52 protein-coding genes (2 of these 52 only partly in view) are annotated in these 56,477 nt (G+C 71.3%); 23 read left to right on the top strand and 29 right to left on the bottom strand.

Features of this window, described 5'->3' with window-relative positions:
* The 6 genes from OG331_RS28455 to OG331_RS28430 form a co-directional block, all read right to left on the bottom strand.
* On the bottom strand, positions 1–693 hold the 5' portion of the coding sequence (locus OG331_RS28455) for an alpha/beta fold hydrolase (RefSeq protein ID WP_406201262.1). Its footprint begins 105 nt before the window's first position; 693 of the gene's 798 nt are visible here — the first part of the coding sequence; the start codon lies at positions 691–693; its stop codon lies beyond the left edge, outside the window.
* 62 nt (positions 694–755) lie between these two features.
* Positions 756–2,219: an aldehyde dehydrogenase family protein gene (locus OG331_RS28450; protein WP_406201259.1), complete on the bottom strand. Its 1,464-nt coding sequence runs from the start codon at positions 2,217–2,219 to the stop codon at positions 756–758.
* Positions 2,216–3,946, bottom strand: a complete 1,731-nt coding sequence (locus tag OG331_RS28445) for an amidohydrolase family protein (protein WP_406201257.1) — start codon at positions 3,944–3,946, stop codon at positions 2,216–2,218. Before OG331_RS28445 ends, OG331_RS28450 begins: the two co-directional genes overlap by 4 nt.
* Before the next feature lie 123 nt (positions 3,947–4,069).
* Positions 4,070–5,188 carry an LLM class flavin-dependent oxidoreductase gene (locus OG331_RS28440; protein WP_406201255.1) on the bottom strand — a complete coding sequence of 373 codons (1,119 nt, stop codon included), beginning with the start codon at positions 5,186–5,188 and terminating at the stop codon, positions 4,070–4,072.
* 117 nt (positions 5,189–5,305) lie between these two features.
* Positions 5,306–6,076: an SDR family NAD(P)-dependent oxidoreductase gene (locus OG331_RS28435; protein WP_406201253.1), complete on the bottom strand. Its 771-nt coding sequence runs from the start codon at positions 6,074–6,076 to the stop codon at positions 5,306–5,308.
* A gap of 12 nt (positions 6,077–6,088) precedes the next feature.
* Positions 6,089–6,997: an LLM class F420-dependent oxidoreductase gene (locus OG331_RS28430; RefSeq protein WP_406210327.1), complete on the bottom strand. Its 909-nt coding sequence runs from the start codon at positions 6,995–6,997 to the stop codon at positions 6,089–6,091.
* Positions 6,998–7,312: 315 nt separating this feature from the next.
* Between OG331_RS28430 and OG331_RS28425 the strand changes: the two genes are divergently transcribed.
* A complete protein-coding gene (locus tag OG331_RS28425; protein WP_406201250.1) occupies positions 7,313–8,215 on the top strand; it encodes a hypothetical protein in 903 nt (300 codons plus the stop codon).
* A gap of 58 nt (positions 8,216–8,273) precedes the next feature.
* On the opposite strand, the gene OG331_RS28420 is transcribed toward OG331_RS28425, so the two are convergent.
* Entirely contained in the window at positions 8,274–9,506 is a 1,233-nt protein-coding gene (locus OG331_RS28420) for an amidohydrolase family protein (RefSeq protein WP_406201248.1), read from the bottom strand.
* Between the two features lie 209 nt (positions 9,507–9,715).
* Here OG331_RS28420 and OG331_RS28415 point away from each other — a divergent pair, with 209 nt between their 5' ends.
* Both OG331_RS28415 and OG331_RS28410 read left to right on the top strand, forming a co-directional pair.
* A complete protein-coding gene (locus OG331_RS28415) occupies positions 9,716–12,676 on the top strand; it encodes a BTAD domain-containing putative transcriptional regulator (RefSeq protein ID WP_406201246.1) in 2,961 nt (986 codons plus the stop codon).
* A 202-nt stretch (positions 12,677–12,878) separates the two neighbouring features.
* On the top strand, positions 12,879–13,055 hold the full coding sequence (locus OG331_RS28410) for a hypothetical protein (RefSeq protein ID WP_406201244.1): 177 nt from the start codon (positions 12,879–12,881) through the stop codon (positions 13,053–13,055).
* Positions 13,056–13,293: 238 nt separating this feature from the next.
* On the opposite strand, the gene OG331_RS28405 is transcribed toward OG331_RS28410, so the two are convergent.
* Positions 13,294–13,668, bottom strand: coding sequence for an ATP-binding protein (locus OG331_RS28405; RefSeq protein WP_406201242.1), 375 nt, complete (start codon positions 13,666–13,668; stop codon positions 13,294–13,296).
* Positions 13,665–13,892, bottom strand: a complete 228-nt coding sequence (locus tag OG331_RS28400; RefSeq protein WP_406201239.1) for a hypothetical protein — start codon at positions 13,890–13,892, stop codon at positions 13,665–13,667. The genes OG331_RS28405 and OG331_RS28400 overlap by 4 nt, the downstream gene beginning before the upstream one ends.
* A 138-nt stretch (positions 13,893–14,030) precedes the next feature.
* Between OG331_RS28400 and OG331_RS28395 the strand changes: the two genes are divergently transcribed.
* From OG331_RS28395 to OG331_RS28380, 4 genes are all read left to right on the top strand, one after another.
* Positions 14,031–14,885 carry a helix-turn-helix domain-containing protein gene (locus OG331_RS28395; RefSeq protein ID WP_406201237.1) on the top strand — a complete coding sequence of 285 codons (855 nt, stop codon included), beginning with the start codon at positions 14,031–14,033 and terminating at the stop codon, positions 14,883–14,885.
* Positions 14,866–15,069 (top strand): DUF397 domain-containing protein, encoded by a 204-nt coding sequence (locus OG331_RS28390; RefSeq protein ID WP_406201235.1) that lies wholly within the window; start codon positions 14,866–14,868, stop codon positions 15,067–15,069. The genes OG331_RS28395 and OG331_RS28390 overlap by 20 nt, the downstream gene beginning before the upstream one ends.
* Before the next feature lie 173 nt (positions 15,070–15,242).
* Positions 15,243–16,238: an endonuclease domain-containing protein gene (locus tag OG331_RS28385; RefSeq protein WP_406201233.1), complete on the top strand. Its 996-nt coding sequence runs from the start codon at positions 15,243–15,245 to the stop codon at positions 16,236–16,238.
* Positions 16,239–16,416: 178 nt separating this feature from the next.
* Positions 16,417–17,784 (top strand): O-antigen ligase family protein, encoded by a 1,368-nt coding sequence (locus OG331_RS28380; protein ID WP_406201231.1) that lies wholly within the window; start codon positions 16,417–16,419, stop codon positions 17,782–17,784.
* A 219-nt stretch (positions 17,785–18,003) separates the two neighbouring features.
* Here OG331_RS28380 and OG331_RS28375 read toward each other — a convergent pair whose 3' ends face one another.
* Positions 18,004–19,602, bottom strand: coding sequence for a FadD3 family acyl-CoA ligase (locus OG331_RS28375; RefSeq protein ID WP_406201228.1), 1,599 nt, complete (start codon positions 19,600–19,602; stop codon positions 18,004–18,006).
* A 95-nt stretch (positions 19,603–19,697) separates the two neighbouring features.
* On the opposite strand from OG331_RS28375, the gene OG331_RS28370 reads away from it, so the two are divergent.
* From OG331_RS28370 to OG331_RS28360, 3 genes are read left to right on the top strand one after another with little or no spacing between them, the layout of a single operon-like run.
* Positions 19,698–20,855, top strand: a complete 1,158-nt coding sequence (locus OG331_RS28370; RefSeq protein WP_406201226.1) for a lipid-transfer protein — start codon at positions 19,698–19,700, stop codon at positions 20,853–20,855.
* 7 nt (positions 20,856–20,862) lie between these two features.
* Complete coding sequence (locus OG331_RS28365; protein WP_406201224.1) at positions 20,863–21,279, top strand: Zn-ribbon domain-containing OB-fold protein; 417 nt, start codon at positions 20,863–20,865, stop codon at positions 21,277–21,279.
* Positions 21,276–22,052 (top strand): enoyl-CoA hydratase/isomerase family protein, encoded by a 777-nt coding sequence (locus OG331_RS28360; protein WP_406201221.1) that lies wholly within the window; start codon positions 21,276–21,278, stop codon positions 22,050–22,052. The genes OG331_RS28365 and OG331_RS28360 overlap by 4 nt, the downstream gene beginning before the upstream one ends.
* Position 22,053: 1 nt before the next feature.
* Here the strand turns inward: OG331_RS28360 and OG331_RS28355 are convergent, their stop codons facing one another.
* The 3 genes from OG331_RS28355 to OG331_RS28345 all read right to left on the bottom strand — a co-directional run bounded on the left by OG331_RS28355 (position 22,054) and on the right by OG331_RS28345 (position 26,072).
* Entirely contained in the window at positions 22,054–22,572 is a 519-nt protein-coding gene (locus tag OG331_RS28355; protein WP_406201219.1) for a hypothetical protein, read from the bottom strand.
* Between the two features lie 146 nt (positions 22,573–22,718).
* Positions 22,719–25,088 (bottom strand): PQQ-binding-like beta-propeller repeat protein, encoded by a 2,370-nt coding sequence (locus OG331_RS28350; protein WP_406201216.1) that lies wholly within the window; start codon positions 25,086–25,088, stop codon positions 22,719–22,721.
* A gap of 234 nt (positions 25,089–25,322) precedes the next feature.
* Positions 25,323–26,072, bottom strand: a complete 750-nt coding sequence (locus OG331_RS28345; protein WP_406201213.1) for a VOC family protein — start codon at positions 26,070–26,072, stop codon at positions 25,323–25,325.
* A 122-nt stretch (positions 26,073–26,194) separates the two neighbouring features.
* Here OG331_RS28345 and OG331_RS28340 point away from each other — a divergent pair, with 122 nt between their 5' ends.
* Positions 26,195–26,842 carry a TetR family transcriptional regulator gene (locus OG331_RS28340; protein ID WP_406201211.1) on the top strand — a complete coding sequence of 216 codons (648 nt, stop codon included), beginning with the start codon at positions 26,195–26,197 and terminating at the stop codon, positions 26,840–26,842.
* A 69-nt stretch (positions 26,843–26,911) separates the two neighbouring features.
* Here the strand turns inward: OG331_RS28340 and OG331_RS28335 are convergent, their stop codons facing one another.
* Positions 26,912–27,364 (bottom strand): Lrp/AsnC family transcriptional regulator, encoded by a 453-nt coding sequence (locus OG331_RS28335; RefSeq protein WP_328880988.1) that lies wholly within the window; start codon positions 27,362–27,364, stop codon positions 26,912–26,914.
* 82 nt (positions 27,365–27,446) lie between these two features.
* Here OG331_RS28335 and OG331_RS28330 point away from each other — a divergent pair, with 82 nt between their 5' ends.
* On the top strand, positions 27,447–28,073 hold the full coding sequence (locus tag OG331_RS28330) for a LysE family translocator (RefSeq protein ID WP_406201209.1): 627 nt from the start codon (positions 27,447–27,449) through the stop codon (positions 28,071–28,073).
* Positions 28,074–28,076: 3 nt separating this feature from the next.
* On the opposite strand, the gene OG331_RS28325 is transcribed toward OG331_RS28330, so the two are convergent.
* A complete protein-coding gene (locus tag OG331_RS28325; protein ID WP_406201206.1) occupies positions 28,077–28,568 on the bottom strand; it encodes a nitroreductase/quinone reductase family protein in 492 nt (163 codons plus the stop codon).
* On the bottom strand, positions 28,565–29,791 hold the full coding sequence (locus OG331_RS28320; protein ID WP_406201204.1) for an acyl-CoA dehydrogenase family protein: 1,227 nt from the start codon (positions 29,789–29,791) through the stop codon (positions 28,565–28,567). The genes OG331_RS28325 and OG331_RS28320 overlap by 4 nt, the downstream gene beginning before the upstream one ends.
* 105 nt (positions 29,792–29,896) lie before the next feature.
* On the opposite strand from OG331_RS28320, the gene OG331_RS28315 reads away from it, so the two are divergent.
* The 3 genes from OG331_RS28315 to OG331_RS28305 are packed head-to-tail and all read left to right on the top strand — an operon-like array spanning position 29,897 to position 32,227.
* Positions 29,897–31,069, top strand: coding sequence for a thiolase C-terminal domain-containing protein (locus OG331_RS28315; protein ID WP_406201202.1), 1,173 nt, complete (start codon positions 29,897–29,899; stop codon positions 31,067–31,069).
* Positions 31,070–31,096: 27 nt separating this feature from the next.
* The gene (locus tag OG331_RS28310; RefSeq protein ID WP_406201200.1) at positions 31,097–31,522 is read left to right on the top strand and encodes a pyridoxamine 5'-phosphate oxidase family protein; all 426 of its coding nucleotides are present in this window, start codon (positions 31,097–31,099) and stop codon (positions 31,520–31,522) included.
* Positions 31,523–31,558: 36 nt separating this feature from the next.
* Positions 31,559–32,227, top strand: a complete 669-nt coding sequence (locus OG331_RS28305) for a pyridoxal 5'-phosphate synthase (RefSeq protein ID WP_406201198.1) — start codon at positions 31,559–31,561, stop codon at positions 32,225–32,227.
* Positions 32,228–32,255: 28 nt separating this feature from the next.
* Here the strand turns inward: OG331_RS28305 and OG331_RS28300 are convergent, their stop codons facing one another.
* The 5 genes from OG331_RS28300 to OG331_RS28280 all read right to left on the bottom strand — a co-directional run bounded on the left by OG331_RS28300 (position 32,256) and on the right by OG331_RS28280 (position 36,516).
* A complete protein-coding gene (locus tag OG331_RS28300; protein ID WP_406201196.1) occupies positions 32,256–33,872 on the bottom strand; it encodes a serine/threonine-protein kinase in 1,617 nt (538 codons plus the stop codon).
* A gap of 98 nt (positions 33,873–33,970) precedes the next feature.
* On the bottom strand, positions 33,971–34,843 hold the full coding sequence (locus OG331_RS28295; protein ID WP_406201194.1) for a GNAT family N-acetyltransferase: 873 nt from the start codon (positions 34,841–34,843) through the stop codon (positions 33,971–33,973).
* A gap of 121 nt (positions 34,844–34,964) precedes the next feature.
* On the bottom strand, positions 34,965–35,606 hold the full coding sequence (locus OG331_RS28290; protein ID WP_406201191.1) for a GNAT family N-acetyltransferase: 642 nt from the start codon (positions 35,604–35,606) through the stop codon (positions 34,965–34,967).
* Between the two features lie 23 nt (positions 35,607–35,629).
* Complete coding sequence (locus OG331_RS28285) at positions 35,630–36,028, bottom strand: Zn-ribbon domain-containing OB-fold protein (protein WP_406201189.1); 399 nt, start codon at positions 36,026–36,028, stop codon at positions 35,630–35,632.
* 41 nt (positions 36,029–36,069) lie between these two features.
* Positions 36,070–36,516, bottom strand: a complete 447-nt coding sequence (locus tag OG331_RS28280; protein WP_406201187.1) for a DoxX family protein — start codon at positions 36,514–36,516, stop codon at positions 36,070–36,072.
* 185 nt (positions 36,517–36,701) lie between these two features.
* On the opposite strand from OG331_RS28280, the gene OG331_RS28275 reads away from it, so the two are divergent.
* The 5 genes from OG331_RS28275 to OG331_RS28255 all read left to right on the top strand — a co-directional run bounded on the left by OG331_RS28275 (position 36,702) and on the right by OG331_RS28255 (position 44,955).
* On the top strand, positions 36,702–38,354 hold the full coding sequence (locus OG331_RS28275; RefSeq protein ID WP_406201184.1) for a subtype B tannase: 1,653 nt from the start codon (positions 36,702–36,704) through the stop codon (positions 38,352–38,354).
* A 333-nt stretch (positions 38,355–38,687) separates the two neighbouring features.
* Entirely contained in the window at positions 38,688–39,893 is a 1,206-nt protein-coding gene (locus OG331_RS28270) for a flavin-containing monooxygenase (protein ID WP_406201181.1), read from the top strand.
* 389 nt (positions 39,894–40,282) lie between these two features.
* On the top strand, positions 40,283–41,692 hold the full coding sequence (locus OG331_RS28265) for a flavin monoamine oxidase family protein (RefSeq protein WP_406210324.1): 1,410 nt from the start codon (positions 40,283–40,285) through the stop codon (positions 41,690–41,692).
* Between the two features lie 145 nt (positions 41,693–41,837).
* Entirely contained in the window at positions 41,838–44,063 is a 2,226-nt protein-coding gene (locus OG331_RS28260; RefSeq protein WP_406201179.1) for an acetate--CoA ligase family protein, read from the top strand.
* Between the two features lie 70 nt (positions 44,064–44,133).
* Complete coding sequence (locus OG331_RS28255; RefSeq protein WP_406201177.1) at positions 44,134–44,955, top strand: enoyl-CoA hydratase/isomerase family protein; 822 nt, start codon at positions 44,134–44,136, stop codon at positions 44,953–44,955.
* Positions 44,956–44,963: 8 nt separating this feature from the next.
* Here the strand turns inward: OG331_RS28255 and OG331_RS28250 are convergent, their stop codons facing one another.
* Positions 44,964–45,914 carry a hypothetical protein gene (locus OG331_RS28250; RefSeq protein WP_406201175.1) on the bottom strand — a complete coding sequence of 317 codons (951 nt, stop codon included), beginning with the start codon at positions 45,912–45,914 and terminating at the stop codon, positions 44,964–44,966.
* An 82-nt stretch (positions 45,915–45,996) separates the two neighbouring features.
* Here OG331_RS28250 and OG331_RS28245 point away from each other — a divergent pair, with 82 nt between their 5' ends.
* A complete protein-coding gene (locus OG331_RS28245) occupies positions 45,997–46,626 on the top strand; it encodes a flavin reductase family protein (protein WP_406201172.1) in 630 nt (209 codons plus the stop codon).
* Between the two features lie 103 nt (positions 46,627–46,729).
* Here OG331_RS28245 and OG331_RS28240 read toward each other — a convergent pair whose 3' ends face one another.
* Positions 46,730–48,037 carry an MFS transporter gene (locus tag OG331_RS28240; protein ID WP_406201169.1) on the bottom strand — a complete coding sequence of 436 codons (1,308 nt, stop codon included), beginning with the start codon at positions 48,035–48,037 and terminating at the stop codon, positions 46,730–46,732.
* 71 nt (positions 48,038–48,108) lie between these two features.
* Between OG331_RS28240 and OG331_RS28235 the strand changes: the two genes are divergently transcribed.
* Positions 48,109–49,128, top strand: a complete 1,020-nt coding sequence (locus tag OG331_RS28235; RefSeq protein WP_406201167.1) for a GlxA family transcriptional regulator — start codon at positions 48,109–48,111, stop codon at positions 49,126–49,128.
* Positions 49,129–49,167: 39 nt separating this feature from the next.
* Here OG331_RS28235 and OG331_RS28230 read toward each other — a convergent pair whose 3' ends face one another.
* From OG331_RS28230 to OG331_RS28220, 3 genes are all read right to left on the bottom strand, one after another.
* Positions 49,168–50,217 (bottom strand): Zn-dependent alcohol dehydrogenase, encoded by a 1,050-nt coding sequence (locus OG331_RS28230; protein WP_406201164.1) that lies wholly within the window; start codon positions 50,215–50,217, stop codon positions 49,168–49,170.
* Positions 50,217–51,368, bottom strand: a complete 1,152-nt coding sequence (locus OG331_RS28225; protein WP_406201161.1) for an acyl-CoA dehydrogenase family protein — start codon at positions 51,366–51,368, stop codon at positions 50,217–50,219. The genes OG331_RS28230 and OG331_RS28225 overlap by 1 nt, the downstream gene beginning before the upstream one ends.
* 110 nt (positions 51,369–51,478) lie before the next feature.
* Positions 51,479–52,390: an SDR family oxidoreductase gene (locus OG331_RS28220; protein ID WP_406201159.1), complete on the bottom strand. Its 912-nt coding sequence runs from the start codon at positions 52,388–52,390 to the stop codon at positions 51,479–51,481.
* Positions 52,391–52,486: 96 nt separating this feature from the next.
* On the opposite strand from OG331_RS28220, the gene OG331_RS28215 reads away from it, so the two are divergent.
* A complete protein-coding gene (locus OG331_RS28215; RefSeq protein WP_406201156.1) occupies positions 52,487–53,413 on the top strand; it encodes a cyclase family protein in 927 nt (308 codons plus the stop codon).
* Between the two features lie 400 nt (positions 53,414–53,813).
* Here the strand turns inward: OG331_RS28215 and OG331_RS28210 are convergent, their stop codons facing one another.
* The 3 genes from OG331_RS28210 to OG331_RS28200 all read right to left on the bottom strand — a co-directional run.
* Positions 53,814–54,272 carry an ATP-binding protein gene (locus OG331_RS28210; protein ID WP_406201153.1) on the bottom strand — a complete coding sequence of 153 codons (459 nt, stop codon included), beginning with the start codon at positions 54,270–54,272 and terminating at the stop codon, positions 53,814–53,816.
* Between the two features lie 508 nt (positions 54,273–54,780).
* Entirely contained in the window at positions 54,781–55,656 is an 876-nt protein-coding gene (locus OG331_RS28205) for an acyl-CoA dehydrogenase family protein (protein WP_406201150.1), read from the bottom strand.
* A 3-nt stretch (positions 55,657–55,659) separates the two neighbouring features.
* On the bottom strand, positions 55,660–56,477 hold the 3' portion of the coding sequence (locus tag OG331_RS28200) for an acyl-CoA dehydrogenase family protein (protein WP_406201147.1). It continues 316 nt past the right edge of the window; only the last 818 of its 1,134 coding nucleotides appear in the window; the start codon falls outside the window, past its right edge; it ends in the stop codon at positions 55,660–55,662.

The following is a 56,477-nucleotide window of genomic DNA, read 5'->3' as shown; positions in this document are numbered from 1 at the left end:
GCCGGGGATACGGGCGGCCATCGCCTCGTTGCAGCGGATCACCTCGGGCTGGTCCCGCTCGCCGAGCAGGAGCGTGCAGGGCAGGTCGAGTTCGCCCAGCCGGTCGAAGGCCCGCCCGCCCTCGGTCTCGTGGCCGTAGGTCGTGAACCACGCCGGAATCGCCGCCCGCAGCAGGTGCTCCGCCTCGGTGTCGGGGTCGGGGCCCGCCGCGCCCCAGAGCCGCAGCGCGAACGCGACCAGGCCGTCCGTGTCACCGGCCGTCGCCAGCCGCCCGATCTCCTCGGTCACCTTCGCCGACTCCAGGCCGTCGTAGCCGTTGACGCCGGGAACCAGCAGGCCGAGGGCCGCCATCCGGCCCGGGTCGCTCAAGGCCAGGTCGATGGCCGTCCTGCCGCCCATGCTGGAGCCGACCAGGACCACCCGGGTCAGTTCGAAGTGATCCAGGACGCTCCTGAGGTCGTCGAGCTGGGTGTAGGAGACGGTCGGCGCCGGCGACCGGCCGAAGCCGCGGGCGTCGTACCGGATCACCCGAAGACGTCCGGCCGCCAGGCCGGGCAGTACGGGATCCCACAGCCGGGAATCGCCGATCCCCGAGTGCAGCAGCACCACGGGCGGTCCGGCCGCGGCCCCGCCGTCCGCGGCAGCGTCGTCGACCCAGACCTCGCCGCCCTTGACCTGCACCATGTGTCCCATACGGCAGACTCTGCCCGGTACACGGCTCCGGTGACAGCCTGCGTCCGGTCAATCCCCGCGGCTCACCCCGGCCACACGATCGCCTGCACCTCGCTGTAGGCGTGAAGCGCGTACGAGCCGACGTCCCGCCCGACCCCGCTCTTCTTGAACCCGCCGAACGGCGCCTCCATGTTGCGCCCGACGGTGTTGACGCCGACCCCGCCGGCCCGCAGGCGGCGGGCCACCCGGAAGGCGCGGGCCACGTCGCCGGACCAGACGTAGTCGATGAGGCCGTAGTCGCTGTCGTTGGCCAGGGCCACGCCCTCGTCCTCGTCATCGAAGGGGATGACGACGACCACCGGGCCGAAGATCTCCTCGCGGGCCACCCGCATGTCGTTGGTGCAGTCGGCGAGCAGGGTCGGCGCGACGTAGAAGCCGGTGTCCAGGCAGGGCCGTTCACCTCCGGCGACGACCACCGCGCCTTCCTTGCGGCCGAGTTCGACGTACGACTCCACGCGGTCCCGGTGGGCCGCCGAGATCAGCGGGCCGACCACCGTGTCCCGCTCCCGGGGGTCGCCGACCTTGAGGTGCCCCGCGTAGACGGCCAGTTGCTCGACCAGCCGGTCGTACACGCCCCGCTGGGCCAGCACCCGCGTCGGCGCCGTGCAGATCTGCCCGCTGTAGAAGGAGAACGTCGTCCCGATCCCGGCCACGGCGGACCCCAGGTCCGCGTCGTCGAGGACGACCGCCGCGCCTTTCCCTCCCAGCTCCATCAACTGGCGTTTCATGTCCCGCCCGCAGACCTCGGCGATGCGCTGCCCGACCGCCGTGGAGCCGGTGAAGCTCACCATGTCGACGTCCGGGGAGGAGACGGCCGCCTCGCCGACCTCCACGGAACGCCCGGAGACCACGTTCACCACACCCGGGGGCGCCCCCGCCGCCTCCAGCGCCTCCGCCATCCGGTAGACGGACAGCGGATCCTGCGGGGCGGGCTTCACGACCACCGTGTTGCCCATGGCCAGCGCGGGCGCGATCTTGCCCGCCGGGTTGGCCCACGGGTTGTTGTACGAGGTGATGCAGGTGACGACTCCGACGGGCTGGCGGACGGCCAGCGCACCCATCACACCGGCCTTCCCTATCGGCCCCGCCTCGTTGATCTGCGGCGGGATCGCCCACTCGGCGGGCTCCACTTGCGCGTAGCGCCGGAACCGGGCCGCCCCGACGCCCACCTGCATGCCCCGGGCCGTCCCGGTGGTCGCCCCGGTCTCGGCCTGCGCCAGTTCGGCGTACGGCACCAGGTGGCCGCGGATGATGTCCGCCGCCCGCCCCAGCACGGCCGCCCGCTCCTCCGGCGACGTACGCGACCACGGCCCGAAGGCCTCGCGGGCCGCGGCACAGGCCGCGTGCACCTGATCCCGCGAGGCCTCCGGAGCCCACCCGACGGTCTCCTCGCTCGCCGGATCGACGACGGCGTAGTACCCGCCGTCCGGCTCCGCCCACGAGCCCCCGACGAACAACCGCTGCCGGTCGACGGCCTTGAAGCTCACCGGGTGGCCACCGTCCTGGTGTCCCGCCCCGAGCGCAGCACGCGCCCCGGCACGGCCCCGGTCACCACGTCGTCGCGGATCGCCTCGACGCCGTTGACCCAGACCGCCCGCACGCCGACCGCCCTGGAGTCCAGCCGCGGGCTGTCACCCGGCAGGTCGTGCACCAGGGTGGCCTTGCCGGCGTCGATCCGCTCCGGGTCGAAGAGGACCAGGTCCGCATGGAAGCCCTCCTCGACGCGTCCCCGGTCACGGAGGCCGAAGAGCCGGGCGGGATCGTCGGTGAGCATCTTCACCGCCTGCTCCAGGCCGACCAGTTTCCGCCCGCGCAGACAGTCCCCGAGGAACCGGGTCGTGTACGGCGCCCCGCACATCCGGTCCAGATGCGCCCCGGCGTCCGAGCCGCCCAGCATGACGTCCTCGTGCCGCCAGGTCTCGGCGCGCAGCGCCCAGGAGTCGGGGTCGTTGTCGGTGGGCATCGGCCACAGGACGGTACGCAGATCGTCCGCCGCGCAGATCTCGACCAGGCACTCGAAGGGTTCCTGCCCGCGTTCGGCCGCGATGTCCCGCACCACCCGTCCGGTCAGCCCGCGGTTCGCCTCGCTGTAGGTGTCCCCGATGACATAGCGCCCGAAGTGGGTGAGCCGCCGGAAGACTCCCGCCTCCTTGGAATGGGCGCGCAGCAGCAGCTCGGTGCGGATGTCCGGGTCACGGAGCTTGGCGATCCTCTCCTTGACGGGCAATCCCAGGACCGGCCCCCACCCGGGGATCAGATTCAGGGCGCAGAAGGTGCCCAGCGACATGTTCATCGGCGTGAGGATCGGCATGGTCAGCGCCACGATCCGGCCACCGGCCTTGCGGGCACGCTCACTCGCCTCCAGCTGCCTGGGCACCCGCTCGGGAACCGCGGCGTCGATCGTGAGCACGTTCCAGTTCAGGGGGCGGCCCGCGGCGGCGGTCATCTCCACGAAGAGATCGATCTCGTCGTCGCTGAACTGGTCCAGACAGCCCGCAACGATGGCCTCGATCTGCGTGCCCTCGTACTCCCCTACGGCCCGCGAGAGGGCCAGGAGCTCGGCCGGCTCGGCATGCCGGGAGGCCACCGGCTTCCCGTCGCCGTCGGAGTGCGAGGTCGACTGGGTGGTGGACAGCCCCCAGGCCCCCGCCTCCATCGCCTCCCGCAACAGCCCCACCATCGCGTCGAGCTGCTCCGCCGAGGGCTGCCCGCCCACCGCGTCCGGCCCCATGACGTACCGGCGCAGCGCGCAGTGCCCCACCATGAACCCCGCGTTGACGGCGATCCGCCCCTCCAGGGCGTCCAGATACTCCCCGAAGCTGCTCCAGCTCCAGGGCGCCCCTTCCTCCAGCGCCACCAGCGACATGCCCTCGACCTTGGACATCATCCGCCGCGTGTAGTCGGCATCCTCGGGCCGCGCAGGATTGAGAGGCGCCAGCGTGAACCCACAGTTCCCGCCGGCGACCGTGGTCACCCCGTGGTTCAGGGACGGGGTGGCATAGGGATCCCAGAAGAGCTGGGCGTCGTAGTGGGTGTGGGGATCGACGAACCCGGGGGCGAGGATCAGCCCGGCGGCGTCCTCGCTGGTACGGGATTCCTCGGTGATCGTGCCGATGACGGCGATACGGCCATCGCGCACACCCACGTCGGCGGTGCAGGCGGGCGCGCCCGTCCCGTCGACGACGGTCGCGCCTTTGATGACGTGATCGAGCATGACGGTTCCTCCTCAGATTCCGAGTGCGGGCCGCGCCCGTTCAGGGGCGCGGGGCTGTATCGCTATGCGGCTCCGCCGCGTGGGCGCGACCAGCCCCCACGAACCCGCACCCGCCAACGGCGATCAGACACCCCTCCGGAACCGCGAAGTCCGATGCACAGGATCCGTGTCGATCTTCGGAATGACGTGCTCCCCGATCAACCGAATCGTCCGCAACGTCTCCTCCTTCGGCACCCCCACCGGCAACCCGAAGCTCAACTGATCGGCCCCGGCCTGCTCCCACCGCTTGCACTGCGTGAGCACCTCGTCCGGATCCCCGCAGATCAGCAACTCCTCTTCGATGAGCAGCTCCACGAACTCCGGCGTGTACGGCGGCAACGTCTCCGGCCACACCGGGAACCCCTCGGGCCGAGGGAACGTGTCGTGGTACCGGAACACCAGCGACGGCAGATAGTGCAGCCCGCCGTTCACGGCGGTCTCGATCGCCTCGGCATGCGTCGGCGCGCAGATCGCCGTGGTCGTCACCATCACGTTGTCGTTGACGAAGTCACCGATCGGCTCGGCGTTCACGACAGCCGTCTTGTACTGCTCCAGCACCCACTCCATGTCGGAGACCTTCTGGACGCTGAACCCGAGCACCCCGAGCCCCTTCGTCGCGGCCATGGCGTACGACGGCGGCGACCCGGCGGCGTACCACATCGCGGGGTGCGACTTCCCGTACGGCTTGGGCAGCACCTTGCGCGGCGGCAGCGACCAGTGCTTGCCCTGGAAGCCGACGTACTCGTCCTGGAGCCACATCTTGGGGAACTCGGCGACGGTCTCTTCCCAGATCTCCTTGGTGTAGTTCATATCGGTCACGCCCGGTATGAACCCGAGGATCTCGTGCGAACCCGCGCCGCGCCCGCTGCCGAACTCGAAGCGGTTCTCGGTGAGGTGGTCGAGCATGGCGACCTTCTCGGCCACCTTGACCGGGTGGTTGACCTGGGCGAGCGGGTTGAAGATGCCGGACCCCAGATGGATCCGCTCCGTGGCGTGCGCCAGGTACCCCAGGTACACGTCGTTGGCGGAGAGGTGGGAGTACTCCTCCAGGAAGTGGTGCTCCGACGCCCAGGCGTACTTGAAGCCGGACTTGTCCGCCTGGATGACGTACTCGGTCTCCTCCATCAACGCCTTGTGCTCGGCGAGCGGGTCGGTTTCGGCGCGCTTGCCCACGTATCCCTGTACAAAGAGCCCGAATTCCAAGGAGGTTCACCGTCCCCACATAGTTTCTGACGAACCGTCAGATTTACTTTCCGCCGACTGTGGCACCGCTCACGTGCACCGTCAATAGCTGACTGGTCATCAGATGAGGGTGGTACGTCAGATGACGCTCACCCCGGCCAGCCAGCCACCGTCGATCACGAACGGCTGGCCGGTGATGTACGAGGAGTCGTCCGACATCAGGAACAGCGCGAGCCGGGCCACCTCCTCCGGCCGCCCGATCCGCCCGAGCGGCACGAGCTTGCGGTACAGCCCGTCGAGGGCCTTCGAGGTCTCCTCGGGGTCCGCATCCGGGTCCAGATGGGCCGGGTTGGACATGGCGGTGTCGATCGCACCCGGGCACATCGCGTTGACCCGGATGCCGCGCGGCGCCAGCTCCAGCGCGGCGACGCGGGTGAGGCCGAGGATGGCGTGCTTGGTGGCCGCGTACGTGCCGACGGCCGCCATGCCCGTCACGGCCGTGTAGGAGGCGGTGTTCACGATGGTGCCGCCGTCCTCCATCTCGGGCGCGACCGTCTTGACGCCGAGGAAGCAGCCGACCTGGTTGACCCGCACGACCTGCATGAACTCGTCGAGGGGTGTGTCGACGAGGGAGTTGAAGCGCAGGATGCCGGCGTTGTTGACGAGCCCGTCGACCCGGCCGTACGCCCTCTTCGCGGCGGCCACCGCGGCCCGCCAGTCCGCCTCCTCCCCCACGTCGAGATGCGCGTACAGCGCGCCGATCTCCTTCGCGAGGGCCTCGCCCTGTTCGTCGAGCACATCGGCGACGACCACCTCGGCGCCCTCCTCCCGGAAGAGCCGCGCCTCCTGCTCACCCTGTCCGCGTGCCGCGCCCGTGACGATCACGACCCGGCCGTCCAGCTTGTCCATGGCTCACTCCAGTCACTGGTCGAGGTGCGGGGCGACCTCGGCCCCGAAGGCGGTGATCTGGTCCACGAGTTCGTCCCTGCTCCGGCAGCGGAAGCGCACCTGGATCTGGTGCACCCCCATCGCGCGGTACGCCCGAAGGGACTCGGCGAGCTCCTCCGACGCACCGGTGATCGTGCGCCGCCCCACCTCCCAGCCGGGCCGGCCGACGTACAGCGGCTCGGTGATGGCGCCCACGACGATCGGCTCTTCGATGCCGGCGTCGATGCGCATGCGCCGCAGCGTGGCGATCTGCTCCGGCAGCCGGTCGCGCGGGTCGCCCTGGGGCAGCCAGCCGTCGCCCTTGAGCGCGGCCCGGCGTACGGCGGCGGGCGACGAGCCGCCGACCCAGACGGGTACGCGCTGCTGGGCGGGCCGGGGCAGTTGGCCGAGCCCCTCGAAGTCGTAGAACTTCCCGTGGTGCTCGGGGAACTCCTCCGGTCCGAGGGCGGCGCGCAGGGCGTCGATCGCCTCGTCGAGGACGGCACCGCGCTGCTTGAAGTCGTGCCCGAGCGCCTCGAACTCCTCGCGCACATGCCCTGCGCCCACGCCCAGGATCAGACGCCCGCCCGACAGGTGGTCCAGCGTCGCGTACTGCTTGGCGGTGGCCAGCGGGTGGCGCAGGCCGACCACGGCGACATGGCTGAGCAGCCGGACCTGTTCGGTGACTGCGGCGAGGTGGGCGAGGGTGGCGACGGGGTCGTACCAGATGGTGCTCATCGCGGGCGCGAGGCGGCGCGGGACGCCGACGTGGTCGCAGCTCGCGATGTAGTCGAAGCCGGCCCGGTCGGCGGCGACGGCGATCGCCCTCAGGTCCCCGGGGCCGGCGGCGGCCTCCCAGGGCTCGGCGTAGATCGTGCTCTGGGACTGGACCGGGAGCTGCATCCCGAACAGCGTCCGCCCGTCCGGCGGGACTTGGATGGACACACACCCTCCTCGATCTGACGAACCGTCATATCCGTGTTCCGGGCGTCATCGTCGGGGCTGGCGCCGCAACAGACAAGGGGTGGGTGCGGAACGGCTGCGTCCGTGCGGGGCTCCCGCCGGGGCGGTGGAATGTCGCGATCTCCGTCCGATTGACCGCAATCCGTCGTGTTCGTGTCTCAGGCACGTCACCGGGTGAGGGCGGCCTGCGAGGGGTTCGTACTGGGCGGTGGCTGCTCGGGAGGTCCGGGCGCCGGGACAACGGGGAGACCGAGAATGATCCGCAACCGCATCGCCGCGATCGCCGCCACCACCGCCGCCGCGGCCCTGCTGCTGACCGCCTGCAACGGCAGCGAGAACGCCGCGTCCGCGGCCCGCGAGGGCGCCGGCTCCGCACAGGGGGGCCTGAGTTTCACCAGCGGTTCGGCCAAGCAGAACAACGCGGCCCCCGGCACCGGCGACTGGGCCAACAGCCCGGGGAAGCCGGCGAGCAGGCCGGTCGCCAAGAAGTGGGTGCAGCTGAGCGCGTCTCAGGCGGGGGACCTGAACCCCGTCGTCGTCAACGGCGCCGGCTTCACCCTCTACCGCTTCGACAAGGACACCGCGAACCCGTCCAGGTCGAACTGCTCCGGCGAGTGCGCCACCACCTGGCCGCCGGTCCTGGTCGCCCCCGGCGGCAAGATCTTCATCGACGGTGTGGACAAGTCCGACGTGGGCGTCGTCAAGCGCGACGACGGCAACCTCCAGGTGACCGTCGGCGGCTGGCCGGTCTACCGCTTCAGCAAGGATCTGGGGCCCGGCGACACCAACGGGCAGGGCGTGGGCGGGACGTGGTTCGGCGTGACGCCGGACGGCCGGAAGGCGGGGGCCGGGGAAGAGGGTGGCGACGCCGGCAGCGAAGAGGGCGGCGCCGGTGACGAGCAGGGCGATGTGGCCCCCGCGTCCAGCGTCACCCTGTCCGACGAGCGGAACTTCGGCGACCCGTCCGAGGGGCTGGCCGGCGCCGGGTGCCAGAACGTCGCCCGCGACGACTCCGCCTCCTCCCTCCAGGCCTCCGGCACCCTGAAGATCTGGTCCGAGAAGGACTGCAAGGGCGACTCCAAGGTGGTGCAGGGCAACATCGCCGACCTGGCCTCGGTCGGCTTCGACGACAGGATCTCGTCGGTGTTCCTCGGCTGACGCAGCCGGCCTGCCCATGAGTGGAAGCCGCGGTCCCGCAACCGGGACCGCGGCCCGCTCATGCCGTCCCGGGCCACAGCCCGTCGTCCGTCAGCCCCAGCAGCTCGATCGCGTTGCGCCGTACGATCCGATCGACCACGTCCGCCTCCAGGTGCCCCATCTGTGCCTCGCCGACCTCACGGGACTTCGGCCAGGTGGAGTCGGAGTGGGGGTAGTCGGTCTCGTACAGGACGTTCCCGACGCCGATCGCGTCGAGGTTCCTGAGCCCGAAGGCGTCGTCGAAGAAGCAGCCGTAGACGTGGTCGGTGAACAGCTCCGACGGCGGCCGGTGCACCTTGTCGGCGACCCCGCCCCAGCCACGGTTCTCCTCCCACACCACATCGGCGCGCTCCAGAATGTACGGAATCCAGCCGATCTGGCCCTCGGCGTACATGACCTTGAGGTTCGGGAAGCGCTCGAACTTGCCGCTCATCAGCCAGTCGACCATCGAGAAGCAGCAGTTGGCGAAGGTGATGGTGGAGCCGACGGCGGGCGGCGCGTCGGCCGAGGTGGAGGGCATCCGGCTCGACGAGCCGATGTGCATGGCGACGACGGTGCCGGTCTCGTCGCAGGCGGCGAGGAACGGGTCCCAGTAGTCGGTGTGGACGGACGGGAGCCCGAGGTGCGGGGGTATCTCGGAGAACGCGACGGCACGCACGCCGCGTGCGGCGTTGCGGCGGACCTCCGCTGCCGCCAGCTCGGCGTCCCAGAGGGGGATGAGGGTGAGCGGGATGAGACGGCCCTGCGCGGCGGGGCCGCACCACTCCTCCACCATCCAGTCGTTGTACGCCTGGACGCCCAGCAGGCCCAGCTCGTGATCCTGCGCCTCGGTGAAGGTCTGGCCGCAGAAGCGGGGAAAAGTGGGGAAACAGAGCGCGGACTGGACGTGGTTGACGTCCATGTCGGCGAGGCGGGCGGGGACGTCGTACGACCCCGGGCGCATCTGCTCGTACGTGATGACTTCGAGCTTGATCTCGTCCCTGCTGTACCCGACGGCGGTGTCGAGGCGGGTCAGCGGCCGCTGCAGGTCCTCGTACACCCACCAGTCACCGATGGGCCCGTCGTCGCCCGGCCGGCCCATGACGGGCTTGAACCGCCCGCCCAGGAAGGTCATTTCCTTCAGTGGCGCGCGGACTATCCGCGGGCCGGTGTCCTGGTACTTCTTCGGAAGCCGGTCCTGCCAGACCGTGGGCGGCTCGACCGTGTGGTCGTCGACGGAGATGATCAGGGGAAACGCGGTCTCGGTGTCCATGTCCGCCACGGTAGCGCCGATCTGACGGTCCGTCAGCTATGCAGAAGCGACCCGAGGGGCGGTGGGGCGCGGCCAACGCCGTGCGGAGAGCACGTGAGGACCTTGTGATATCCCGCGCGCCTGGCTGTGATCACCCCCTCCACAGCTGACGCATCTGCCATGAACAAGGCAAACTGGCGGGGATGTAGACGGGTCCTAGGGGGACTGCGATGGACGGGGTACCGCGAGTGCCGGAGCAGAGGCGTCCTGGCTCCTCGGCAGATACGGCGGAGCAGGCGGGGGCGCTGCGCTTCGGGGTGCTCGGTCCGGTGCGCGCCTGGCGTGGCGAGGAGCAGCTCCCCACCGGTTCCCCCCAGCAACGCGCCCTGCTCGCGGCCCTTCTGCTGCGCGAGGGCCGTACGGCGACCGCGGCGGAGCTGATCGACGCCCTGTGGGGCGAGGAGCCGCCCTCGCAGGCGCTGGCGGCGGTGCGGACGTACGCCTCCCGGCTGCGCAAGGTGCTGGACCCCGGGGTCCTGGTGAGCGAGTCCGGCGGCTACGCGGTGCGGGGCCTGGCCGAGGGTGCGCTGGATCTGGCGACGGCCCAGGAGCTGGCGGCGGAGGCGGAGAAGGCGCGGGGCGCCGGGGACCTGTGCCATGCCCGGGACGTGCTGGGGCGGGCGCTGGCGCTGTGGGACGGGGAGGTACTGGCCGGAGTTCCCGGGGCGTACGCGGAGGCCCAGCGGGTCCGCCTGGAGGAGTGGCGGCTGCAGTTGCTGGAGTCCCGCCTCGACATGGACCTGGAGCAGGGCTGCCACGCCGAGGCGGTCTCGGAACTGACGGCGCTGACGGCGGAGCACCCGCTGCGCGAGCGGCTGCGCGAGCTGCTGATGCTCGCGCTGTACCGCAGCGGGCGGCAGGCGGAGGCGCTGGCGGTGTACGCGGACACCCGCCGCCTGCTGGCGGACGAACTGGGCGTGGACCCACGCCCGGACCTGAAGGAACTCCAGCAGCGGATTCTGCAGGCCGACCCCGGCCTCGCGGAACCGTCGGCTCCGGTGGGCGACCCGCCGGTGCTGCCGGTGCGGCCCGCCCAGCTCCCGGCCACCGTGCCCGACTTCACGGGCCGCTCCGCCTTCGTCTCCGAACTGAGCGAGGTCCTCGCCTCGTCCGAGGGCCGGGTGATGGCGGTGTCGGCGCTGGCGGGCATCGGCGGGGTCGGCAAGACGACACTCGCCGTGCACGTGGCACACCAGGCCCGCTCGGCCTTCCCCGACGGGCAGTTGTACGTCGACCTTCAGGGCGCGGGCCCACGGGCAGCGGAGCCGGAGACGGTACTGGGGTCCTTCCTGCGGGCCCTGGGCACGGCGGACTCGGCCATTCCGGACTCGCTGGAGGAGCGCTCGGCCCTGTACCGCTCGGTCCTCGACGGCCGTCGCGTCCTGGTGCTGCTGGACAACGCCAGGGACGCCGCCCAGGTACGGCCCCTGCTGCCGGGCACCGAGGGCTGCGCGGCGCTGGTGACCTCGCGGGTCCGCATGGTGGACCTCGCGGGCGCCCATCTGGTCGACCTGGACGTGATGTCCCCGGACGAGGCGCTGTCCCTCTTCACGAAGATCGTCGGCGAGGAGCGGGTGGCGTCCGAGCGGGAGGCCGCGCTGGACGTCGTCGCGGCCTGCGGCTTCCTGCCGCTGGCGATCCGCATCGCCGCGTCCCGCCTCGCGGCCCGCCGCACCTGGACCGTCTCGGTCCTCGCCGCGAAGCTCGCCGACGAGCGCCGCCGGCTGGACGAGCTCCAGGCCGGCGACCTGGCGGTGAAGGCCACCTTCGAACTTGGCTACGGCGCCCTGGACCCCGCCCAGGCCCGCGCCTTCCGCCTCCTGGGCCTCGCGGACGGCCCGGACATCTCCCTGGCCGCGGCCGCGGCGGTCCTGGACCTGCCGGCGGAGGACACGGAGGACCTCCTGGAGTCCCTCGTCGACACGTCCCTGCTGGAGTCGGCGGCGGCGGGGCGGTATCGGTTCCATGATCTGGTGCGGCTCTACGCGCGTGCGTGTGCGGAGCGGGACGAGCCGCCGAGCGAGCGGGATGCGGCGTTGTCGCGGTTGCTGGACTTCTATCTGGTCACGGCGGCGGGCGTCTACGCCATCGAGCGCCCGGGGGACCGGCTGGTGGATCACCTGGCACCGACTGAGTATCCAGGGCTGACGTTTGAGGATCGGCATCACGCACGGGACTGGCTGTACGCGGAGGCGACCTGTCTGCTGGCTTGCGCGCGGCAGTCGACGGAGCCTGGCCAACTGAGGCGCGCCGTCGACCTGTTGTGGGCGGTCATCGACCTGATGGAGTCGGGTGCCAACCCCAGGGAGTACGAGGCGACAGGATCCTCCCTGCGCGCCGCAGCACACACAGCTGGTGATCAGCGTACGCAAGCCCGAGTCCTCGTCACGCTGGCCAACAGTCACAACATGTCCGGCCGCTTCGAGCTCGCGGACCAAGAGGCTGCCGAGGCCCTTCGGCTGGCGGAAGCAGCGGGTGATCCTCTGCCCCAGTGCTGGGCATCCAACATGCTTGGCATCATCGCGCTTTATCAGAGCCGGTTCGAGGACGGTGAGACGCTCCTGACCCGCGCCATCGACAGCTTCCGCTCCTGCGGAGACCGCCCCGGTGAGGCCAGCGCTCTGTGCAATCTCTCGCGGATACACCTGGCGATGGGGCACACCGCGAGTGCCGTGTCCCTGGCCCAGCAGGGCACCGACATGTATGACGCCATGGGGCACGCTCTGAAGGGTGCCAACGGCCGCTACGCGTTGGGCCTCGCGCTCACTCAGAGCGGTCAGCACGAGCAGGCCGCTGATCGTCTTGGGGAAGCTCTCGAAGTGTTCCGGGACAGTCGACAGCGGCTCTGGGAGGGCATGTCCCTTTTCCGTCTCGCCGAACTCGACCTGGTGGCCCGGCGCCCCGCCCAGGCCGCGACCAACGCGGAACTGGCGCTGACCCTTCTCCGCGGAATCGGGGGCGAGTGGCGGCGTGGAAACGTGCTCACCGTGCTCGGCCGGGCCCTGAAAGGCATCGGGCAGTCCGGCCGCGCCCAGGTCTGCTGGCAGGAAGCTCTTGAGATCTTCGACGGGCTCAAGGCCCCCGAGGCCGAGGAAGTACGAGCGCTCCTCAAGCCTCTTACCCTCGCCTGACAGCGTACGTACACGTTCATCGTTCGTTTATCGCCCCACGGCACTCTCGTCGTGTCGATCCGTCGCGTCGGGGGGCAGACGGGACGACCGGTGGCCGCACCTTATGGTGTTGCGGCCCGAAGGTGACCGGCCGGCAGTCCTCGGGGGAGTTGCCGGCCGGTCTCACCACTCACCGCACCAAGAACATTCAGGGGAGCCAGTCATGAGCAACGAGAAGAAGAAGACTGAGGCAGAGGCGCCGAACACCGAGGCCACCGAGGTGACCACGCTGAACAGCCACGCCACCAGCGAGCCGCTGAACAGCACGCTCGCCACCGACAAGGGCACCGGCGACGCCACCACCGACAACTCGCACGCCACCGGCGAGCCGACCAGCTGAAGCCTCATCTCACGGGGGATCGGCCGCGGCGGCGCGGAGGGGAGCCGCTGCGGCCGAGGTGTGTCCGGGGGCAGGTGCAGGCCAACCCATGGCGGGAACCGTTCGATCCACTCGAACCTTCGCCCCATCCGATGCCGGCGTCACCTGACACCGCCGTGGCTCCGCTGAACAACGCCATGCCGTAAAGCGACTCCTCACCGATGGGCCGAGCCCGAGCTCGGCCCATCGCCGTGTCGTCTCACCCCTCACCACCCACCTCGCACCACACCGTCTTGCCCGACTCCCCCTGCACCACACCCCACCGCAACGCCACAGCGTCCAGCAACGCCAGCCCCCGGCCGGACTCGTCATCCCCTGCGGCGTACAACAGAACGGGCCAAGCACACGGGTCAGGGTCGGCGACCTCCACCCGGATGCAAGCGCCCGCGCGAGCCACGCGCACGGAAACAGGGGTGCCCTCCCCCACATGGCGGACGACATTTCCCACCAGCTCGGTCACACACAGCTGCACCTCGCCGCCGATGTCCCCAAACCGCTCCCGCACGGCGCGCCGCAACTCGGGTACCGCCTTGGACAACGCGAGCAGATCGACCTCCAGGCCCGCATCGTTCACCGGCCGGACGCCTTGCGCAGCGCCGCGGCCAGCTGCCGTGCGGTTTCCGTGTTGCAGTTGCCGAGGGCGATCAGGCCGACCGGAGCGTGGTACGCGCCCGCGAAGGTCGGCAGGTCCACACGGAGGGACGGGAGGGTGATGTCGTGGGCGGCGAGGGCGTCGCGCAGTTCCTCGATGCAGAGGGTGATGTCGTAGGCGGTGGGGGGATTCTGACGTGGCCTCATGCACGTACGCCTTCCTGTGCACTCTGTGACGGTTCACTCACACAGTGACGCGGCGCGACGTACCGTGAAAGAGGTTCAGGTTCCCGGGCGTGAACTGTGGAACAAAGCACGGCAGTTGTGGAGTGAGGGCGGCAGATCATGGTGCGGCGCAAGGACATCGACGGCTCGGAAAGCGTCCCGTGCTTCTACGGCAAGGAGTTGCGGTGGAAGCGGGAGGAAGCAGGGCTCACACTTCAGCAGTTGGTCGAGGGCAGCTTCTACGGCCAGAGTCACCTGAGTGAGATCGAACGCGGCGAGCGCCGTATGCCACGCGATCTCGCCGAGCACGTGGACCAGGTGCTGCAGACCGACGGCTTCTTCGAACGCCGCTGCGAGGACGTGCGTAAGGCCCGACGGAAGGGCCACGCCTCGTACTTCGAGAAGGTGCTGGAGGCCGAGAAGCACGCCGAGGCCATCGAGGAGTGGTGCCCGACCCTCATCCCCGGTCTGCTTCAGACCAAGGCCTACGCCCACGCGGTCGTACGAGCGACACACCCTCTCGAAGCGCAGGAGAAGACGGACGCGAAGGTGAACGCTCGACTTGAGCGGGCGCAGCTCTTCGACGAGGACCATGCGACGCCCGAGTACTGGGCGATCCTGCACGAGTCGCTGCTGCGGCTGGCAATTCTTCCGCCGGAGCAGATGGCCGAACAGCTCGACCACATTGCTGCGTTGGCGCGTCGTCGCCGGATCACTCCACAGATTCTTCCGTGGAACTGCGGGGCGCACCCTTTCATGCTCGGCATGGCCAAGCTCATGAGCTTCCCGGATGCCCCTCCCCTCGTATACACAGAGTCCCTCCACACTGGGGACACCATCGACGATCCGGCCCTCGTGAAGGAGTACCGCAAGTCGTACGATCGGCTCAGGGCCGCCGCTCTGCCGCCGGAGGCGTCCCTCGCCATGATCGAGGAAGCGGCTGAGGACTACCGAAATGGCAAGCACCGCCTTTGACCTGAGCACTGTGCGCTGGAGGAAGAGCAGCTACAGCAACGGCAGCGGCGGAGACTGCGTCGAGGCCGCCGAGGGCCTCCCCGCCATGGTCCCCGTCCGTGACTCCAAGACGGCCGAGGAGGGCCCCGTGCTCGTGTTCCCCCTGTCCGCGTGGACGGCCTTCGTCGCGGAGATCAAGCGCTGACGCGGTGTGACTGGCAGGTCCGTGCCACGCGGGTGACGTGATGGCCCGGGGATCGGCGGCTGTGGTGGAACACAACTGCCTTTCTCCCGCTCATCTCCGGTGCCTCAGGACTTCGCCGCCGGGTTATCCACAGGGCTGGGCGGGAGTGGTCCTGCCTTCGGGACAGTGGGGGCGTGGAACGCGAGGACTTGAGGGCGCTCGTCGACGGCGGTGTGTTGCTGACCTCGCGGGCGCTGGAAGCCGGCTGGCCTCGGGCGTCCCTCTTCCGGCGGCTCCGCTCGGAGGGGTGGGCCCGCGTTCAGGGCGGGGCATGGGCAGAACCGGGGAGGGAAGTCGACCTCGTCGTACGGCTGAAGGCGGCCCAGCTGGTCAGGCGGCAGCTCGTCGTGAGCCATGGCTCGGCTGCTCGCCTTTGGCAGATCGAGACGCTGGACGGCGGGAGGCCGGGCCGCGGTAGGCCGGCCGAGGATCCACGGCGTCCATGCCCTCTGGAATTCACCGACCCCGGGCTCAGCGCCCGGCAGGGCTTCGCCGGGGTACGGGTCCACCGCATCCCCCTCCCGCAGGTCGAGGTCGTCGAGCGGTCCGGCCTGCGCGTCACCGAGGTCCCTCGCACCCTCGCCGACCTCCTCCGAGCCGGCCCGAGGGACGACGCGCTCGTTGCTGTGGAGTCCGCGCTCACCTACCGCAGGGTCGGCGGCGCACGCCGCGCCCCGCTCATCGCGCCGGCCTCCCTTGCCGTGGCCTTGGAGGCGCCGCTTCTCGGTGCCGGCAGGGCCCAGGAGTGGCTGGTGTTGCTCGACCCCCGTTCCGGCTCACCCGCGGAGACGATCGCCCGCCTGCACATGCACGACGCCGGCCTCCATCCCGAAACTCAGGTCGAGGTGCGTACCCCCGACGGCCCTCGCCGCTGTCTCGACTTTCTCTTCCGGGCCGAGGGACTGGCGATCGAGATCGAGGGCTACGCCTATCACGGCACCCGTGACGCCCATCGCCGTGACGTGGTCCGCTTCAACCAGCTCGCCCGGAGTCCGGAGGTGCGGACCCTACTGCGCTATACCGCCGAGGACGTCTTCCATCGGCCTCTACAGATGATCCGCGAGATCCGTGCCGCACTTAATGCCGGGGCAGGCCGCTTCGGGACTGGTCCGTGCGACCCGCTGGGTTGATTGGCGGATCTGTATCAGCGTGAGGCCCAATTGCCCACTCCGGCAGGATGCTCGGTGGGATTCTCCTGCCAATCGCCCCCCTCCCGACCCCGAGGGGATCCGGCGTCCGTCAAGGATCTCCGGGCCGTTCGCCCGTCCGCAACCCGCCCGTCGCACCCGCCCGCCACGCTCGGGTGCCATGGCATCCGACCAGAGCGTGCCGGCCGGTCCCGGGCGGCCGTCGGCGATTGTCAGGTTCGTCCAGTTCGTGCCGCTCGGCGCGGTGGCCGTCGTGCTGCTCGACTCCGGCACCGACTTCTTCCCCGACGACCCCGTCGAGTCGGTCGTAGGGATCGTCACGCCGACGCGGCTCGCCCTGCTGGTCGGGCTGATCGCGCTCGTCGTTCCCGTACGGGGCCGGTCGCGGGCGCGGTTGCGGGACTTCCGGACCCGACTGGACGTGCCCATCGGCCTGTTGGTCGTGGCCGCGGGGGCGGCGACGTACCACGGCGGGCAGGCGACGGCGCCGCTGCGCGGCCTGCTGACCGTCGTGTGCTGCTACTACCTGGTCGTCGGAGTGCGCCGTACGCAGACCGAGTCGTGGCGGGCGATCGGGATCCTCGCGCTGGCGGGCGTCGCGGCGGCCGCCACCACTGCCTTCTCCCAGGTGACCAACGAGACGCCGACCGGCTTCTGCCGGACCGGGCTGCTCACCGACGTCGCCTGTGACGCGGGCGGCGACGGCATCCTCATCCGGGCCACCGGGACCTTCTCCAACCCGAACCTGCTGGCCGCCTTCCTGGTGCTGCTCCTGCCGTTCGCGCTGCTCGCCGCCGTGTGCGTGGACGAGCGGACGGCCCGTACGGCGATCGTGGTGCTGGTCGTCATCGGGTACGGGGCCCTGCTGACCACCTTCTCGCGGGCCGGGTACGTCGCCGCTGCCGCCGGGCTTCTCGTGCTCGGCGGCGCCTACTGGCTGTCGCCCCGGCTCGCCGGCCGCGCCCAGCGCCGGCTGTTCGCCGCCCTGGGTGCCGTGGCCCTGTTCACCGCGGCCGGCGCCATCTGGGCCGTGTCCCGGGCCGGGAACTCACTGGGCGTGCGGGGACAGGCATGGGAAGCCGCTCTGCAGATCGCCGCCGACAACCCCCTCGGCGTCGGACTCGGCCGCTCCGGCGCCGTCATATCCGCCACCGCGCCCGGCGACCGGGTCTTCGTCCACGCACACAACCTCTGGCTCAACGGGCTGGTGGAGACGGGGCCTCTCGGGCTCCTCGCCATGACCGCCGTGGCCGTCGTCGCCCTGTCCTGCGCGGCCCGCGCCGCCCGCGCCAAGTCGGTCATCGGGACGGTCGGGCTGGCCTCGCTGACCGGGTTCTTCCTGGCGGGCATGATGGACCACCCGGCCAACCTGGACCGGATCGACGTGCTCTTCTGGTGCGTGCTCGCCGTCGTCATGGCCGAGGCGCCGGCCGGGTGGCGCCGCGGCTCCGGTGCGCCCACGACCGTGGTCCCGGCGCAGGTGAAGCGGCCCCGGCACGGGCCCCAGCGCGTCGGGGCGGCGACCTGAGGGTCGGGACTCGGGCGGCCAGAGCCTCTTGCCGGGCGACACTCCGGCTCCGATCCCCTTCCGGCCGGCCATCCCCGCCTGAGCCCACGGACGGCCCCTGCCGCCACGAGCCGCGTGCGCGTACGGCGGAGTCGATCACGTCGGGGACCTGGTCCGGCCGACCCTTCAGAGCGAAGCCGCGGTGCGGGCGCCGGCTCCGCCCGAGGGCCGCCCGCGGTCCTACCCCGAGCGGCGCCCCGCCTTGCCCCGCAACTCCCCCTTCACCACCTTGCCGCTCGCGTTCCGCGGCAGCTCCCCCAGGAACTCCACCGCCCGCGGCACCTTGTAGTTGGCCATCTCCCGCCGCGCCCAGGCGATCAGGTCGTCCCCGGTGAGCACCGCCCCGGGCCGCCGCACCACGTACGCCTTCCCGACCTCACCCAGCCGCGCGTCGGGGACGCCGATCACCGCCACGTCCGCCACGTCGGGGTGCAGGCCCAGGAGCTGCTCTATCTCCGCCGGGTAGGCGTTGAAGCCGCCGACGATGTACATGTCCTTGATGCGGTCGGTGATGTGCAGGTTGCCCGCCTCGTCCAGCACGCCCACGTCCCCGGTGTGCAGCCAGCCGTCCTCCGTCAGCACTTCCGCGGTGGCCGCCTCGTCCTCGTAGTAGCCGCGCATGACGTTGAAGCCGCGGACCAGGACCTCGCCGGGGGTGCCTGCGGGCGCCGGTTCTCCTGTCGGGCCGGCCACCCGCACCCGAGTGCCGGGGATCGCGCGGCCCGACGTCGACGCGATGACCGACGGGTCGTCGCCGCGCCGGCACATGGTCACGATGCCGGTGGCCTCCGAGAGGCCGTAAGCCGTGAGGACCGTCTCGACGCCGAGTTCCCCGCGCAGGCGCTCCACCAGTTGCAGGGGCACGACCGCCGCGCCCGTCACCACCAGCCGCAGCGCGGAGAGGTCGTGGGCGTCGCGGGCCGGGTGGTCGAGGAGGGACTGGTGCAGGGTGGGCGGGCCCGGCAGGACCGACACGCGTTCCGCCGCGATGTTCGCCAGGGCAGTGCCGACGTTGAAGACCGGCTGCGGGATCATCGTCGCGCCCCGCATCAGACAGGCGATCACCCCGGCCTTGTAGCCGAAGGTGTGGAAGAAGGGGTTCACGATCAGGTAGCGGTCGCCCTGCCGCAGTCCCGCCAGGTCGCACCACACCTCGTAGGCGCGCAGGGTCTGCGCGTGAGTGATCACCGCGCCCTTCGGGCGGCCCGTCGTGCCGGACGTGAAGACGATGTCCGAGGGGCAGGAGCCGTCCACGGCCTCGGCACGCGCGCGTACGTCCGCCGTGCTCACCCCGTCCCCGCTCGCCAGGAAGTCCTTCCAGGTACGGAAGTCCGCCGGGGCGTCGTCCGACAGGACGACCACCTGCTCCAACTCCGGCAGCCCCGGCCCCTGAGCGACCGCCCTGCGCAGCGACGCCACATACGACGTCCCCAGGAACGTGCCCGTCACGAACAGCAGCCGCGCCCCGCTCCTGCGCAGCACATCGGCCGCCTCCGTGCCCTTGAAGCGGGTGTTCAGCGGCACCAGCACCGCCCCGGCCGACACCGCGCCCAGCGCCGACACGATCCAGTCGAGGGTGTTCGGGGCCCAGATGGCGACCCGGTCGCCCGGCGCGACGCCGTTCGCCAGACAGGCCGCCGCCGAACGCTCGACGCGGGCGCCCAGTTCGGCGTACGAGATCCGTGTACGGCCCTCGACCACGGCCTCGACGTCCGCGTACCGCTCGGCCGCGGACCGGACGAGTTCCGGGATGCTGGCCCACTCCAAGTCACCGCGCACCACAGCCTCCAGACCCAGTAGCTGACTGTCCGTCAGATTAGCTGTAGCCTGACGCCCTGTCAGCAGCCGCTTCAGCATGCGGAGGTGCGCGCAGCATGACCGGAGTCAACGGACTCAAGGACGCCACCGCGATCGTCGGCATCGGACAGACGCCCTTCGCCAAACGGCTCGCCGAGGACGAGAGAACCCTCGCGTGCCGTGCCGTCGTGGCCGCCCTGGACGACGCCGGAATAGCACCCGGCGAGGTCGACGCGCTCGCCAGCTACACCATGGAGGAGACCGACGAGGTCGAGCTGGCGAAGGCCGTCGGCTTCGGAGACCTCACCTTCTTCAGCAAGGTGGGGTACGGGGGCGGCGGTTCGTGTGCCACCGTCGCGCATCTCGCCGCCGCCATCGCCGCCGGGCAGGCGACGGTCGGGGTCGCCTGGCGGTCCAGGAAGCGGGGCAGCGGGCCCCGGCCCTGGCGCAACACCACCGCCCAACTGCCCACGCCCGCCCAGTGGACCCGGCCGTACGGCCTCCTGCGCCCCGTCGACGAGATCGCCATGCTCGCCCGCCGCTACATGCACGAGTACGGCGCGACGCGGGACCACCTCTTCAACGTCGCCCTCGCCTGCCGGAACCGGGCCAACCAGAATCCCGCCGCGGTGATGTACGAACGGCCCCTGACCCGCGAGATGTACATGACCTCCCGCTGGATCAGCGAGCCCCTCTGCCTCTTCGACAACTGCCTGGAGACGGACGGGGCCCTGGCGTGCGTGATCGTCAGCCGCGAGCGCGCCCGGGACTGCCGGCACAAACCCGTCTACGTCCACTCGGCCGCCCAAGGGCTGCCCGCCCAGCACCACGGCATGGTCAACTACTGGAACGACGACCCGCTCACGGGACCCGCGTGGACCGCCGCCCGGCATCTGTGGAAGCACTCCGACTTCACTCCACAGGATGTGGACGTCGCCCAGATCTACGACGCGTTCACGGCTCTCATACCGCTGTCGCTGGAGGGGTACGGCTTCTGCGGGCGGGGCGAGGGCGGGGCGTTCACGGAAGGGGGCGCCCTGGAGATCGGCGGGCTGCTGCCCCTCAACACCGGGGGCGGCGGGCTCAGCGAGGCCTACGTCCACGGCTTCAACCTCATCAACGAAGGCGTCAAGCAGCTCCGCGGCACCAGTACCGCGCAGGTCCCCGACGCCGCCACCTGTCTCGTCACCGCCGGCGAAGGCGTCCCCACCTCCGCGCTGCTCCTGAGGAGTTGATCGAAGGATGCTCTCCCCCCTCACCGACCCCGACGGCGCCCCCTTCTGGCAGTACGCCGCCCAGGGCGAGCTGCGCGTCCAGGCCTGCGCCGACTGCGGCGAACTCCGCTTCCCGCCCCGCCCCTGCTGCCCGCACTGCCAGTCCTTCACGTGCGAGTGGCGGCAGGTCGGCGGGCACGGGCGGATCTGGTCGTACGTCGTCCCGCATCCGCCTCTGCTGCCGGACTACGCGGAGCAGGCGCCGTACAACGTCGTGGTCGTCGAACTCACCGACGCGCCCCGCATCCGCCTGGTCGGCAACCTCGTCACGGAACCCGGCGCCCCTCTCAACTCGATCCCCCCGGACCGGATCCGCATCGGCGCCAAGGTCCAGGCCGTCTTCAGCGGGGCCGGTCTTGCGCAGTGGGTCCTGGAGCGGCCATGAGCCCGGCCGTCAGGACCGAGACCGACAAGGACACCGGCGTCGCCGTCGTCACCCTCGACCGGCCGGACCGCCTCAACGCCATCGACCTCGCCATGCGGGACGAACTGGTCGCGGTGTGGCGGGAGTTGCGGTTCGACGACACCGTACGGGCCGTCGTGCTCACCGGGGCCGGGGAGCGGGCGTTCTGCACGGGGCTGGACCGGGAGGCCGTCGTCCCGCAGCCCAGTTCGCCGTACATGCTCGACGATCCGCTGCTGCGGGTCGGCCCGAAGGCGAACGACCTGTGGAAGCCCGTCGTCGCCGCCGTGCGGGGCATGGCCTGCGGAGGCGCGTTCTACCTCCTGGGCGAGGCGGACTTCCTCGTCGCCGACCCGAGCGCCACCTTCTTCGACCCGCACACCGCCTACGGCATGGTCAGCGCCTACGAGTCGATGCTGATGGCGCTGCGCATGCCGTACGGAGAGGCGGCTCGGACGGCGCTCATGGGGAGCGCGGAGCGGATGTCGGCGCGGCGGGCCCATGAGATCGGGCTGGTCTCGGAAGTCACCGAGCCCGGCGGGGCACTGGCTGCCGCGGTCGACTGCGCCGCCGTCATCGCCGGGTATCCGGCGGAGGGTGTGCAGGGGACGGTGCGCGCGCTGTGGGCGGCCAAGGAAGCCGCCCTCGCGCACGCTTTCGCGCAGGCACCGCACCTGATCGCCCTCGGCAACCTGCCGGGCGAACGGCAGGCGGAGCTGTTCCGGGCGCGGCGCCGCGACCACCAGGTCCGGTGAGCTACTCCGACGTGCGTGTCACGTCACCGAGTTCGCAGGTCACGCCGCTGGTGCCGGCCCCGGCGTCCGGGACGTACGAGGCGGCCACGTCGAGCGTGTCCGTGGAGCCCGGCGAGACGTACGGGATGGTGGACGCGCTGGTGCGCACGGAGCCGCCGGACGGGTCCTTGAAGGTGACGCCGAACTCGTAGGTGTAGGTCGTGATGCTGCTGGAGTTGGTGGCCTCGACCCGGGCGACGATGCCCCGGCTCTCGTCGAACACACAGCTCTGGATCTTCACGTCCTGGGTGGCCTCGGCGGTCGCCGTCGCGTCGGAGCCCGAGCCGCCGCCCGTGGACGAGTAGTCGTCGTCATCGTCGTCGTAGTGCGTGCTGCCGCCGCTCGTGCCGCCCGAACTGCTCGACGAGCTGCTGGAGTTCGAGTTGCTGTCGCAGCCGCCGCCGCTGGAGTGCCGTGCGCCCGTCAGGGCCACGACGACCCCCACGCAGACGGCCACAGCGCGGACATGGCGAAGCTTCACGTGGTCAACCCCCGTTGTCGTGATCGTGAGCACGTCACGTTAGCAGCGGCCCCGCGGCAGGAACCGCTTACCCGGCGTAACGTCTCGTGCAAGACCGGTGAAGATGGCCGCACTTTACGGACGGCCGTCGTCCGGATCCGCGCCGCCTACGCGGTGCGGGCCGTGCCCGTGCCCTTCTCGGCGTCCAGGGCGTACACGCAGCGGTCCTTGCTGCACGCGTACACGACGCCGTCCTGCACCACGGGCGAGCCGGTGATCTCGCCGCCGGTGGCGAGCTTCCAGCGCAGGCGGCCGTCGTCGGCCTTCAGGGTGTACAGCAGATGGTCGGTGGAGCCGAAGTGGATCCGGCCCTCCGCCACCGAAGGCGCGCCCACGATGTCGCCGCCCGCCTGGAAGCGCCACTTCGGCGTCCCGGTGACGGCGTCCAGGGTGTAGAGCCCCTTGCCGCTGCCGACGTGGACGTGGCCCCCGGCCACCAGCACCGGATCGATCGAGGCGCGGGCCTCGGTGGCGATGCGCCAGCGGTCGCGGCCGTCGGTGGCGTCCAGGGCGTAGACCGTGCCGAGGTAGTCGGCGAGGTACACGCCGCCGCCGGTCACCGCCGGGCCCGGCACGAAGGCCGGCGGGCACAGGAAGACCGCCGGGGCCTCGAAGTGCCAGCGGACCAGGCCGCTCACCACGTCGAGCGCGAGCACCCGGGTCCCGGCGGACACGTACACATAGCCGTCGTGCGCCTGCGCCACCCGCACCGGCACCCCGCCGCAGGAGGCGGCGTCGCCGATGGGGTACGACCAGCGCTCGTCGCCCGTCCGGGCGTCCAGGGCCTTCAGCCGGGCGTCCTGCCAGACGTAGACCGTGCCGTCGTACAGCGCCGGTCCGGCCTCCGGGGACTCGAAGTCGCTCTGCGCCCCGGTGAGCTCCCAGAGTTTCTGTCCGTTGGAGGCCTCCCAGGCCTGGACGCCGCCGCCGCGCGTGCCGGTGACGACCGTGCCGCGCTCGGCCTTGAGGGAGTACACCCAGGCGTCCGTCTGCAGACGCCACAGATCCGCGCCCTCGCGGCAGTCCAGGGCGAACAGGGTGGGGCCGTCGGAGGCATGGATACGGCCGTCCGCGACCGCCATCGACCAGGCGACGTCCCGCGTCTTGAAGCGACGGCGGCCGGTGGCCACGTCGAGGGCGTGCACCTCGAAGGAGGTGACGTAGACGAGGTCGTCGGCGACGGAAGGGGTGCCCCAGACGTCGTTCGACATGCGGAAACGCCAGGGCCGCCAGCCGGCCGCCGGTTCGGGGGCCACCGGCGGCGGTGCCGGTACGGCGGGGCCGACGGCGGGGTCCGTGCCGTTGACACCGGGGCGGGGCTTGGACCAGGAGGCGACGAGGCCGGCCTCCGGCGGGGGCGCCTGCATGGCGGCGGCGCGGGCGTCGGCGACGCGGGGGCCGGGGCCGATCGGGACCGCGGCGCCGGCCAGCCGCACCGGGCCGGTGTCCGGAGCGCCGATCGGTACGGGCGCCGGCTGCTGGCCCGGAACCACCGGGTCGTGCGCGGGCGGGGGCGGAACCGGCGCGGGGGCGATGCGGCCGCCGCTGCGGCCGGAGGACGGGGCGGGCTTGGCCGCCGGGCGGCCGCCTCGGCGCGTCTCGATCAGGCTCACCGCCCGCTCGGGCAGCCACGCGGACGCCGTACCGCTGTCGTCGGTGCCGGAGCCGAAGAGGTGGGGTGCCAGCTGGGCCTGGAGGTCGGCCGGGTTGGGGCGGGCCGTGGCCTCCATCTGCATACAGGACTCGATCAGCGGGCGCAGCTCGTCCGGAAGGCCTTCGAGGTCAGGGCCCTCGCGCAGCAGCATGAAGACGGTCTCGACGGGGTTGGCGCCATGGAAGGGCGGGTGTCCGGTGGCGGCGAACACGAGCATCGAGCCGAGTGAGAAGACGTCGCTCGCGCCGGTCACGCTGCGGGAGTCCTTCGCCTGCTCGGGCGACATGTAGGCGGGGGTACCGACGGCGACATTGGTCATGGTCAAACGCGTGTTCGACACGCCGGACGCGATACCGAAGTCGATGACTCTGGGGCCGTCCTCGACCACGAGCACGTTGGACGGCTTGAGGTCACGGTGGACGAGACCGGCACCGTGGATGGACTGCAGGGCCTCCGCCACGCCCGCCGCCAGCCAGCGCACCGCCTGGGCCGGGAGCGGCCCGCACTCGTTCACTATCTCCTCGAGGGAGGGCGCGGGCACGTACGCGGTGGCCAGCCACGGCACGGCCGCCCGCGGGTCGGCGTCGACGACCGCGGCCGTGTAGAAGCCGGAGACCGCCCGGGCCGCCTCCACCTCACGCGTGAAGCGGACGCGGAACAGCTGGTCCTCGGCGAGTTCCGTACGGACCGTCTTGATCGCCACGCGCCGCCCGGACGCCGAGCGCGCAAGATAGACCAGCCCCATGCCGCCGGCACCCAGCCGTCCGAGCACCTCGAACGGCCCGATCCTGCGCGGATCGTGCTGCGTCAGCTGATCCACCACTCTGCCTGCCACCTCCCCGTACGGGCCCCGTCACCCGCTTATGTACGCGACCCCGTGCAGCGTCTCACCACCGCACCGCCTTGGCGGCACGCACCCCGATTCTTCCTGTCCGAAGGCGTGGTGGCGAACCCGCGGGCGGAACGGGGTGTCTTGGGACAAAACCACAGCCCGTCGCCCCACGGAAGCGCGGTTTCGCATAGTGGGACGCCTGAGCCACCGGAGACAGGAGTGCCGTCAGCCCTTGGGGACCCGCTCCAGAACCGCGAAGGACGCCCCCTGATCGTCGGTCACCACGGCGGCCCTCCCGTACGACGTTTCGAAGGGCGGCACCTGGATCCGTCCGCCGAGCCGGTTCACCGTGCCGAGGATCTCCTCGCAGTCCGCGACCCGGAAGTGGACGAGGAAGTGGGGCGGCATCATCGCCGAGAAGCGCTCCGCGACGGCCGCCCGCCCGAAGTCCGGCTTCGCGTCCGGCCCGAACAGGGCGTCGGCGAAGAGCCCGCCGTAGAAGTCGTTGGCGACCTCGATGTCCCGCGCGTACAGCTCCACCCAGCCGAAGGTGCCGACCTCGTGCCGGCGCCCGAAGCCCGGGTGCTCGCCCTCCTGCCACAGCCCGAAGACGGCGCCCTCGGGGTCGGTGACCAGCGCGGCCGTACCGGCATCCGCCCCGACCTCCACGGGCGCGGTGACCACCTGCCCTCCGGCGCTGCGGATCCGCCCGGTCAGCGCCCGGGCGTCCGGGGTGGCGAAGTACACCGTCCACACGGTGGGCATCCGCCCGTCCGTCTTGCGGGAGAGGGCGGCCACCCGATCGCCGTCCAGCCGGGCCCATACGGTGGAGTCGTAGGCCTCCTCGAAGTCCCACCCGAAGAGCTCACCGTAGAAGCGCCTGCCCGCCTGCACGTCGGCGAGCTGCGCCTCGACCCAGCACGGAACGCCCTCCGTGTATCCCGTTCCGTTCGCGGATGCCCTGTTTTCGGCCATGCGGCAAAAGTAGCGGCGTCCCACGCACCTCGCAGACCAGGCACACCAGCCTCGCGATCGCCGTGCACCCCATTTGCAGTCGGCCGAATCGCGCCCCGATCACGCCTCGGTAAGCTGACGACATGACAGGACAAGTGCGTACCGTCGACGGCCGCGTGGCCGGACGGCGAGGGCAGGCGACCCGGCAGAAGCTGCTCGACTGCCTCAGCGAGATGCTCAGCTCCTCCCCGTACCGGGACGTCAAAGTCATAGATGTCGCCCGGAAGGCGGGCACTTCGCCCGCCACCTTCTACCAGTACTTCCCGGACGTCGAGGGCGCCGTCCTGGAGGTCGCCGACCAAATGGCCACCGAGGGCGCCGGGTTGACCGAGCTCGTGGAGGGCCGCAGCTGGGTCGGCAAGGCCGGCTGGCAGACGGCGCAGGAACTCGTCGACGGGTTCCTGGAGTTCTGGCGGCGCAACGACGCGATCCTGCGGGTCGTCGACCTCGGTGCGTCCGAGGGGGACAAACGCTTCTACAAGATCCGTATGAAGATCCTGAACTCGGTCAACAACTCCCTGACCGAGTCGGTCACTCAGTTGCAGGCCAAGGGCAAGGTCGACAAGGACGTCAACCCGGCCGCGGTGGCGGGTTCGATCGTCGCGATGCTCGCGGCGGTGGCCTCGCACCAGAAGGGTTTCCAGACCTGGGGCGTCAAGCAGGCCGAACTCAAGCCGAACCTCGCCCTGTTGGTGCATCTGGGTGTGACCGGCAAGAAGCCGACGAAGTAGCTCCCCGATTTTGAGCAAGTCCTGTCTGGCAGGCGGTGACTCACCCGACGTGGGCCGCCGCATGCCGTGCTACGCGGGCAGCGGACGATCCCGTACGACGTGCTTCATCACCAGCGTCGAGGTGAGCCGCTGCACCCCCGGCAGGGTCGCGAGCCGCTCGTCGTACAGCCGCTGGAAGGCGGCGAGGTCGGCCGTGGCCACCCGCAGCAGGTAGTCGGGCTCGCCGAACAGCCGTTGCGCGTCCAGGACATGGGGGATGTCCGCGATCGCCCGCTCGAATTCGGCAACCGTGTCCCGGTCCTCCTGCCGCATGGACACGAAGACCAGCGCCTCGAAGGTCAGCCCCACCGCCGCCGGCTCCACCACCGCCCGGTAGCCGCTGATCGCCCCCGAGCGCTCCAGTTCCCGCAGCCGCCGGTGGCACGGCGAGACGCTCAGCCGCACCCGCCCGGCCAGCTCGGTCACGGTCAGCCGCCCATCCTGCTGCAGCTCGGCAAGAATCTTCCGGTCCACGTCGTCCATAGAGAAGATATTTGCTCACAACTCGCGATCATGAGCAAACTTCGACAACACTTTCGGGCCATTCCCGCCTAATGTCCCCACCATGGACTCCGGACTGCTCCTCTCCTTCCTCGCCATCGACCTGCTGCTCGTCTGCGTACCGGGCGCCGACTGGGCGTATGCGATCTCCGCCGGGCTGCGCGAGCGCTCGCCGGTGATGGCGGTGACGGGCCTGGTCACCGGGTACGCGCTGCACACGGTCCTCGCGGTGGCCGGCCTCGCGGTGCTGGTGGCGAGCGAGCCGGGTCTGCTGACCGCGCTGACCGCGGCCGGCGCCGCGTACCTGGTCTGGCTGGGCTGGAGCGTGCTGCGCCGCCCGGGTACGCCGGGGACCTCCGAGGAGGCCGTGACCCCGAGCAGTCCGGCCCGCGTCTTCCTGCGCGGCGCCACGATCAGCGGCCTCAACCCCAAGGGCCTGCTGCTCTACCTCTCCGTCCTGCCCCAGTTCCTGGTGACCAAGGGCGACCACCTGCCGGTCCCCGCCCAGACCGCCGTCCTGGGTCTGCTCCACATGGCGTGCTGCGCCGCCGTCTACCTCACCGTGGGCCTCGCCGCCCGCGCCGTCCTCGGCGCCCGCCCGGCCGCCGCGCGGGCGGTCACCCGCACGTCCGGCGCGGCCATGCTCGGAATCGGTGCCTTCCTGCTGGTACAGCGCCTGGCGACGCTGTAGCGGTCACGGCCGCCCGGGTTCCCCGTCCCTGCGGACGATCCTGAAGAGCCGGATCTCCCGCTCCACCCGGGCCTGATACGTGGCGTACGGCGGCCAGAACCGGAGCACCGTCTTCCAGGTGGCCGCCCGTTCCTCGCCCTCCAGCAGCCGGGCCGTGACGGGGAAGTCGGTGCCCTTCCAGCTGACCTCGGCGTCCGGGTGGGCCAGCAGGTTGGCGGTCCAGGCCGGATGGCCGGGGCGGCCGAAGTTGGAGCCGATGAGGACCCAGGTACGGCCGCCGTCCTCGGGCATGCACGCGAGCGGCGTGCGGCGCGGCAGCCCGCTGCGGGCGCCCGTCGAGGTCAGGATCACGCCGGGCAGCATCTGGGCGCTGAGCAGCACTTTCCCGCGGGTGAGCCGGTGGACGGCACGGTCGAGCGCGGGGATCAGATGGGGGGCGACCTTGGCGAAGCCCCGGGTCGACGACACCTTCTGCACGAGCCGCACGCCGATCACACCGCCACCTCCCGGGCCTCGGACGTCACGAAGAGCCGGGCCCGGTCGGCGGCCTGCGCCCGCAGCCGGTGCACCGGCCCGAAGAGCAGCTCGTCGCCGGCGGCCCGCTTGAAGTACAGGTGCGCCTCGTGCTCCCAGGTGAAACCGATGCCGCCGTGCAGCTGGATCCCCTCGGCGGACGCGATCCGCAGCGCCTCCAGGGCCTGCGCGAGGGCGAGGCGCTCCGCGGATGGAGCCGCGCCATCGACACGGCCCGCGCCGCTTGGGGGCGTTGCAGCCCACGCCGCGTAATAGGCCGCCGAGCGTGCCGCCTGCACCGCCACATACACATCCGCCAGCCGGTGCTTCACCGCCTGGAACGACCCGATGGCCCGCCCGAACTGCTCCCGCTGTCCGACGTACTCCACAGTGCGCTCCAGCGCCCGGTCGGCGGCGCCCACGGCCTCACAGGCGAGGACGGCGGCGACCGCTTCCCCCGCACCGGCCAGGGCACCCAGCACGTCAGTACCGTCCCCCTCCCCCAGCAACTCGGCCTCCACATCCCGCAGTTGCACCCGCCCCTGCGGCCGGGTGGCGTCCAGAGCGGTCTGCCGTACCCGTACGACCCCCGCCGCGTCACCCTGCACCAGGAACAGCAACGTCCGCGACCGGGCGAACCCCCCGGCGTGCGCGGCGACCAGCAGCAGCCCCGCGCTGTGCCCGTCCAGCACCTGGTCGACCTGCCCGTACAGCCGCCACCCGCCCTCGACCTGCCGCGCCTGCACACCGCCGGCACGTCCGCCGCCGGCCCAGTCACCCCCGTTGCCGCCGGTCAGCGCGAGCGCGGCGGCCAGCGCGGTGCCCGGGACGGCGAGGGTGGCGGTGAGCGCGCCGGAGGCGAGGCGGGGCAGCAGCGCGGCGCGCTGGGCCTCGGTGCCGAGGGCGGCGATCAGGGGTGCGGCGAGGACGGCGGTGGCGAGCAGCGGGGAGGGGGCCAGCGCCCGGCCCGTCTCCTCGCAGGCGAGGGCGAGTTCGGTCGCCGTACAGCCGACACCGCCGTACGCCTCGGGAAGGGCCAGCCCGGGCAGGCCGAGCTGTTCGGCGAGGGCGGTCCACAGGGCCGGGTCGTGTCCGGCGGGGGTGTCGACTGCGGCGCGCAGTTCGCGGGGGCCGCAGCGGCTGTGAAGCAGCTCGCGGAGGGTGCGGCGGATCTCGTCCTGCTCGGGGGTGAAGCTGGCGTCCATGGGCTCTTGCCTCCGGCTCTTCCCTCCAGATCTGACGGACCGTCATATTAGGAGGGTGGCAGCGAGATGCACAGAGGTGGGAAGCAACGGGACTGGAGGCCTCACATGACTGCCGGGAGCCGGAACGTAGCCGTGGTCGGAGTGGCCCTGGCCGACTGCGGCCGCGTGGACGACGCGACCCCGTACGCCCTGCACGCCCAGGCGGCCCGCCGCGCCCTGGCCGACGCGGGACTTGGCCGGGAGGTGGTGGACGGCTTCGCGTCCGCCGGGCTCGGCACCCTCGCCCCCGTCGAGGTGGCCGAGTATCTGGGCCTGCGCCCCACCTGGGTCGACTCCACCTCCGTCGGCGGCTCCACCTGGGAGGTGATGGCCGCCCACGCGGCGGACGCGATAGCGAGGGGGCACGCGAACGCCGTCCTCCTCGTCTACGGCTCGACGGCCCGCGCCGACATCAAGGCGGGGCGGCGGACGGGGAACCTGTCCTTCGGCTCCCGGGGCCCCCTGCAGTTCGAGGTCCCCTACGGTCACACCCTCATCGCCAAGTACGCCATGGCCGCCCGCCGCCACATGATCGAACACGGCACGACCATCGAGCAGTTGGCCGAGGTGGCCGTCCAGGCGAGGGCCAACGCGGCCCTGAACCCGGACGCGATGTTCCGCGACCCGATCACCGTCGACGACGTCCTGGACGGGCCGATGATCGCGGACCCCTTCACCAAGCTGCACTGCTGCATCCGCTCCGACGGCGGGGCGGCGGTGCTGCTGGCGGCCGAGGAGTTCGTACGGGACTGCCGTACGGCCCCGGTGTGGGTGCTCGGCACCGGGGAGCACGTCTCGCACGCGGCGATGTCGCAGTGGCCCGACTTCACGGTGGGCCCGGCGGCGGTCAGCGGACGCCTCGCCTTCGAGCGGGCCGGGGTGCGCCCGGAGGAGATCGACTTCGCCGAGATCTACGACGCGTTCACCTACATGACCCTGGTGACGCTGGAGGACCTCGGCTTCTGCGGGAAGGGCGAGGGCGGGGCGTTCGTGGAGAAGGGGCGGCTGCTGGTGCGGGGCGGGGAGCTGCCGGTCAACACCGACGGGGGCGGGCTCTCGGCCCAGCATCCCGGGATGCGGGGACTGTTTCTGCTGGTGGAGGCGGTGCGGCAGCTACGGGGCGAGGGCGGGGAGCGTCAGGTGCGGGGGCGGGGCGGGGCGTTGCCCCGTCTGGGTGTCGCTTCGGCGACCGGGGGATGGTTCTGCTCGTCGGGGACGTTGGTACTGGGGAGGGATTGAGCCGATCGAATCGAGAGGACTGAAGGCATGGCCCTGACCCGAGAAGAACGCGAACAGTTCCTTGCCGAGCCCCATGTCGCCGCACTGTCCGTCGACGCCGGCGCGGGGCGCGCGCCGCTGACCGTGCCGGTCTGGTACCAGTACGCGCCCGGCGGCAACGCATGGGTCCTGACCGGACTGCATTCCCGGAAGAACCAGCTCATCCAGGCGTCCGGCCGGTTCACCCTGATGGTCGACCGCGTCGAACCCACCGTCCGGTACGCGTCGGTCGAGGGCCCGGTCATCGACACGATCCCCGCCACCCTGGAAGAGCTCCGGGAGGTCGCGGCCCGCTATCTCCCGGCCGAGAAGGTCGACGGATATGTCGACTTCGCCTGGAAGAACCACGGCGAGCAGATCGTCGTCCACATGCGGCCCGAACGCTGGGTTTCGTCCGACCTCGGTCAGCTGTGAGCCCGTGAGACCACCGCGGCACGTGACAATCGACGCATGGGAGATGACCTTCTTCATGAGCTGCTGAGGTCGCTGCGGGTGTGGGACCCGGCGGTCACCGAGCTGCCTGCCTTCGAACCGGCCACCGCACCCGCCGACCCGCTCGCCCTGTTCACGGCCTGGTTCGCCGAGGCGGTGGCGGCGGGGCAGACGGAACCGCACACCATGTCCCTCGCCACGGCCGGCGAGGACGGCCTGCCGGACGTACGGACGGTGATGCTGCACGGCGCCGACGCCTCCGGCTGGTCCTTCGCGACCCACGTCGACAGCCGCAAGGGCCGCCAGCTGACGGCCCGCCCGTACGCGGCCCTCGGCTTCTACTGGCCGGCCCAGGGCCGCCAGGTGCGGGTACGGGGCCCCGTGACCGCCGCCCCCGCCCAGGACGGCCAGGCCGACCTGCACGCCCGCTCGACCGGCGCGCTGGCGGCGGCACTGACCGGCCGCCAGAGCCAGGTCCTGGGCTCACTGGAGGAGTTGGCGCGAGCCTCCGAGTCGGCCTGGGAACGGGCGGGACGCGAGCCCGACGCTCCCGTGCCGACGTGGACGCTGTACCACGTGCGCCCCGACGAGGTGGAGTTCTTCCAGGGGGACGCGGGGCGCCGGCATGTGCGGCTCGACTACCGGCGGGCGGAAGGCGGTTGGGCCAAGGAGCTGCTGTGGCCCTAGAAGCCCGGCGGGCGCATCGGCCGCGTTGCTACTGCGCCTGCTCGCGGAGGCGGATTCCGTTGACGGCGGTGTCGAACACCGGCCGGTACTCGCTCCACTGCGCGTTCGGCGCGGAGAGATAGATGACGTACTGCGTGTCGTCAGCACCGCCGAAGGCCAGCTCGACCGCCCGGAACTCCCGCACCTTGCCCTGGAAGGTGAACTCCCAGTACCCGGCGGTCCGTCCCCGGAACGTCGTCGGGCTCATCCTGACCCGCTCGTAGCCGGGGTTGTCGCGGCGCGTCTGTGCCTCTTCGGTCTCACGCCAGTGCCGCAGCGGATCGGACCCCGCGAACCCGACCATCTCGACCCGCAGGCCCACCAGCCCGGACGGATCGATGTAGGCGACTTCACCGCCGGGGATCTTCTTGGCCGTCCAGCCGTCCGGCACGGGCACGGAGAAGCCCTGGCCGGCCTTCACGAGGTGGTATCCCTCGGGAACCGGCGACGGGGAGTCGCCGGGCCGCGGGGAGCCGGAAGGGCCCGGCGAACCGGGAGCGCTGCTGGAGGTGTCGCCCGCGGACGGCACGCCGCTCGGCGAATCGGCCTCGCCGCCGGGCCTCAGCAGGACCGCGCCCGTCGCGGTGCCGGCGACGACGAGCGCCGCTGCGATCCACAGGGCGGTACGGCGGCCGCGCTTGCGCACCGGCGCGACGGGCGTGGTGTCGACGTGGGGGGCGATGTCGGGCTGGGGGTCGGTGTCGAGGTCGCGGTCGCGGTCGGGCACACGCTCCGGTCGCGTGGGCGGATCGGACCGGACGGTCACCTCGCCGGCCGCACGGCTCAGAAGGCGCTCGGCCGCGTGCGCGTCCATGCGCCGGTGGGGCTCCTTCACCAGCAGCCCCTCGATCACCGGGGCCAGGTCCTCGGCGTTGCGCGGGGGGTCGTAGGTGTCGGTGGCGATGGCGTACGCCGTCTCGATCGCCGTGTCCCGGCCGAACGGGGGCCGTCCCTCGACCGCCTCGTACAGCGTCGCTCCGAGCGACCACAGGTCGGAGGCGGGGCCGGGCTCGGCGATCTTGCTGCGCAGCCGCTCCGGCGCGAGGTACTGGATCGAACCGACGAGTTCCCCGGTCCTGGTCAGGGAGGGCGATCCGGACTCCACCGCGATCCCGAAGTCGGTGAGGACGATGCGGCCGTCGTTCCCGAGCAGCACGTTGGCGGGCTTGACGTCCCGGTGCAGCACGCCGACATCGTGCGCGGCGCGCAGTGCGGCGGCCATGCTGCGGCCGATCCGGGCGGCCTCGCCCGGCGGCAGCGTGCCCTGCTTCTTCAGGACGTCGCCGAGCGTGAGCGAGGGGATGTGCTCCATGACGATGCACGGCAGGCCCTCGTCGTCGACGACGTCGTGCACGACGATCACATGGGGGTGGGTGATCCGGGCGGCGCTGCGGGCCTCACGGCGAGTGCGCTCGTAAAGACGCTGGACCTCGTCGTCGTGCAGATGCGGCGGGACGTGCAGCTTCTTGAGGGCGACGTGCCGGTTGAGCAGTTCGTCCTCGGCCCGCCACACGGTGCCCATGCCGCCGCGTCCGACGCGCTCCACCAACCGGTAGCGGTTGGCTATGAGCCGCCCCAGTTCGGACGCCCTCCCCGAATCGGACACCGTGAGACCTACTTCTCCCCGTACACCGAGCACTTTCGAACAGATTGCAGATGCACCTTAGCGCGCGCGGATTCCACGGCCAGGGGGGCCAGGAACGCCTAGACGCCCCGGGTCCCCCGGAAGTCGTACGCGGCGAAGTCGGCCACCGCCCGGTACCCGATGCGCTGGTAGAGGCTGTTGCTCGTCTGGTTGGCGAGGTCCGTGAAGAGCAGTACCTCGCGCACTCCGGAGGCGAGCACGGCCCGGCTGACCTGGGCCGTGACCGCGCCCGCGTAGCCGCGTCCGCGCAGGTGGGCCGGGGTGTAGACGGGGGCGACCCGGACCTGGCCGGCGACCACCGGGGTCACGCCGGCCATGGCGAGGGGGGTGCCGTCGGCGTCCTCCCAGAAGGTGATGCCTCCGTAGGAGATCCGCGAGTCGGCCCACGCGGCGGCGTCACGGGCGGCGTGGTCGCCGACGGCCTCGATGAACTCGCCGTACCAACGCGTCAGTTGCTCCCGGTCCTCCTTGCCTGCGACCCGCGCCCGGCCGGCCGGGAGGGACTGCGGCAGGGCCAAGTTGCCGAGCCGGTACAGGCGTTGGCTCTGGCCGACCGCGGCCCGGCCGCCCGCGTGCCGGCGCCAGGCGGCGGCGAAGGCCTCGGCGGTCTCGCGCGCCGCGATGACGCCGGGGACCGAGTGACCGAGGGCGACCAGGTGGGCGGCGAGGGAGTCGGCCTCGTCGGGGGTGAGCGGGGTGACGTTCAGCCGGTAGGGCGGGGTGCGGAAGTAGGCGGCCCGTACCTGCCCGCCCACCTCCAGCACCCCGAAGACCGGCGCCTCGTCGCCGTACGCACGCAACCCGCTGGTGCGCAGCGTCTCGGTCACCGTCAGGACGACGGTGTGCAGATCGGGGCGTGAGCGCAGGAAGCCACCGGCGTGGGAGAGGAAGCCGGTGAGATCCTGGGTGCAGTACCAGTCGTCCGGGCGCATACCTCATGATCCCGCGCCCCGGCGCCGACTGTGCACCCTTTTCCGCTGTGGACACCAACCCGATACAAGACCCCACTCCCAGGCGGGGGTTGAGGGGCTCGGGGTTCACGGGTCCGCGGGTCTACAGGTTGACGTTCGAGTCCGAGTCCCGGCCCCTGGCCGGGTCCGGGTCCGTCGCCAGCCGCGCGTGCATATGGACGTCCCGGTACGCGTCCTGCCGCCCCGCCTCCCACATCGCGCCGCGCAGGGTCCCCTCGTACCGGAAGCCGCACCGCTCGGCGATACGGCAGGAGGAGTCGTGGCCGACGGCATGGCCGAGTTCGAGACGGTGCAGGGCCAGGCCGGGCTCGGCGAGGGCCCATTGGGCGACGAGGGTGAGCGCGTGGGTGGCGACACGGCGGCCGCGGGCCTCGGGGAGGACCCAGTAGCCGACGCGGGCGGAGCGCATGATCCAGTCGATGACGTTGACGGCGACATGTCCGACGGGGGTGCCGGTCGTCGCGTCGGTGACGCAGTACGCCGCGGAGGCGCCCTCCCACATGTTCCGTGCCGTGTCGCGGAGGGATTCCCGGGCGCTGTCGAGGTCCGTCGTGATCCGCAACGGGGTGTTCCAGCGCCGGAATTCCGGGTCGCTGCGGCCCCGGAACCAGGCCGCCGCGTCGTCCTCGGAGTCCGGGTCCCAGGGGCGCAGGCGCAGGCCGTGGCCGTGCAGGTCGGGGTGGGGGTACGAGTGGCCGGCGGGGCGTATGTCGGGGTGAGGCATACGGCCATTGAAACCCGCGGCGGTCAGCCGGCAGCGCGGAACACCGGTACCCCGTCCCGGAAAACGACCGACAATTCCATCCCGGCCCGCAGCCGACCGGCGTCCGCGCACTCCACGACCTCGGTCATCATCCGCGGCCCCTCGGCGAGATCGACCACGGCGGCGACGTACGGCGTCCGCTCCCCGAAGGGCGGCAGGTCGTTGCGGTGCACGACGGACCAGGTGTAGAGGGTGGCCCGGCCGCTCGCGGGCTCCCACGCCACGTCCTCGCTCCAGCAGTGGGGACAGAACTCGCGGGGGTAGTGGTGGGCGCGGACGCAGGCGCGGCACCTGCGGATGAGCAACTGCCCCTGCGCCGCCGCGTCCCAGTAGGTGCGGGTGAAGGCATCGGCCTCCGGGATGTCGTATCGCTGCCCGCTCATCAGCGCTCCCCCATCAGAACAGACCCGTCATAACAACCCCGTCAGAACAACCCCAGCGCACTGTCCACCGACCACGACTGCCACGACATCCCGAACAGCGCGACCACCGAGATCAGCGCCATCATCGAGTTCTGCCCCTGCTCGCCCCAGTCGTGGATCATGAGCGTGAAGTAGAGGACGTTGAGCAACAGCCCGCCGACGAGGGCGATCGGGGTCAGAAACCCGAGGATGAGCCCGAACCCGAGTGCGAACTCCGCGTACAGGACGACGTACGCCATGGTCCGCGGCCGGGGTGTCACGACGGCCTCGAAGCCGGACCGTACGGCGTTCCAGCGGTGCTTGGCCGCCACGTCCGCGGCCCATGAGATCCCGGCCCCCTCGAACCAGCTCTTCTTGTCCTTGTGCCGCCAGCTCTCCAGCCACCACACCCCGAGGCCTATGCGGAGCACGGCCAGCCATTCCGCACCTGTGAGCCAGATCGCGTCCATGGATCTGACGGTACGTCAGATAAGAGGAGCCTGACAATCGCCTGTGCATCCCGGATGAGTCCCATGGATTGTTGGCAATCTTGTCCACAGTTTGGCTAGGTTCGCAGAGACGCAAGCCGAGGACACCGAGTGAGCCGAGGGAGCCGGACGTGAGGCACAGGGCAGTCAAGCGCAGGAGTGTGGTCATGGGGATCGGGGCGACCGCAGGGATCGCGGCGGCCGGGGGCATCGCCCTGACCGCGCAGGCGTCGAGCGGGTCGAGCGCGTCGGGATCCTCCGGGTCGTCCTCCGGGTCGTCCTCGTCCCACGCCCTGGTCTTCGACAAGGACGCCTACTCGACCCTGACGACGACCATCACGGACGCCGACGGGGCCGACCACGAGGTGGAGTACCGCTTCTACAAGGCCATCACCTACGTCGCGAAGCCGGTCGACGAGAAGTACCAGAGCCTGAACGTGAGCGTCCCCGTGAAGATCGACGGTACGGCCGTCGACGCCACGCACGCCCCGGTCCTGTTCGCCAACTCGGTCGGCGGCTACATGCCGTCGTCGGTCGCGGACGCGACGGGCGTGGGCGGCGGCGGAACGACCGGGGCGCCGGGTGGGGGCGCGCCGAACGCCTCCGCGTCGCCGAGCGCCTCCACGTCACCGGCCTCCACATCGGCCGCGGGCGAGGTCGCCTCCGGCGGCAACGGCATGGTGAACGCCCAGGGCGCAATGGTCAGCCTCCCCAAGCTGGCGCTCGCGGCCGGTTACGTCGTCGTCGAGCCCGGCGCCCGCGGCCGTACGCTCAAGAACTCCGCCGGCGAGTACTACGGCGTCGCCCCCGCGGCGATCGTCGACCTCAAGGCCGCCGTCCGCTACGTGCGGTTCAACGAGGGCCGCATACCCGGCAACGTCGACCGCATCGTCTCCTCCGGCACCAGCGCGGGCGGCGCCCTGTCCTCCCTGCTCGGCGCGTCCGGCGACAGCCCGCTCTACGACAGGCACCTCAAGGCGATCGGCGCGGCCGACGCGAGCGACGCCATCTTCGCGACCGGCGCCTGGTGCCCGATCACCGACCTGGAGCACGCCGACGGCGCCTACGAGTGGAACTGGGGCTCCAACGCGACGAGTTCCGGCGCCAAGGTCGACCAGACGGTGTCGAAGGAGCTGCAGTCGCAGTTCGCCGAGTACCAGGCGTCGCTGAAGCTGAGGGGCCTCGGCGGCTTCGGCACGCTCACCGCCCGCAATTACGACGAGTACCTGGTCAAGCAGTACCTGGAGCCGTCGGCGACCAGGTACCTGACGGCCCTGTCGAAGGCGGACCGCGAGTCCTACCTCGCCTCCAACACCTTCATCACCTGGTCCGGCGGCAAGGCGGCCTTCTCCTGGGCCGACTTCCTCACGCACGTCGGCGCCCGCAAGAAGGCCGCGCCGTCCTTCGACGCCTTCGACCTGTCGACGGGCGAGAACAACCTGTTCGGCCTCGGCACCACCCAGGCCCGCCACTTCACCGCCTACGGCGCCCAGAACGACACCACGGGCCTGAACAGCAAGCGGGTGCCGAGCGACATCCCCGACACGCTGCGGCTGATGAACCCGATGCCCTTCCTGGTCGCGAAGCCCAACCCGCACCGCACCAAGCACTGGTGGATCCGCCTCGGCACCAACGACTCCGACACCTCCCACACCGTCTCCGCCAACCTCGCCGCCGCCGCCCACACCCTCGGCGACGACGTAAGCCACCTCTACTACTGGGACGAGGGCCACGGCGCCAACTCGGACCCGGGCGACTTCATCGAGTGGATCGCCGGGATCAGCGGCTACAAGGGCACGCGGTCCGGGTCCGCCGGGTAGCCCGCTGAAGCAGCCCCCTCGGGCAGCCCTCTCAGCCAGCCCTTTCGAGCAGCCCTTTCGAGGCCGGGCAACCGGTCCCTCAGGACGCGGTACCGGTCTCCCGTCATGACTCGGCCACCGCCCCAGGACGCCGAGTCCCGCCATGCCTGTGGGGGCTCGGCGTCCTGTCACACCATCCGTCCTGTCACGCCATCCCCACCCCCACCCCACCCTCACAACCAGGAGACCTACGCCACAGATCCCACCCACCCCTCCTACAGCCGTGATCGATCCGCAACCAATTCCGGTCTTGACCGAGACCCATCAACCGGCTGCGTGATTACGCTCGCGAACATGGCCGACTCCATAGCGTCCCCGACCCCCACGGACCGCCCCGTCTACGTCATCGGCGGCGGCCCCGGCGGACTCTCCGTCGCGCACGCGCTGCGCGCCCGGGGACTGCGTGCGGTGGTGCTGGAGAAGTCGGACCGGGCCGGCGCCTCCTGGCGGCGCCACTACGACCGGCTCCATCTGCACACCACCCGACGGCTGTCGGGCCTGCCCGGGCTGCCGATGCCGCGTCGGTTCGGGCGTTGGGTGGCCCGGGACGACGTGTCGCGCTACCTGGAGAAGTACGCGGAGTTCCACGACCTGGAGATCGTCACCGGCGTCGAGGTCTCCCGCGTCGAGCCCGCCCCCGACGGCTCCGGCTGGCTGCTGCACGCCACCGGCGGCCGTGAACTGACCGGCGCCGCCGCCGTCGTGGCCACCGGCCACAATCACACCCCGCGCATCCCGGACTGGCCAGGCCTGGACACCTACAGCGGTGAGTTCCTGCACGCCGGCGAGTACCGCAACCCGGCACCCTACGCCGACCGCGACGTCCTGGTCGTCGGCATCGGCAACACCGGTGCCGAGATCGCCGTGGACCTGGTGGAAGGCGGCGCCTCGCGGGTGCGGCTGGCCGTGCGTACGGTCCCGCACATCGTGCGCCGCTCCACCGCCGGGTGGCCCGCCCAGCGCACCAGCATCCTCGTACGGCGGCTGCCGGTCGGGCTCGTCGACCGGCTCGCCAGGCCCGTGGCGAAGCTGAGCGTGCCGGACCTGTCGGCCCAGGGGCTGCCGCGCCCCGAGACCGGGCTCTACAGCCGGGTCAAGGAAGGCGCGATCCCGGTCCTCGACGTCGGCCTCATCGACGCCGTACGCAAGGGCCGCATCGAGATCGTGGCCGCCGTCGACGGCTTCGAGGACGGGAAGGTCCTCCTCGCCGACGGCACCCGCGTCTCGCCGGACGCCGTCATCGCGGCCACCGGTTACGTCCGTGCCCTGGAAGGCCTCGTGGGCCACCTCGACGTCCTCGACGCCCGCGGCAAACCGGTCGCCCAGGGTGCCCGCACCCCCGCCAACGCCCCCGGCCTGTACTTCACCGGCTACACCAACCCCATCAGCGGCAACCTCCGCGAGATGGCTATCGATGCGCAGAGAATCGCGAAGGCCGTCGCCCGCGGCGCTGACGGTGACAGGGACGGCGGCCGACGGGTCTCCCGGCTGCCGGTCTGACCCTGGGCCCTCCGGCCTCCTCCTCCCTCGAACACCTCAACTCCCTTGCGTAGATCACGCGTTACTTGAGGGCCAGAAGTTACGCAAGGGCTGTACCGCGCCACTGCACGGAGCCAGAATGTGAGCCCTGTTCACCTTTCCGGCTCCACTCCCTCTCGCTACGACGGAGGACGCACGTGGCAAGCGAAAGACAACTCCCCCGGGTTTCCCGGACCCCTGGAGCTTCCCGGACCTCCGGGGCTTCCGGGACTTCCCCGACCCCCAAGGCCCGCACAGCCCCCAAGACCTCCAAGACCTCCAAGACCTCCAAGACCTCCAAGACCCCCAAGCTCTCCCGGCGTTCCCTCCTCGGCAGCGCGGCCGCCGCAGCCGGTGCCGCGACTCTCACCGTGACCGGCGCCGGTACCGCCTCCGCGGCCGCCCGCGACGTGGATGTCGCGATCGTCGGCGCCGGCCTGGCCGGACTCACCGCGGCCCGCGACCTGGTGGCGGCCGGCAAGTCGGTCGTCGTCCTGGAGGCCCGGGGCCGGGTGGGCGGCCGGGTGCTGGGGCTCGACCTGGCGGGCGGCGGCGTCACCGAGGGCGGCGGTGAGTTCATCGGCCCCACCCAGGACCGCATCAAGGCCCTCGCCGACTCCCTCGGCGTGGAGACCTTCACCACCTACAACACCGGCAACAACCTCCTCTACAAGGACGGCAGGAAGACCCCCTACGCCACCGACGGCATCCTCGGCGCGGTCCCGCCCATCGACGCGGCCGGCCTCGCCAACGCCGCGATCGTGCAGGCCACGCTCAACGACCTGGCCAAGAAGATCCCGGTCGACGCGCCCTGGACGGCGGCGAAGGCCGACGAGTGGGACCGGCAGACCTTCGAGACCTGGCTGCGCGCCAACGCGGTCATCCCGTCGGCCAAGTTCCTCTTCGACGTGGCCTGTACGTCGATCTTCTCGGCAGAGCCCCGTGAACTCTCCCTCCTGTTCGTCCTCTTCTACATCGCCGCCGCCGGCAACGCGTCCGCCCCCGGCACCCTGGAACGCCTCACCGAGACCGCGAACGGCGCCCAGGAACTGCGCTTCGTCGGCGGCTCCCAACTGGTGCCCGTCAAACTCGCCGCCGCCCTCGGGGACCGGGTGGTGCTGAGCGCCCCGGTGCGCACGATCAGCAAGTCCGGGGGCAGTTACGTCGTCACCGCCGACGGCATCACCGTCACGGCCAGGAAGGTCGTCGTCGCCGTACCCCCGCCCCTCGCCGCCCGCATCACCTACGCGCCCCTTCTCCCCGCCGCCCGCGACCAGCTCACCCAGCGCCTGCCGATGGCCTCGGTCGGCAAGGCGATCGCGATCTACGACACCCCCTTCTGGCGCGCCGACGGCTTCAACGGCCAGGTCGTCAGCGACACCGGCGTCATCAGCTCCACCTTCGACAACTCCCCGCCCGACGCCTCCTACGGCGCTCTGATGGGCTTCATCGAGGCCGACGAGGCCCGCAAGCTGGACGCGGCGAGCGAGGCGGAGGTCCGGGCAGCCGTGCTGAAGGACTACGTGACGTACTTCGGCGAGAAAGCGGCCTCCCCCACCTCCTTCGTGCTGCAACGCTGGAACAACGAGGCCTACACCCGCGGCGGCCCCGTCTCCATCGCCGCCCCCGGCGTCCTGACCCGGTACGGACCCGCCCTGCGCGAGCCGGTCGGCGGTGTCCACTGGGCCGGGACGGAGACCTCCACGCACTGGATGGGCTTCATGGACGGGGCGGTGCGGTCGGGAGAGCGGGTGGCGAAGGAGGTGCTGGCGGTGCTGTGAGCGGGGGCCCGCAGACCGGCGCCTCCGACATCGCCTGCCGACATCGCGCCCAACTTTGCGTGCACAGCCGTTCCTGACATGGTGTCAGTTCCTTTAATCTGACACTGCGTCAGTTAATCGCTGTCACACAGGAGCGGGCGGACCGATGCTTGGATCAACCCACGGCACCCTCACCACCGACTCCCGCCGGGCCCGGGTCATCGCCTGTGGCGAGCAACCCGGGCCCGCCGTCCACGGCCGGCCGGCCGAGGTCGACGATCTCGACGTCAGCGGTCGTCCGCTGTACTGCGACGTGCCCGATCTGGGCCGCTTCTTCCGGCCGGAGTCGGTCGCCGTGATCGGCGCCTCGGACGCCGACGGCCGGCCGAACACCGGTGTCACCCGCCAGCTGATCGCCTGGTCCGAACGGGTCGGCGCCCGGCTCCATCCGGTGCATCCGAACCGTCCTTCGGTCTTCGGCATCCCCTGCTTCCCTTCCGTCGCCGACCTGCCCGAGCAGATCGATCTCGCCGTGCTGCTGGTCGCCGACCCCCTTCCGGTGGTCGAGGAACTGGCCGAGGCCAAGGTGAAGTTCGCCGTCGTCTTCGCCTCCGGGTTCGCGGAGACCGGCGAGGAGGGCGCCGCCGCACAGGACCGGCTCACCGCTGCCGTCGAACGGTCCGGCATGCGGCTGCTGGGTCCCAACACCAACCTCAACGCCTTCGAGCGGTTCCGGGACGACCTGGACGGTCCCGCGATCGCCCTGATCACCCAGTCCGGCCACCAGGGCCGCCCCGTCTTCGCCCTCCAGGAGCTCGGCATCCGTCTGACCCACTGGGCACCCACAGGCAACGAGGCCGACCTGGAGACCGCCGACTTCATCTCCTACTTCGCCGAGCAGCCCGACGTGGGCGCCATCGCCTGCTACGTCGAGGGCCTCAAGGACGGCCGCTCCTTCCTCCTCGCCGCCGATCGCGCCGCCCGCCGCAAGGTGCCCGTCGTCGCCGTGAAGGTGGGCCGCACCGAGACCGGCGCCCGCACGGCCGCCTCACACACCGGCAAGCTGACCGGCGCGGACACGGTGGTGGACGCGGCGATGCGGCAGTACGGGGTGATCCGCGTCGACGGTCTGGACGAACTCCAGGACACCGCGACCCTGTTGGCCCGTGCCCGGCCGCCCCGCGCCGACGGCGTCGTCGTCTATTCGATCTCGGGCGGCACGGGCGCGCACTTCGCCGACCTGGCGACCGAGGCGGGGCTGCCCCTGCCGGTGCTGTCGGAAGCCAGGCAGGCCGAGCTGCACCAGTGGATACCCGAGTATCTGAGCGTGGCCAACCCGGTCGACAACGGCGGGCACCCGGTCGGGGACTGGCGCGGCCGGAAGATCATCGACGCGATCCTCGACGACCCGCAGGTCGGCGTCCTGATCTGCCCGGTCACCGGGCCCTTCCCGCCCCTCAGCGACCGGCTCGTCCAGGACCTGGTGGACGCCGCCGAGCGGACGGACAAGCTAGTGTGCGTGGTGTGGGGGTCGCCGGTCGGCACCGAGCCGGCGTACCGAGACGTGCTGCTCGGCTCCTCGCGCGTGGCCACCTTCCGGACGGTGGCGAACTGCATCACCGCCGTCCGCGCCTACCTCGACCACCACCGCTTCGTCGCCGGCTACCGCTCCCCCTTCGACGAGGCCCCGCGCACGCCCTCGCCGTCCTTCCGCAAGGCGCAGGCACTGATACGTCCGGGCGAGCAGCTGAGCGAGCATGCGGCGAAGCAGCTGCTGCGGGCGTACGGGATCCGTGTCCCGCGCGAGCAGTTGGTGACCAGCGCGGCGGCTGCCGTACGGGCCGCGGGGCTGGTGGGCTACCCGGTGGTGATGAAGGCGTCCGGCGCGCGGATCGCCCACAAGACCGAGCTCGGCCTCGTCAAGATCGGACTGACCTCCGCCAGCCAGGTCCGGGACGCCTACCGCGAGTTGACCGACATCGCCCGCTACGAGGACGTCTCCCTGGACGGTGTCCTGGTCTGCCAGATGGTCGAGCGGGGCGTCGAGATGGTCGTGGGCGCCACGCACGACGACCTGTTCGGACCGACCGTGACGGTCGGGCTCGGCGGGGTGCTCGTGGAGGTACTCGGCGACACCGCCGTGCGTGTGCCGCCCTTCGGGGAGGAGCAGGCCCGGGACATGTGCGCCGAATTGCGCGGGCGGGCCCTCCTCGACGGGGTCAGAGGGCGGCCCCCGGCGGACCTCGACGCGCTCGTGGAAGTCGTCCTGCGTGTGCAGCGCATGGCGCTGGAGCTCGGGGACAACCTGGCGGAGCTCGACATCAATCCGCTGATGGTGCTGCCCAGGGGGCAGGGCGCGGTGGCGCTGGACGCGTTGGTGGTGTGCCGCTGACATGGGTGCCGACCGCAGGGATACCGACGGCAGGAATGCCGACCGCGCGCATACCGACGCTGAGATGGACATGCCCGATTCCCCCCGTGTGCCCGGAAATTCCGTCGATTCATTGGTACAGCACGCCACTGACAACCAGGTCTGCCGCATCACCCTCAACCGCCCCGAAACCCTCAACGCCATCACTCCTGACCAGCGAGAACACATCATCGAACTGCTCACCGACGCCTCCGCGGACCCCGGCGTACGGGCCGTCGTACTCACCGGAACGGGCCGAGGCTTCTGCGCCGGCGCCGACCTGCGGGGCGGGTCGGCGGCCGGCGAGCGGGTCCCCGGCGATGTCGCCCGCACGATCCGCCTGGGCGCCCAGCGGCTGATCTCGGCCGTACTCGACTGCGAGAAGCCGGTGATCGCGGCGGTGAACGGCACGGCGGCCGGCCTCGGAGCGCACCTCGCGTTCGCCTGCGACCTCGTACTGGCCGTCGAATCCGCCAAGTTCATCGAGGTGTTCGTACGACGCGGCCTCGTCCCCGACGGCGGTGGCGCCTATCTCCTCCCCCGTCTCGTCGGCCCCCAGCGGGCGAAGGAGCTGATGTTCTTCGGCGACGCGCTCACCGCCGCCGACGCGGAGCGGCTCGGGCTCGTCAACCGGGTCGTGCCCGACGGGGAGCTGGACAAGACGGCCAGGGAGTGGGCGGCCCGCCTCGCCACCGGCCCGACCCGCGCCCTCGCCCTCACCAAACAGCTCGTCAACGCCTCCCTCGACTCCGACCGCACCACCGCCTTCGCGGCGGAGGCTGCCGCGCAGGAGATCAACATGACGACGGAGGACGCCCGGGAGGGGGTGGCGAGCTTCGTGGAGCGCAGGAGCGCCGAGTACCGGGGGCGTTGAGTCCGGACTCAGCCCCGCACCAGGATCCACACCCAACTGTCATCCGGGTCGCCGAACCGGGCGAAGAGCTCGGGGGTGCTCTTTGTGCCGCCGATCCTCCAGTACGTCTGCCGCCCGCATCCGCTGTCGAGTCGTACGACTACGGCGTCACGGTCACCGACCCTGCCTGTCGACCAGTTACCGGTGCCCTCGCACACGGTGTAGGGCGGGTCGGCGAACCAGTCACCGGACTCGGACTCGGTGGGCAGCTCGGTGAGCTCGGCCTTGCCGCCGGGTTCCAGCCGCAGTGCGGCTCCGTCCGCGCCGCGCCAGACCCCGGTGAGCTGACCGGCGGACAGGGCAGGTGCCTGGTACCCGACGAGCCCCACGACGGTGGCCAGTAGTCCGCCGACGAACACCAGCAGGAAGAGGGTCACGGAGGCGAACAGCGAGGGGAGCCACACGGCCCAGAATCCCTGCGGGCGCCCCGTGACCCGCGCGCGTCTGCGGAAGTGTCCGAGGCCGAGCACCGGCAGCACGCCGAGGGCAGCGAGGAGAGTGGCCGTGATGAGGAACGGCCGGCTCCACAGCAGGGCGGTGACTGCCGCCCAGACGACCGCGAGCGCCACGGCGTACACCAGATGCCAGGCCCATGCGGGCCCGCGTACGCGGCGAGCGGTGACGCGGGCGAGATGGCCCGCGGGCACGATGTGAGCGACCGCGTGCGCCATGCCGACGAACGGCATCACCAGCGGCGTCACGAGGACCGCGACGGCCACGACCAGAACATAGAGGAAGCTGAACGAGCCGCCGTAGTCGTCGCCCTGCTGCGCCCCGGCCCAGCCCCACCAGATGAGGCCGATCGTCGGAAACTGAGCAGCACACACCGCGGCAGCAGCGTTCAGTTCGGCCAACGACCGGACCACATCGCCGGGTCTGTCACCCTCCGGATCGTCATCGGCTCTGTTTTCCCACCCCATACGCGCAGCGTACGCACGGTACGCGTGCGCCTTCGCACAGCCCTTCCAATCTGACACTCCGTCAGCTTCAATGGATGTCGTGATGGGACACGCAGGAATGGCCGCCGCCGCCGTCCGCTACCTCCGGTCGGCCGACGCCCCGCCCGTGGCGGCGCTGCCGCGCCCGGCGCTGCGCTGTGTCGGCGAGGACGAACGGGCGCCGGTCCCGCAGGCGGAGTTCCGGCGAGTGCTCGGGAACTTCGCGTCGGGGGTGGCCGTTGTCACGGCACCTGCCACCGCCACCGCCACCGATCCACAAGCCACCGCCGATGCCCCTCAGGGCGCGGCCCCCGCCGGTTTCGCCTGCCAGTCCTTCTCCTCCCTCTCCCTCGACCCGCCCCTGGTCGCCTTCATGGTCGGGCGTACGTCGACGACGTGGCCGCGCATCGCCCGCGCGGGCGTCTTCTGCGTGAACGTCCTGAGCGCCGGCCAGGGCGAGTTGTGCCGCGCCTTCGCGATGAGCGGCGCGGACAAGTTCGCTGGGGTCACGTACGACGCGGCCCCCGTGTCCGGCTCGCCCCGCCTTGCGGGCACGCTCGCGTGGATCGACTGCACGATCCACGCGGTGCACACGGGCGGCGACCACCTCATCGTCGTAGGACGGGTGGACGCCCTGGGGGCGAGCGAGGGCGACGAGGCACCGCTGCTGTTCCACAAGGGGCGGTTCCTCTAGGCAGCCCGCCGGACCGCCGATCCACACCGCCTGCCGCCGCGCCGCCTGCGCCGCACCGCCGGCCGATCCAGCCGTCAGGCCTCGGCCGCCCCCGGCGAGGCCGTCACGCCACCGCCACCACCGGCGGGGCCGGCTGTCGCCGGATCACCAGCGCCATCAGCGCCGCCGCCGCGCACAGCGCGCCCGAGGCGTACCAGACCATGTCGTACGTCCCGAAGACATCCCGCGCGACCCCGCCGAGGAAGGCCACCAGCGCGGCCCCGACCTGGTGGGAGGCGAGGACCCAGCCGAAGACGATGGCGCTGTCCTCGCCGTAGTGCTCCCGGCACAGGGCGACGGTGGGCGGGACGGTGGCGACCCAGTCGAGGCCGTAGAAGACGATGAAGAAGAGCATCGACGGGTGGACCGTGGAGGCAAGCAGCATCGGCAGGAACAGCAGTGAGATGCCGCGCAGGGCGTAGTAGACCGCCAGCAGTCGGCGTGACTCGAAGCGGTCGGTGAGCCAGCCGGAGGCGATCGTGCCGACCACGTCGAACACGCCGATGACCGCGAGCAGCGAGGCAGCCGCCGGGACGGGCATGCCGTGATCGTGGGCGGCGGGCACGAAGTGGGTCTGGATGAGGCCGTTGGTGGAGGCACCGCAGATCGCGAAGGTGCCGGCGAGCAGCCAGAAGGGGCCGGTGCGGGCAGCCGAGAAGAGCACCGTCACCGCCCGGCGCGCGGCGCCCCGGGCGGGGGGCGGCTTGGGCACGAACTCCTTCGCGCCGTACGGCTTCACGCCGACGTCGGCCGGGTGGTCGCGCAGCAGCAGCCAGACGAAGGGCACCACCGCGAGGGCCGCGAGGGCGACGGTGACGGCGGCCGGGCGCCAGTTGCCCGCCTCGACCATCAGGGCCAGCACAGGGAGGAAGATCAGCTGGCCGGAGGCAGACGCGGCGGTGAGGATGCCGGTGACCAGACCGCGGCGCTCGGTGAACCAGCGGTTGGTGACCGTCGCGGCGAAGGCCAGCGCCATCGAACCGGTGCCGAGGCCCACCAGCAGACCCCAGCACAGCAGCAGTTGCCAGGCTGCCGTCATCCACACCGTCAGGCCCGAGCCGATCGCGATCATGGTGAGTGCCACCGCGACCACGCGCCGGATGCCGAAGCGGTCCATCAGGGCCGCGGCGAAGGGGGCGGTCAGGCCGTACAGGGCCAGGTTGATGGAGACCGCGGCTCCGATCGTGCCGCGTGACCAGCCGAACTCGTCGTGCAGCGGGTCGATGAGCAGCCCCGGCACGGAGCGGAAGGCGGCGGCGCCGATGATCGTCACGAAGGCGACGGCGGCGACGAACCAGGCGCGGTGGACACGGCCACGACGGGGCCTCGGCGGGGACTGGTCGACGGCGGCGGCCTCGGTTGTCTGCGTCACGACAAAGAGCTTCGGGCCTGCGCCGCCGCGGATCCATTGGCCCGAAGGACAGCATTCGCTAGGATCGGGCCATGAGCCGTGAGCCGGAGTTCCGACCGCATCGCGTGGCCGTCCTCGCCCTGGACGGGCTGCTCCCCTTCGAGCTGGGCATCCCGCACCGCATCTTCGGCCGCCCCAAGGACGCCGAGGGACGGCATCTGTACGAGGTCGTCACCTGCTCGATCCGGCCGCCCGGCCCCGTCAGGACGGACGCCGACTTCGACATCCAGGTGGGCAGCGGCCCGGAGACGCTGGCCACCGCCGACACCGTGATCATCCCGGCGTCGTACGAGCTCGGCCCGGTCTTCGAGGAGGGCGTCCTGACCGGCGAGCTGGCCGCCGCGCTCGCCCACATCCGCCCCGGCACCCGGCTCGCCTCCATCTGCACCGGCGTCTACGTCCTCGCCGCCGCCGGGCTCCTCGACGGCCGCCCGGCCACCACGCACTGGGCCGACGCCGAGCGCTTCCAGCGGCTGTTCCCGAGGATCAAGGTCGACGCGGACGTCCTGTTCATCGACGAGGGCGACGTGCTGACCTCGGCCGGCGTCGCGGCCGGGATCGACCTGTGCCTGCACATGGTCCGCCGCGACCACGGCACGGCGATCGCCAATGAAGTCGCCCGCCGCACGGTCGTACCGCCGCATCGGGACGGCGGCCAGGCCCAGTACATCCACCGCCCGGTCCCCGACCCGCAGCAGGCGTCCACGACCAGCGCCCGCGCGTGGGCGCTGGGCCGCCTCCACGAGCCGATCCAGCTGCGGGACATGGCCGAGCAGGAGTCCATGTCGGTACGGACCTTCACGCGCCGCTTCCGCGAGGAGGCCGGCGTCAGCCCGGGCCAGTGGCTCACCCAGCAGCGCGTCGAACGTGCCCGGCATCTCCTGGAGTCCACCGACCTCTCGGTCGACCAGGTGGCCGCCGACGCCGGCTTCGGCACGGCCCAGTCGATGCGCCAGCACCTGCAGACGGCGCTCGGCGTCACACCCACCAACTATCGCCGCACCTTCCGCACCACAAGCCGGACCGACGCCCGGGCCACCAGCGGCACTTGAGCCGCTCCGCCGGGCACCCGGCCCCGCACGAACCGAACCTCAGAACGTGAGCACGCCCCGCGCCACCTTCCCCGCCTCCGCATCCGCCGCCGCCCTCTCGAACTCCTCGACCGGGTACGTCTGCGTCACCAGCTCGTCCAGCAGCAGTCGCCCGTCCCGGTACAGCTCGGCGTACAGCGCGATGTCCCGCTGCGGCCTGGACGAGCCGTACCGGCAGCCCAGGATGGACTTGTCGAGGTACATGGAGGACACGACGAAGGAGGCCTCGGCGCCGGCCGGCGGAACTCCCAGGAGAATCGCCTGCCCGTGCCGGTCGAGCAGGTCGACGGCCTGCCGGACGAGCTCCACCCGCCCCACGCACTCGAAGGCATGGTCCGCCCCCGTCGGCAGCAGTTCCCGCACGCCCTCGGTCGAGGTCAGAAAGTCGGTCGCCCCGAACTGCCGCGCCACCGCCTCCTTCGCCGGATTCGCGTCCACGGCGACGATCCGCAGCGCACCCGCGAGCCGCGCACCCTGAAGAACGTTGAGGCCGATACCGCCGGTGCCGATCACGACCACGCTGTCCCCGCGGTCCACCTTCGCCCGGTTGAGCACGGCGCCCACGCCCGTCAGCACCCCGCACCCGATGAGCGCGGCCGAGGGCATGGGGATGTCCTTCGGGATACGGACCACCTGCACGGCCTTCACCACGGTCCGTTCCGCGAAGGCGGAGTTGGACGCGAACTGGAACACCGCCTGCTCACCCCGCCGGAACGGCCGCCCCGGCCGCCCGATCGCCTGCCGGCACATCGTCGGCCGCCCCCGGTCGCACTCCGCGCACGTACCGCAGTTGGCGAGCGTGGACAGAGCCACATGATCCCCGGGCTCGACATGGGTGACGCCCACACCCACCGCTTCCACGACTCCCGCGCCCTCATGGCCCAGAACCACAGGAACCGGGAAGGGTATGGTCCCGTCCACCACAGACAGATCGCTGTGGCACAGTCCTGCCGCCGAGATCGCGACCAGCACCTCGCCGGGCCCGGGTTCCCGCACCTCCAGATCGTCCACGACCTGCACCTGCTTGCCGTCGAACAGCACACCGCGCATCAAACGACCCCCTTGGGCTCCCTGGGCAGACCGAGCACCCGCTCGGCGATGATCGTGCGCTGAACCTGATCGGACCCGCCGTAGATGGTGTCGGCCCGGGAGAAGAGGAACAGCTGCTGCGCCTCGTCGAGTTCATACGGCGCCGAGGGCGACCACTCCCCGGGCCCGACCCCGGCAGCCGCGCCCCGCACCAGCACCGCCAGCTCCCCGAGCCGCTGATGCCAGCCACCCCACAACAGCTTGGCCACGCTGGGCGCCCCCGCGTCCCCGGACCGCCCCAGTGTGCGCAAGGCGTTCCACCGCATCACCCGCAGCTCGGCCCACTGCCGCACAAGCCGCTCACGCACCACGGGGTCCTCGACCGCCCCCGACTCCACGGCGGCCCGCACCACCTGCCCCAGCTCCTCGGCGAACCCGACCTGCTGGGCCAGCGTCGACACGCCCCGCTCGAATCCGAGCAGACTCATCGCGACCTGCCAGCCACCGCCCTCGCCCCCGACGACATGCTCCACGCGCGCGTGTGCCCCGTCGAAGAACACCTCATTGAAGTCGCTGGTCCCCGTCAGCTGCCTAATGGGCCGCACCTCCATGCGCCCCGGCTGGTCCATGGGCACGAGCAGGAAAGTCAGCCCGCGATGCCGGCTCGACTCGGGGTCCGTGCGGGCGAGTACGAAGCACCAGTCGGCCTCGTGGGCGAGAGACGTCCAGATCTTCTGCCCGGTGACCCGGTACACCCCGTCCGACCCGAGCTCGGCCTTGGTCCGAATCCCCGCGAGATCCGACCCGGCGCCGGGTTCGCTGTACCCCTGACACCACAACTCGTCCCCGGCCGCGATGGCCGGCAGGAAACGCCCCTTCTGCGCCTCGGTCCCGTGCGCGACAAGAGTGGGCGCGAGAAGCTTCTCCCCGATGTGCCCGGACCGCGCCGGCGCACCCGACCGCGCGTACTCCTCGGCCCAGACGACCTGCTGGGTGAGGGTGGCGCTCCGGTTGCCGTATCCGCCCTCGTCCCAACCGAGCCCTATCCACCCGGCTTTGCCGAGCACGCGCTCCCAACCACGGCGATCCTGAGCGTCCTTGGCGTATTCATCGAGCCACGCCCGCGCTTCCGCACGAAACGCTTCGTCCTCCGCCGCGAACCCGAAGTCCATAGGGGTCTCCTTGTAGTTTCCGGCCAGGAACAACGCCCTTCCTCTGGGGGCGCGGGGCTGTATCGATACGCGTCTCCGCCGCGTGGGCGCCAGCTTTCGCCCTCGAACTCTCAGGCGTTGGGCCGCGCCCCCTCCGCCGCCGCCCGAGCCATCGCCTCCACCCGCTCCAGCATCGGCATCGGGTCCACCCCCACCGATCCCGGCAGGCACTCGGCAATCCGTTCCGGCGTCCAAGACCCGTCGGCATACGCGGCCCGCAGCTCCCGCGGCTGCGCCCACACCGCGATCTTCGGCCCGGCGACCGTGTAGACCTGCCCGGTCACCCCGTGCTCCCGAGCCGCGTCCGACAGCAGGTAGACCACCAGGGCCGCCACATCCTCCGGCTCCCCGATCTCCGCCAGCTCCATGGGAACGCCCGCCGACATCCGCGTACGAGCCACCGGCGCCACCGCATTGGCGGTCACCCCATACCGGTGCAGTCCCAGCGCAGCGCTCCGCACCAGCGAGATGATCCCGCCCTTCGCCGCGCTGTAGTTGGCCTGCGACACCGATCCCTGATGGTTCCCGCTGGTGAACCCGATCAGGGTCCCGGCCCGCTGCTTGCGCATGACCGCCGAGGCGGCCCGGAACACCGTGAACGTCCCCTTCAGATGAGTGGCGATCACCGGATCCCACTCCTCCTCGGTCATGTTGAACAGCATCCGTTCGCGCAGGATCCCGGCGACACAGACGACCCCGTCGAGGCGTCCGTACGACGACAGCGCGACGTCGACCAGCCGCTGCCCGCCCGCCATCGTGGAGATGTCGTCGACGACGGCGACCGCCTCCCCGCCCGTCGCCTCGATCTCCTTGACCACGGCCTCGGCGACCTCGCTCGTGGGTGAGCCGCCCTCCACGGACACCCCGTAGTCGTTGATGACGACCCGCGCGCCCTGGGCGGCAGCCGCGACGGCGACCGCCCGGCCGATGCCACGCCCGGCGCCCGTGACGGCGACGACCTTGCCTGCCAAGAAGTTCCCCATGCCCCGGCCCCTTCCCGCAGTTTCTGACGGTCCGTTAGATTCGACTTGATTCTACGACCCGTCAGATACACGGAGACAAGCCCCCGGGGAGTACTCATGTCACTGCCGGACGCGTTCCACGAGATCGCCAAGCGCGTGAACAACTGGGGCCGTTGGGGCGCCGACGACGAGATCGGCACCCTGAACCTGATCACCGACGAGGTGGTCCGCGAGGCCGCCGCCTGCGTCCGCACCGGCCGTCGCATCCCCCTCGCGCTGCCCCTCCAGCAGGACGGCGTGCAGACCGGGATGATCCCCGGACGCGTCAACCCGCTGCACGCCATGGTGCAGATCAACCAGGAGATCTTCGGCCCGGGAACCGTGGCCTGCAGCGACGACGCCGTGACCATGGGCCTGCAGGCCGCCACCCACTGGGACGCGCTCACCCATGTCTCGCACTCGGGCCGGCTCTACAACGGCCGCCCCGCCGACACCATCACCCCGCACGGCGGCGCCCAGTTCAGCGGCATCGACAAGGCGCGGCACATCGTCTCGCGCGGGGTGCTGCTGGACGTGGCACGCGCGCGTGGCGTCACACGGCTCGACGGCGGGCACGCGGTCACGCCGGAAGACCTGGAGGCGGCCGAGGAACTCGCGGGCACACGCGTGCGCGGCGGCGACATCGCGCTCGTACGGACAGGGCAGATCCAGGTCTATCTCGCCGGCGACAAGCACGCGTACGGCTATCCCTCGCCCGGTCTGTCGATCCGTACGCCGGAGTGGTTCCACGCGCGTGATGTGGCGGCCGTCGCGAACGACACCCTCACGTTTGAGATATTTCCGCCCGAGAAAGAGGATTTGTGGCTGCCCGTGCACGCGCTGGATCTGGTGGAAATGGGGATGATCCAGGGTCAGAACTGGAATCTCGAAGAGTTGTCCACAGCCTGTGGACAAGAGGGCCGCTACGCATTCCTGCTGTCGGCGATGCCCGAACCGTTCGTCGGCGGTACGGGGACTCCGGTCGCACCCGTGGCCGTGCTCTGACGAGGCCGGTTGGCGGCGCGGCTTCCCCAATCGGCTCCACCCGAGCGGGAGGTGCCCCCATCCGCCCCGAGCACGGCACCGCGCGCCGCCATCCGACTCCGGCGTACCCGCCCCTGCCCTCCTGGCCCCCGGGAGAACCGACGCCGAATCACGACCCACACTCGGCAAGGGCCTCCGTCACCGAAGCCCTCGTCGTCCCCTCGCGGCGAATCGCTGACCACCAGCGTGATCAGCTGAACACGCGGCGTCAACACCCCGTCGGCGATTTGTTACTTACGCCCTATTTGCAGGAGACGCGCATAGAAGCATGCCCGGGCGCATCGAAGCTCCCCCGAGCTGGAGATACAGCGCGCTCTGCAACCGTGCACCGGATCCGGCGACATTGCAGCCGTGTGCGCCGTCACACCGCTTCGTACGCGAGCCCTTCGTAGGCCGACGCCCCGCTCCCGTAGGCGGACGCGCCGCGTGACTGAGCACCCCGGTCCAGTTCGCACCAGATCCGCTTGCCGGCACCCTCGGAGCTCCAGCCCCACCGGTCGGCGAGACCGTCGACGAGCGCGAGTCCACGCCCGCCCGTCGCGTCGCCGTCGACGCATCGGGGCACGGGCGCACGGTCACTGCGGTCGGCCACCTCGAGTCGCACAGTGGCGCAGCCCTGAGCCGCTCCCTGCAGCGACAGCCGCAGGACGGCCGGACAACCGGTGTGCACCACGGCGTTGGTGACCAGTTCGGAGACGAGCAGGATCAGCGTCTCGGCGAGCGGCTCGTCGGCCTCTATCCCGGAACCTGCGAGCCGCGAGCGGGCCCACCGCCGGGCTCGTCCCACCTCAGCGGGATCGGGCCGGATCTCCAGTTGCACTTGAAGCACCTGCACCGCTCACACCATCCGAACCGGCGGACACAAAGCCCCGCGCCTCACGAGGGCCACGATCCTAGCCATTCTTTTCATGGCCAGAACAATGGCCAAAGCCAGGGTCACGGAACGTGAATCCCTTAGCTGACAGCATGGTTGACGTACAGTCACCCCAACAAGCGCTTCGGGCATATTCCAGCGCGAAGGAGTACCCCTGCGGCATACTGTGCGACGCTTGTCGTGGGGAGTCGAACAGGCAGGGACAGAGCGCCCTCCCGCCCCGCAAGCAGCGGCGAGCACCGCCGGATCCGGGGCCGCCTCAAGGGCAACTCCGGGATGGCTCGTGCTCGGAACCACTCGCATCTCACACAAGGTACCGGAGCGGACGGCCGACTCCAGGCCGTGACGAGTCACACGTAGGACACAACCCGATATCAACGCTCCGTAATTCCGGTATGCCACAATCCGCGACATCCGTGCGGGCGCCTTGGGCGATGCCGCAGACCAGGGGCTCTTAGATCGGCTGTGCGAGAAGTTCGGCGGCCAGAGTTTCCTCACTCTCCGTAGCTTCCCCCGCACGGTGCGTCCGGACCCACGCGCGCTTGAGATGCAGATGGAGCTCGAACTCCCAGGTGAACCCCATGCCGCCGTGCACCTGGAGGCAGTCGCGGGCGCCGCGCACGGCGGCCTCGTCGGCGAGCAGCCGCGCGGTGTGGATGTCGGCCGGGTCGGCTGTGACGGCCGCCGCGTAGACCGCGGCACGGGCCGTCTCGGTGCGCACGAGCATCTCCGCACACAGGTGCTTGATCGCCTGGAAGGCCCCGATCGGCTGCCCGAACTGCTCACGCGTCCGGGCGTGTTGCACGGCGAGCTCGCACACGCGTGTGGCGCCGCCCAGTTGCTCGGCCGCGGTGAGGAGGACGGCGACGGGGTCCACGGCGCCGGCCGCGGGGACCCGGTACAGGGGCGTCAGCGGGTCCACCGACCGCAGGGGTACGGCCCCCGCCGCGTCCCCCCGCACGACGTCCGCCTGCTCCAGCCACTCCACGAGCCCGTTGCCGGCGGCCGCCACGACCGCCTCCCCGGTGGCCGCTCCAGGCACCGTCCCGGCCGCGAGGTGCGTCGCCACGAGAGGCCCGGGCAGCAGCGTCCGCCCCGCCTCTTCGAAGGCCAACACCGCTTCGGGCAGCTCGAGTCCGACGCCGCCGCGTGCCTCCGGCAGCCGTAGCGCGAAGAACCCGGCCGCACCCAGCTCCCGCCACAGCGCCCGGTCCAGGCGGCCCGGCTCGTCGACGGCGGCCCTGAGCTCCTGCGGGCCGAAGCGGCGCGCCAGCAGCTCGCGCACCCCGGCCCGCAACGCAAGCTGGTCCTCGGTCAGTTGGAAACGCATCCGTCAACGCCCCTTCGGCAGTCCGAGGATCCGCTCGGCCACGATGTTCCGCTGGATCTGCGAGGTGCCGGCGGCGATGGTGTACGACAGCGAGGACAGCCGGTCGAGGACCCACGGCCGGTCCAGGTCAAGGGACTCCGGCCCCAGCACGTCGGCCGCGGTGTCGTAGAGCTCCTGACGGGCGTGCGAATACCTCAGTTTGAAAACCGAACCCCCGACGCCGGGCACCCCACCGGTCAGCTCGGCCTCGCTCACGTTCCACTGCGTCAGCCGCCACAGCGCCCGGAACTCGGCGTTCAGCCGCCCCAGCCGCCGCCGCAGTGCAGGATCGTCCCAGCGCCCGTTCTTGCGTGCCTCGACGGCGAGTTCGCGCAGTACACGCCGGCAGGCGACGACCTCGCCGACGAAGGCCGTACCGCGCTCGAAGGAGAGGGTCACCATCGTCACGCGCCAGCCGTCGTTCTCGGCGCCGACCCGGTTGGCGACCGGCACCCGCACCTCGTCGAGGAACATCTCGGCGAACTCGGCCGACCCGGCGAGGGTCTTCAGCGGCCGTACGGTGATGCCCGGCGCGTCCATGGGCATGGCCAGCCAGCTGATGCCGCGGTGCTTGGGCGCCTCGGGGTCGGTGCGCACCAACAGTTCGCACCAGTCGGCCACTTCGGCATGGGAGGTCCAGATCTTGGACCCGCTCACCACATAGTCGTCGCCGTCCCTACGCGCGCGCGTGCGCAGTGCCGCGAGGTCGCTTCCGGCGTCCGGTTCGCTGAAGCCCTGGCACCAGACCTCGTCCCCGCGCAGGATCGGCGGCAGCCAGCGGG

This window comes from Streptomyces sp. NBC_01017 (assembly GCF_045162795.1).
GTDB lineage: Bacteria > Actinomycetota > Actinomycetes > Streptomycetales > Streptomycetaceae > Streptomyces > Streptomyces machairae.
Note: the sequence above shows the minus strand (reverse complement) of the source record. Positions and strands in the feature narration are given on the sequence as shown.

Bases quoted from the DNA above. Each gene is read 5' to 3' on its own strand.
- OG331_RS28445 (WP_406201257.1), bottom strand. From the start codon at position 3,946: ATGCTCGATCACGTCATCAAAGGCGCGACCGTCGTCGACGGGACGGGC.
- OG331_RS28435 (WP_406201253.1), bottom strand. From the start codon at position 6,076: ATGGACAAGCTGGACGGCCGGGTCGTGATCGTCACGGGCGCGGCACGC.
- OG331_RS28430 (WP_406210327.1), bottom strand. From the start codon at position 6,997: ATGCAGCTCCCGGTCCAGTCCCAGAGCACGATCTACGCCGAGCCCTGG.
- OG331_RS28425 (WP_406201250.1), top strand. From the start codon at position 7,313: ATGATCCGCAACCGCATCGCCGCGATCGCCGCCACCACCGCCGCCGCG.
- OG331_RS28420 (WP_406201248.1), bottom strand. From the start codon at position 9,506: ATGGACACCGAGACCGCGTTTCCCCTGATCATCTCCGTCGACGACCAC.
- OG331_RS28415 (WP_406201246.1), top strand. From the start codon at position 9,716: ATGGACGGGGTACCGCGAGTGCCGGAGCAGAGGCGTCCTGGCTCCTCG.
- OG331_RS28410 (WP_406201244.1), top strand. From the start codon at position 12,879: ATGAGCAACGAGAAGAAGAAGACTGAGGCAGAGGCGCCGAACACCGAG.
- OG331_RS28400 (WP_406201239.1), bottom strand. From the start codon at position 13,892: ATGAGGCCACGTCAGAATCCCCCCACCGCCTACGACATCACCCTCTGC.
- OG331_RS28395 (WP_406201237.1), top strand. From the start codon at position 14,031: ATGGTGCGGCGCAAGGACATCGACGGCTCGGAAAGCGTCCCGTGCTTC.
- OG331_RS28390 (WP_406201235.1), top strand. From the start codon at position 14,866: ATGGCAAGCACCGCCTTTGACCTGAGCACTGTGCGCTGGAGGAAGAGC.
- OG331_RS28380 (WP_406201231.1), top strand. From the start codon at position 16,417: ATGGCATCCGACCAGAGCGTGCCGGCCGGTCCCGGGCGGCCGTCGGCG.
- OG331_RS28370 (WP_406201226.1), top strand. From the start codon at position 19,698: ATGACCGGAGTCAACGGACTCAAGGACGCCACCGCGATCGTCGGCATC.
- OG331_RS28365 (WP_406201224.1), top strand. From the start codon at position 20,863: ATGCTCTCCCCCCTCACCGACCCCGACGGCGCCCCCTTCTGGCAGTAC.
- OG331_RS28360 (WP_406201221.1), top strand. From the start codon at position 21,276: ATGAGCCCGGCCGTCAGGACCGAGACCGACAAGGACACCGGCGTCGCC.
- OG331_RS28345 (WP_406201213.1), bottom strand. From the start codon at position 26,072: ATGGCCGAAAACAGGGCATCCGCGAACGGAACGGGATACACGGAGGGC.
- OG331_RS28340 (WP_406201211.1), top strand. From the start codon at position 26,195: ATGACAGGACAAGTGCGTACCGTCGACGGCCGCGTGGCCGGACGGCGA.
- OG331_RS28335 (WP_328880988.1), bottom strand. From the start codon at position 27,364: ATGGACGACGTGGACCGGAAGATTCTTGCCGAGCTGCAGCAGGATGGG.
- OG331_RS28330 (WP_406201209.1), top strand. From the start codon at position 27,447: ATGGACTCCGGACTGCTCCTCTCCTTCCTCGCCATCGACCTGCTGCTC.
- OG331_RS28320 (WP_406201204.1), bottom strand. From the start codon at position 29,791: ATGGACGCCAGCTTCACCCCCGAGCAGGACGAGATCCGCCGCACCCTC.
- OG331_RS28315 (WP_406201202.1), top strand. From the start codon at position 29,897: ATGACTGCCGGGAGCCGGAACGTAGCCGTGGTCGGAGTGGCCCTGGCC.
- OG331_RS28310 (WP_406201200.1), top strand. From the start codon at position 31,097: ATGGCCCTGACCCGAGAAGAACGCGAACAGTTCCTTGCCGAGCCCCAT.
- OG331_RS28305 (WP_406201198.1), top strand. From the start codon at position 31,559: ATGGGAGATGACCTTCTTCATGAGCTGCTGAGGTCGCTGCGGGTGTGG.
- OG331_RS28295 (WP_406201194.1), bottom strand. From the start codon at position 34,843: ATGCGCCCGGACGACTGGTACTGCACCCAGGATCTCACCGGCTTCCTC.
- OG331_RS28290 (WP_406201191.1), bottom strand. From the start codon at position 35,606: ATGCCTCACCCCGACATACGCCCCGCCGGCCACTCGTACCCCCACCCC.
- OG331_RS28285 (WP_406201189.1), bottom strand. From the start codon at position 36,028: ATGAGCGGGCAGCGATACGACATCCCGGAGGCCGATGCCTTCACCCGC.
- OG331_RS28280 (WP_406201187.1), bottom strand. From the start codon at position 36,516: ATGGACGCGATCTGGCTCACAGGTGCGGAATGGCTGGCCGTGCTCCGC.
- OG331_RS28275 (WP_406201184.1), top strand. From the start codon at position 36,702: ATGGGGATCGGGGCGACCGCAGGGATCGCGGCGGCCGGGGGCATCGCC.
- OG331_RS28270 (WP_406201181.1), top strand. From the start codon at position 38,688: ATGGCCGACTCCATAGCGTCCCCGACCCCCACGGACCGCCCCGTCTAC.
- OG331_RS28260 (WP_406201179.1), top strand. From the start codon at position 41,838: ATGCTTGGATCAACCCACGGCACCCTCACCACCGACTCCCGCCGGGCC.
- OG331_RS28255 (WP_406201177.1), top strand. From the start codon at position 44,134: ATGCCCGATTCCCCCCGTGTGCCCGGAAATTCCGTCGATTCATTGGTA.
- OG331_RS28250 (WP_406201175.1), bottom strand. From the start codon at position 45,914: ATGGGGTGGGAAAACAGAGCCGATGACGATCCGGAGGGTGACAGACCC.
- OG331_RS28245 (WP_406201172.1), top strand. From the start codon at position 45,997: ATGGGACACGCAGGAATGGCCGCCGCCGCCGTCCGCTACCTCCGGTCG.
- OG331_RS28235 (WP_406201167.1), top strand. From the start codon at position 48,109: ATGAGCCGTGAGCCGGAGTTCCGACCGCATCGCGTGGCCGTCCTCGCC.
- OG331_RS28230 (WP_406201164.1), bottom strand. From the start codon at position 50,217: ATGCGCGGTGTGCTGTTCGACGGCAAGCAGGTGCAGGTCGTGGACGAT.
- OG331_RS28225 (WP_406201161.1), bottom strand. From the start codon at position 51,368: ATGGACTTCGGGTTCGCGGCGGAGGACGAAGCGTTTCGTGCGGAAGCG.
- OG331_RS28220 (WP_406201159.1), bottom strand. From the start codon at position 52,390: ATGGGGAACTTCTTGGCAGGCAAGGTCGTCGCCGTCACGGGCGCCGGG.
- OG331_RS28215 (WP_406201156.1), top strand. From the start codon at position 52,487: ATGTCACTGCCGGACGCGTTCCACGAGATCGCCAAGCGCGTGAACAAC.
- OG331_RS28205 (WP_406201150.1), bottom strand. From the start codon at position 55,656: ATGCGTTTCCAACTGACCGAGGACCAGCTTGCGTTGCGGGCCGGGGTG.